53 protein-coding genes, 1 tRNA gene, 2 pseudogenes and 1 riboswitch (1 of these 57 cut by a window edge) are annotated in these 57,671 nt (G+C 42.5%); of the genes and pseudogenes, 7 read left to right on the forward strand and 49 right to left on the reverse strand.

Annotated elements, in window-relative coordinates; translation table 11 throughout:
* The 4 genes from FJR71_RS04710 to FJR71_RS04725 all read right to left on the reverse strand — a co-directional run.
* Positions 1-382, reverse strand: partial view of an ABC transporter ATP-binding protein gene (locus tag FJR71_RS04710; RefSeq protein WP_061564223.1) — the 5' end (the start) only. 1,355 nt of this gene lie to the left of the window's left edge; the window shows 382 of its 1,737 coding nt (coding positions 1-382); it begins with the start codon at positions 380-382; its stop codon lies beyond the left edge, outside the window.
* 1 nt (position 383) lies between these two features.
* Entirely contained in the window at positions 384-2,108 is a 1,725-nt protein-coding gene (locus FJR71_RS04715; protein ID WP_061564224.1) for an ABC transporter ATP-binding protein, read from the reverse strand.
* Positions 2,109-2,511: 403 nt separating this feature from the next.
* Positions 2,512-2,584 (reverse strand) — tRNA-Thr (locus tag FJR71_RS04720).
* Between the two features lie 50 nt (positions 2,585-2,634).
* Positions 2,635-3,204 carry a GNAT family N-acetyltransferase gene (locus tag FJR71_RS04725; RefSeq protein ID WP_061564225.1) on the reverse strand — a complete coding sequence of 190 codons (570 nt, stop codon included), beginning with the start codon at positions 3,202-3,204 and terminating at the stop codon, positions 2,635-2,637.
* A gap of 202 nt (positions 3,205-3,406) precedes the next feature.
* Here FJR71_RS04725 and ald point away from each other — a divergent pair, with 202 nt between their 5' ends.
* The gene (ald, locus tag FJR71_RS04730) at positions 3,407-4,519 is read left to right on the forward strand and encodes an alanine dehydrogenase (RefSeq protein WP_061564226.1); all 1,113 of its coding nucleotides are present in this window, start codon (positions 3,407-3,409) and stop codon (positions 4,517-4,519) included.
* 47 nt (positions 4,520-4,566) lie between these two features.
* On the opposite strand, the gene FJR71_RS04735 is transcribed toward ald, so the two are convergent.
* The 7 genes from FJR71_RS04735 to rplK all read right to left on the reverse strand — a co-directional run bounded on the left by FJR71_RS04735 (position 4,567) and on the right by rplK (position 9,543).
* Positions 4,567-5,565, reverse strand: coding sequence for a PhoH family protein (locus FJR71_RS04735; protein WP_172605100.1), 999 nt, complete (start codon positions 5,563-5,565; stop codon positions 4,567-4,569).
* Between the two features lie 90 nt (positions 5,566-5,655).
* Positions 5,656-5,871, reverse strand: a complete 216-nt coding sequence (locus FJR71_RS04740; protein ID WP_048689636.1) for a YozE family protein — start codon at positions 5,869-5,871, stop codon at positions 5,656-5,658.
* A gap of 10 nt (positions 5,872-5,881) precedes the next feature.
* On the reverse strand, positions 5,882-6,736 hold the full coding sequence (gene cvfB, locus FJR71_RS04745; protein ID WP_048689640.1) for an RNA-binding virulence regulatory protein CvfB: 855 nt from the start codon (positions 6,734-6,736) through the stop codon (positions 5,882-5,884).
* Positions 6,737-6,842: 106 nt separating this feature from the next.
* Positions 6,843-7,400 carry a ribosome recycling factor gene (gene frr / locus FJR71_RS04750; RefSeq protein WP_048689643.1) on the reverse strand — a complete coding sequence of 186 codons (558 nt, stop codon included), beginning with the start codon at positions 7,398-7,400 and terminating at the stop codon, positions 6,843-6,845.
* Positions 7,401-7,418: 18 nt separating this feature from the next.
* On the reverse strand, positions 7,419-8,150 hold the full coding sequence (pyrH, locus tag FJR71_RS04755) for a UMP kinase (protein WP_006595852.1): 732 nt from the start codon (positions 8,148-8,150) through the stop codon (positions 7,419-7,421).
* A 180-nt stretch (positions 8,151-8,330) separates the two neighbouring features.
* A complete protein-coding gene (rplA, locus tag FJR71_RS04760) occupies positions 8,331-9,020 on the reverse strand; it encodes a 50S ribosomal protein L1 (RefSeq protein WP_006595851.1) in 690 nt (229 codons plus the stop codon).
* A 97-nt stretch (positions 9,021-9,117) separates the two neighbouring features.
* Positions 9,118-9,543: a 50S ribosomal protein L11 gene (rplK, locus tag FJR71_RS04765; protein WP_006595850.1), complete on the reverse strand. Its 426-nt coding sequence runs from the start codon at positions 9,541-9,543 to the stop codon at positions 9,118-9,120.
* A gap of 160 nt (positions 9,544-9,703) precedes the next feature.
* On the opposite strand from rplK, the gene FJR71_RS04770 reads away from it, so the two are divergent.
* Positions 9,704-10,048, forward strand: coding sequence for a DUF3397 family protein (locus FJR71_RS04770; RefSeq protein ID WP_048689649.1), 345 nt, complete (start codon positions 9,704-9,706; stop codon positions 10,046-10,048).
* Between the two features lie 60 nt (positions 10,049-10,108).
* Here the strand turns inward: FJR71_RS04770 and FJR71_RS04775 are convergent, their stop codons facing one another.
* The 5 genes and pseudogenes from FJR71_RS04775 to FJR71_RS04795 all read right to left on the reverse strand — a co-directional run bounded on the left by FJR71_RS04775 (position 10,109) and on the right by FJR71_RS04795 (position 16,869).
* Entirely contained in the window at positions 10,109-12,454 is a 2,346-nt protein-coding gene (locus FJR71_RS04775; protein WP_048689652.1) for an HAD-IC family P-type ATPase, read from the reverse strand.
* 84 nt (positions 12,455-12,538) lie between these two features.
* Positions 12,539-12,925: an SMU1112c/YaeR family gloxylase I-like metalloprotein gene (gene gloA2 / locus FJR71_RS04780; RefSeq protein WP_048689655.1), complete on the reverse strand. Its 387-nt coding sequence runs from the start codon at positions 12,923-12,925 to the stop codon at positions 12,539-12,541.
* A gap of 101 nt (positions 12,926-13,026) precedes the next feature.
* Complete coding sequence (locus tag FJR71_RS04785) at positions 13,027-15,381, reverse strand: DNA translocase FtsK (RefSeq protein ID WP_061564228.1); 2,355 nt, start codon at positions 15,379-15,381, stop codon at positions 13,027-13,029.
* 102 nt (positions 15,382-15,483) lie between these two features.
* Positions 15,484-16,038: pseudogene (locus FJR71_RS10215) on the reverse strand (hypothetical protein).
* Positions 16,039-16,104: 66 nt separating this feature from the next.
* Complete coding sequence (locus FJR71_RS04795) at positions 16,105-16,869, reverse strand: hypothetical protein (protein WP_061564229.1); 765 nt, start codon at positions 16,867-16,869, stop codon at positions 16,105-16,107.
* A gap of 193 nt (positions 16,870-17,062) precedes the next feature.
* On the opposite strand from FJR71_RS04795, the gene FJR71_RS04800 reads away from it, so the two are divergent.
* Positions 17,063-17,887 carry a peptidylprolyl isomerase gene (locus FJR71_RS04800; RefSeq protein WP_048689668.1) on the forward strand — a complete coding sequence of 275 codons (825 nt, stop codon included), beginning with the start codon at positions 17,063-17,065 and terminating at the stop codon, positions 17,885-17,887.
* A 33-nt stretch (positions 17,888-17,920) separates the two neighbouring features.
* Here the strand turns inward: FJR71_RS04800 and FJR71_RS04805 are convergent, their stop codons facing one another.
* The 8 genes from FJR71_RS04805 to tmk form a co-directional block, all read right to left on the reverse strand.
* The gene (locus tag FJR71_RS04805; protein ID WP_048689672.1) at positions 17,921-19,462 is read right to left on the reverse strand and encodes an ABC-F family ATP-binding cassette domain-containing protein; all 1,542 of its coding nucleotides are present in this window, start codon (positions 19,460-19,462) and stop codon (positions 17,921-17,923) included.
* Positions 19,463-19,546: 84 nt separating this feature from the next.
* Positions 19,547-19,900 (reverse strand): arsenate reductase family protein, encoded by a 354-nt coding sequence (locus FJR71_RS04810; protein WP_048689675.1) that lies wholly within the window; start codon positions 19,898-19,900, stop codon positions 19,547-19,549.
* A gap of 9 nt (positions 19,901-19,909) precedes the next feature.
* Positions 19,910-20,398 carry a methylated-DNA--[protein]-cysteine S-methyltransferase gene (locus FJR71_RS04815; protein WP_048689678.1) on the reverse strand — a complete coding sequence of 163 codons (489 nt, stop codon included), beginning with the start codon at positions 20,396-20,398 and terminating at the stop codon, positions 19,910-19,912.
* Positions 20,391-20,963: a GNAT family N-acetyltransferase gene (locus tag FJR71_RS04820; RefSeq protein ID WP_048689681.1), complete on the reverse strand. Its 573-nt coding sequence runs from the start codon at positions 20,961-20,963 to the stop codon at positions 20,391-20,393. The genes FJR71_RS04815 and FJR71_RS04820 overlap by 8 nt, the downstream gene beginning before the upstream one ends.
* 10 nt (positions 20,964-20,973) lie before the next feature.
* Entirely contained in the window at positions 20,974-21,837 is an 864-nt protein-coding gene (gene rsmI / locus FJR71_RS04825) for a 16S rRNA (cytidine(1402)-2'-O)-methyltransferase (protein WP_048689684.1), read from the reverse strand.
* Between the two features lie 2 nt (positions 21,838-21,839).
* The gene (gene yabA / locus FJR71_RS04830) at positions 21,840-22,160 is read right to left on the reverse strand and encodes a DNA replication initiation control protein YabA (protein ID WP_023024026.1); all 321 of its coding nucleotides are present in this window, start codon (positions 22,158-22,160) and stop codon (positions 21,840-21,842) included.
* A gap of 4 nt (positions 22,161-22,164) precedes the next feature.
* Positions 22,165-23,064, reverse strand: coding sequence for a DNA polymerase III subunit delta' (locus FJR71_RS04835; RefSeq protein WP_140814230.1), 900 nt, complete (start codon positions 23,062-23,064; stop codon positions 22,165-22,167).
* Positions 23,061-23,699 carry a dTMP kinase gene (tmk, locus tag FJR71_RS04840; RefSeq protein WP_140814231.1) on the reverse strand — a complete coding sequence of 213 codons (639 nt, stop codon included), beginning with the start codon at positions 23,697-23,699 and terminating at the stop codon, positions 23,061-23,063. Before tmk ends, FJR71_RS04835 begins: the two co-directional genes overlap by 4 nt.
* Positions 23,700-23,871: 172 nt before the next feature.
* Between tmk and FJR71_RS04845 the strand changes: the two genes are divergently transcribed.
* Positions 23,872-24,759: a YitT family protein gene (locus FJR71_RS04845; protein ID WP_140814232.1), complete on the forward strand. Its 888-nt coding sequence runs from the start codon at positions 23,872-23,874 to the stop codon at positions 24,757-24,759.
* A gap of 39 nt (positions 24,760-24,798) precedes the next feature.
* On the opposite strand, the gene FJR71_RS04850 is transcribed toward FJR71_RS04845, so the two are convergent.
* The 13 genes from FJR71_RS04850 to FJR71_RS04910 all read right to left on the reverse strand — a co-directional run bounded on the left by FJR71_RS04850 (position 24,799) and on the right by FJR71_RS04910 (position 39,267).
* Positions 24,799-25,455: a CBS domain-containing protein gene (locus tag FJR71_RS04850; protein ID WP_140814233.1), complete on the reverse strand. Its 657-nt coding sequence runs from the start codon at positions 25,453-25,455 to the stop codon at positions 24,799-24,801.
* A gap of 164 nt (positions 25,456-25,619) precedes the next feature.
* Positions 25,620-26,330: an ABC transporter ATP-binding protein gene (locus tag FJR71_RS04855; protein ID WP_003005434.1), complete on the reverse strand. Its 711-nt coding sequence runs from the start codon at positions 26,328-26,330 to the stop codon at positions 25,620-25,622.
* Positions 26,330-27,094, reverse strand: coding sequence for an ABC transporter ATP-binding protein (locus tag FJR71_RS04860; RefSeq protein WP_048689704.1), 765 nt, complete (start codon positions 27,092-27,094; stop codon positions 26,330-26,332). The genes FJR71_RS04855 and FJR71_RS04860 overlap by 1 nt, the downstream gene beginning before the upstream one ends.
* A complete protein-coding gene (locus FJR71_RS04865; RefSeq protein WP_048689708.1) occupies positions 27,094-28,041 on the reverse strand; it encodes a branched-chain amino acid ABC transporter permease in 948 nt (315 codons plus the stop codon). The genes FJR71_RS04860 and FJR71_RS04865 overlap by 1 nt, the downstream gene beginning before the upstream one ends.
* 3 nt (positions 28,042-28,044) lie before the next feature.
* The gene (locus tag FJR71_RS04870) at positions 28,045-28,914 is read right to left on the reverse strand and encodes a branched-chain amino acid ABC transporter permease (RefSeq protein ID WP_009731472.1); all 870 of its coding nucleotides are present in this window, start codon (positions 28,912-28,914) and stop codon (positions 28,045-28,047) included.
* 81 nt (positions 28,915-28,995) lie between these two features.
* Complete coding sequence (locus FJR71_RS04875) at positions 28,996-30,153, reverse strand: ABC transporter substrate-binding protein (RefSeq protein WP_006595827.1); 1,158 nt, start codon at positions 30,151-30,153, stop codon at positions 28,996-28,998.
* 92 nt (positions 30,154-30,245) lie between these two features.
* Entirely contained in the window at positions 30,246-30,530 is a 285-nt protein-coding gene (locus FJR71_RS04880; protein WP_048689712.1) for a DUF2129 domain-containing protein, read from the reverse strand.
* A gap of 131 nt (positions 30,531-30,661) precedes the next feature.
* The gene (locus tag FJR71_RS04885; protein ID WP_023024046.1) at positions 30,662-31,252 is read right to left on the reverse strand and encodes an ATP-dependent Clp protease proteolytic subunit; all 591 of its coding nucleotides are present in this window, start codon (positions 31,250-31,252) and stop codon (positions 30,662-30,664) included.
* Positions 31,253-31,414: 162 nt separating this feature from the next.
* On the reverse strand, positions 31,415-32,044 hold the full coding sequence (gene upp / locus FJR71_RS04890; RefSeq protein WP_048689715.1) for a uracil phosphoribosyltransferase: 630 nt from the start codon (positions 32,042-32,044) through the stop codon (positions 31,415-31,417).
* Between the two features lie 100 nt (positions 32,045-32,144).
* Positions 32,145-34,805 carry a magnesium-translocating P-type ATPase gene (gene mgtA / locus FJR71_RS04895; protein WP_048689717.1) on the reverse strand — a complete coding sequence of 887 codons (2,661 nt, stop codon included), beginning with the start codon at positions 34,803-34,805 and terminating at the stop codon, positions 32,145-32,147.
* A gap of 224 nt (positions 34,806-35,029) precedes the next feature.
* A riboswitch (M-box (ykoK) riboswitch) is annotated at positions 35,030-35,184 on the reverse strand.
* A 41-nt stretch (positions 35,185-35,225) separates the two neighbouring features.
* Positions 35,226-36,395, reverse strand: coding sequence for a MalY/PatB family protein (locus FJR71_RS04900; RefSeq protein ID WP_048689720.1), 1,170 nt, complete (start codon positions 36,393-36,395; stop codon positions 35,226-35,228).
* Between the two features lie 9 nt (positions 36,396-36,404).
* Positions 36,405-37,499: a cystathionine gamma-synthase gene (locus FJR71_RS04905; RefSeq protein WP_048689723.1), complete on the reverse strand. Its 1,095-nt coding sequence runs from the start codon at positions 37,497-37,499 to the stop codon at positions 36,405-36,407.
* Between the two features lie 139 nt (positions 37,500-37,638).
* Positions 37,639-39,267 (reverse strand): putative polysaccharide biosynthesis protein, encoded by a 1,629-nt coding sequence (locus FJR71_RS04910; RefSeq protein ID WP_140814234.1) that lies wholly within the window; start codon positions 39,265-39,267, stop codon positions 37,639-37,641.
* 86 nt (positions 39,268-39,353) lie between these two features.
* On the opposite strand from FJR71_RS04910, the gene FJR71_RS04915 reads away from it, so the two are divergent.
* Positions 39,354-40,799 (forward strand): UDP-N-acetylmuramoyl-L-alanyl-D-glutamate--L-lysine ligase, encoded by a 1,446-nt coding sequence (locus FJR71_RS04915; protein WP_140814235.1) that lies wholly within the window; start codon positions 39,354-39,356, stop codon positions 40,797-40,799.
* Positions 40,800-40,837: 38 nt separating this feature from the next.
* On the opposite strand, the gene FJR71_RS04920 is transcribed toward FJR71_RS04915, so the two are convergent.
* The 6 genes from FJR71_RS04920 to FJR71_RS04945 all read right to left on the reverse strand — a co-directional run bounded on the left by FJR71_RS04920 (position 40,838) and on the right by FJR71_RS04945 (position 45,791).
* Positions 40,838-41,488 (reverse strand): DUF1803 domain-containing protein, encoded by a 651-nt coding sequence (locus FJR71_RS04920; RefSeq protein ID WP_140814236.1) that lies wholly within the window; start codon positions 41,486-41,488, stop codon positions 40,838-40,840.
* A 274-nt stretch (positions 41,489-41,762) separates the two neighbouring features.
* Positions 41,763-42,854, reverse strand: coding sequence for a sensor histidine kinase (locus tag FJR71_RS04925; RefSeq protein ID WP_140814237.1), 1,092 nt, complete (start codon positions 42,852-42,854; stop codon positions 41,763-41,765).
* Positions 42,824-43,510 (reverse strand): response regulator transcription factor, encoded by a 687-nt coding sequence (locus tag FJR71_RS04930; RefSeq protein ID WP_140814238.1) that lies wholly within the window; start codon positions 43,508-43,510, stop codon positions 42,824-42,826. Before FJR71_RS04930 ends, FJR71_RS04925 begins: the two co-directional genes overlap by 31 nt.
* A gap of 62 nt (positions 43,511-43,572) precedes the next feature.
* Positions 43,573-44,292 carry an ABC transporter permease gene (locus tag FJR71_RS04935; protein WP_140814239.1) on the reverse strand — a complete coding sequence of 240 codons (720 nt, stop codon included), beginning with the start codon at positions 44,290-44,292 and terminating at the stop codon, positions 43,573-43,575.
* Between the two features lies 1 nt (position 44,293).
* The gene (locus FJR71_RS04940; RefSeq protein WP_140814240.1) at positions 44,294-45,079 is read right to left on the reverse strand and encodes an ABC transporter permease; all 786 of its coding nucleotides are present in this window, start codon (positions 45,077-45,079) and stop codon (positions 44,294-44,296) included.
* Position 45,080: 1 nt separating this feature from the next.
* Entirely contained in the window at positions 45,081-45,791 is a 711-nt protein-coding gene (locus FJR71_RS04945) for an ABC transporter ATP-binding protein (protein ID WP_140814241.1), read from the reverse strand.
* A 285-nt stretch (positions 45,792-46,076) separates the two neighbouring features.
* Between FJR71_RS04945 and FJR71_RS04950 the strand changes: the two are divergent.
* Positions 46,077-46,207: pseudogene (locus FJR71_RS04950) on the forward strand (IS3 family transposase); the annotation flags it as partial.
* 360 nt (positions 46,208-46,567) lie between these two features.
* Here FJR71_RS04950 and FJR71_RS04955 read toward each other — a convergent pair.
* The 3 genes from FJR71_RS04955 to pflA form a co-directional block, all read right to left on the reverse strand.
* The gene (locus FJR71_RS04955) at positions 46,568-47,080 is read right to left on the reverse strand and encodes a YiiX/YebB-like N1pC/P60 family cysteine hydrolase (RefSeq protein ID WP_140814242.1); all 513 of its coding nucleotides are present in this window, start codon (positions 47,078-47,080) and stop codon (positions 46,568-46,570) included.
* 63 nt (positions 47,081-47,143) lie between these two features.
* Positions 47,144-48,079 (reverse strand): manganese-dependent inorganic pyrophosphatase, encoded by a 936-nt coding sequence (locus FJR71_RS04960; protein WP_140814243.1) that lies wholly within the window; start codon positions 48,077-48,079, stop codon positions 47,144-47,146.
* A 127-nt stretch (positions 48,080-48,206) separates the two neighbouring features.
* Positions 48,207-49,001: a pyruvate formate-lyase-activating protein gene (pflA, locus tag FJR71_RS04965; protein ID WP_140814244.1), complete on the reverse strand. Its 795-nt coding sequence runs from the start codon at positions 48,999-49,001 to the stop codon at positions 48,207-48,209.
* A gap of 668 nt (positions 49,002-49,669) precedes the next feature.
* On the opposite strand from pflA, the gene FJR71_RS04975 reads away from it, so the two are divergent.
* On the forward strand, positions 49,670-54,529 hold the full coding sequence (locus FJR71_RS04975) for a glycosyl hydrolase family 95 catalytic domain-containing protein (RefSeq protein WP_140814245.1): 4,860 nt from the start codon (positions 49,670-49,672) through the stop codon (positions 54,527-54,529).
* Between the two features lie 212 nt (positions 54,530-54,741).
* Here the strand turns inward: FJR71_RS04975 and FJR71_RS04985 are convergent, their stop codons facing one another.
* From FJR71_RS04985 to FJR71_RS04995, 3 genes are read right to left on the reverse strand one after another with little or no spacing between them, the layout of a single operon-like run.
* The gene (locus tag FJR71_RS04985; RefSeq protein ID WP_140814246.1) at positions 54,742-55,545 is read right to left on the reverse strand and encodes an ABC transporter ATP-binding protein; all 804 of its coding nucleotides are present in this window, start codon (positions 55,543-55,545) and stop codon (positions 54,742-54,744) included.
* Between the two features lie 13 nt (positions 55,546-55,558).
* Positions 55,559-56,452, reverse strand: a complete 894-nt coding sequence (locus FJR71_RS04990) for an ABC transporter permease (protein ID WP_006597286.1) — start codon at positions 56,450-56,452, stop codon at positions 55,559-55,561.
* A gap of 10 nt (positions 56,453-56,462) precedes the next feature.
* Positions 56,463-57,437, reverse strand: a complete 975-nt coding sequence (locus tag FJR71_RS04995) for an ABC transporter substrate-binding protein (protein ID WP_140814247.1) — start codon at positions 57,435-57,437, stop codon at positions 56,463-56,465.
* Between the last annotated feature and the right edge of the window lie 234 nt (positions 57,438-57,671).

The following is a 57,671-nucleotide window of genomic DNA, read 5'->3' on the forward strand; positions in this document are numbered from 1 at the left end:
CTGTATCATTAACAATTCGTGTAGCAATTTTCCCAGCTGGCTTGTCATCAAAGTAGGAAATCGGTAGTTGTTGCATCACTAGGAAGGCTTGATCGCGTAGCTGTGCAGTTACCTTATTGCCTCCATGGATCAAAACCCGATTGCCTATATAACTGACAATCTGACCCACAGCCAAAACAATCAGATAGAGGACACCCATAGGATAGAGTGCTCCTAACTCTCCTCCCTGACTCAAGGCTGTCAAGGGACCATCAATCATTTTTTGCAGAATAAACGGCGATAGATCTGACAAAATCGTTGCCAGCAAAAGACAGATGAAACCTAGCCCAAAAATACCAGGAAAAAGGGATAGTTTTTGTAATAGTCGTTTTAAAATACCCATCTTATTCTCCTTCCTGTCTTTGTTGCCGTTGGTATTGTTCGTAATACCAACCTTCTTGAGCTAGTAAATCACTAGCTGTTCCTTCTTCTACAATCCGTCCTTGATCTAACACAAGGATCCAATCTGCCTGATGGACAGCTGAGAGACGGTGAGAGACTATCAAGGTTGTCTTTCCTTGTCGCTCTCTTTGAATGGTCTCAATAATGGCCTGTTCCGTCTTGGCATCCACTGCGGATAAAGAATCATCCAAGAGGAGCAACTGGGCATCACGTAGAAAGGCACGTGCCAGAGAAATCCGCTGCTTCTGCCCTCCCGATACGGATACTCCCTTTTCTCCGATCAGAGTATCCAGGCCATCCGACATCCGTTCCAAATCATCTGAGAAGGCTGCCTGAGCGATAGCATCCATGATTTCCTCTTGACTAGCTCCCTTCTTACCAAGGGAAATATTTTCTAAAATAGACTTCGAAAATAGGATGTGTTCCTGAGAGACGTAACCGATTTTTTCCTCAATAGAGCGTCTCACATAGCGTGTAACGGACTCCCCATTAATGGTAAACGTCCCTTGCCCAAGTGGGTATTGACGTAAAAATTGACGGACCAAACTTGTCTTTCCTGCTCCTGTTCGACCTACAATCCCAATGGTTTGCCCTTTATTGAACTGCAAAGAAATCTGCGAAAGACTCTCCTTCTCCGCCATTGGATAGGTAAAAGTATAGTTTTCGAAAACCACCTCATTCAGTTCCTCTAGCCAATCGTCCCCATCTCTTTCCAAATCATCATCCTCTTCGACCAATTCTGACAACTTTTTGTGGGAAGTCTTGGCTGTTTGATAGACAAGGATAAAATCTGCTAGCATCCACATCGGCTCAATCAAGGCCACTAGATACAATTCTAGACCTAGCAGTTGACCCAAGCTAATCTGCCCAGTTTTCAAGAAATGGCCCCCACAGACCAAAAGAAGGACGGTTGAAACCCCGATAAAGAAGAGAGCAAAAGGACCAAAGGCATTTTGAATAGAGGCGATCTTATCCCCCGTTTTGGCCAAACTTTCTGTCCGCTCTTGAAATTGTCGCACCTGACGCTCCTTACGGCTATAAGCCCGCATAACCCGAATCCCTTCGATGGATTCTAGGACCTCATCATTCAAGTGAGCCACCGCATCACGGTTTTCATCCACATAGATCTCTTCCTTTTTGCCGAGGAGATAGGTTGATAAAACCAGAAAGCTCATGGGAATAAAGGAAATCAAACTCAACTGCCAGGAAATCAAGAACATGGCTGGAATGATAAAGAGGAACAAACCTCCCCCATAAAGGACAATCAGCATTCCATAGCCGACCATCCCCATCATCCCGTCTACATCCGTGGTAAAACGTGTCAAGAGATCTCCTGAGCGAAACTTTTCATAAAATGGCCGTCTCATGGCTACGAGCTTACGAAAAGCTTGCCCCTGTAATCTAGCCTTGTAATGGACCGAAGCTTGAAACAACTTCAGATGCCAGTAGTAAGCGGAAATGTAATTTAAAAAAGTAGCTCCCAACAAGAGAGCAATATCTCTCGTAAAACTTGACTGAGTCAAGGTCTGCTTGCTCAGCTGGTCGACTAGTCGTTGAATGACCTGTGTAGGTATTAAAATTGTATAATCATAAATCACTAGGACCACAGCAATGCTGAGATACAGCCACTTATGCTCCCAGATGTACTTCCATAAAGCTCCTATCATCTTCTCCCCTTTCAAAATGGCACAGAAAAAACCCAAGTAGGAGCTGAGTACGTGCTCAGTCCACACTTGGGCCTTCTGATGCCTGTCACCAATTCAGTTAAGGCAGGCAAAAATGCATACAAAAAACCCAAGACAGACTCCTCCATCTTGGGTTTCATTCAATTTTTACATAGAACTCAACTGAGATTGGAGAAGCTGTGTATTCAATTGTGTCATCAAAACATCTACTTTGTTCATGATGGTTTTCTCCTTTCTCTTTGTTGTTCTAACTTTACCACGGATTTCTGTGCTTGTCAACGTTTTTTTGAAAATTGTTGAAAAAAGATCCATAAATAGGCACTAAATTAGAAATTAAAGCACAAAAAAGAAGCCTAGATCCTCTCTAAGCTTCTCTCTTCTTCTATGCTAGTTGCCGGGATTGAACCGGCGACCTCATCCTTACCATGGATGCGCTCTACCGACTGAGCTAAACCAGCAGTACCTATCTACTATATCATGGAGATAGGCCTTTTGTCAATATCCTGACTCATTTTTCTGCCAAATATTCTTCCTTTGTGAGGACATAATGAACTCTCGTCACCATTCTCCCTTCTTCATGCAGGTCTAGCATCGCGTAGGGCTCTTCATGAGAATATTTCATCCCTGATTTGGCCATCACCCGTCCAGAAGCCGGGTTGTCCTGATCATGAACAGCAATGAGCTTGTTCATCCCTAACTGTTCAAAAGCCAGGGCAATGACTGCCTTGGTAGCTTCTGTCGCAAGACCTTGGTTCCAATAATCTTTATTCAGAACATAGCCGATACTCCCCTTTTTCAGAGAAAGATCCAAATCCAGTAAATCAATAGTCCCGATAAATTTTCCATTTTCTTTGAGTTCGATCCCCCATCTGCCAAGTGGGCTCGCTAGGTAAAAGAGGGCAATATTATTACGCGTCTCTTCTAGACTTTGATTGGTTGGAAAAGTGTAGCGCGTAACTGTTTCATTAGAAGCGTACTCAAACATAGACGGTGCATCTTCTAGAGTGACCGGACGCAAGTGCAAGCGCTCAGTCTCTATTTCTCGATAAGCCGCTAACTTCACATATAAATTTTCCATTTGACACTCCTTCTTTAGGGATTAGTTTAGCAAATAACATAAAGGAAGGCAAGCTCAAATTTTTCTTGCTTTTTAACCCATTTTTCTATACAATAAAATCAATCAAAACAATCAGATGAGGAGTGAAAAGGTCATTGAGTTAGGAGAGCAATCTCATGCCAATGACCTTTTCACACCTAAATCTAAGTAAGGAGAAATAATCATGTTAATTGGTATTCCAAAAGAAATTAAAAATAATGAAAATCGGGTCGGCTTGACCCCTGCAGGTGTACAAAGCTTGGTGAAGAAAGGCCATCAAGTTTTGGTAGAAACAAATGCCGGACTTGGTTCTGGCTTTGCCGATGAAGATTACGCCAAACAAGGAGCGACTATCGTTGCTACTGCGGCAGAGGCTTGGGCAGCTGAATTGGTAGTCAAGGTCAAAGAACCCCTCGCTGAAGAATACGGCTTCCTTCGTGAAGACCTCTTGCTCTTCACCTACTTGCACATGGCTGCTGCCCCTGAATTGGCTGATGCCATGGTGACTGCCAAGACAACTGGGGTGGCTTACGAAACGGTTCGAGACCTTGAAGGACAATTGCCTCTTTTGGTACCAATGAGTGAGGTTGCTGGACGAATGGCCGTTCAAATCGGGGCTCACTTCCTCACCAAACAAGAAGGTGGATCTGGTGTCCTCCTAGGTGGGGTACCTGGTGTTCCTAAAGGGAAAGTTACCATCATCGGTGGTGGGGTCGTTGGAACCCACGCAGCTCGGATCGCTCTTGGACTCGGCGCCCAAGTTACCATCTTGGATATCAGCGCTAAACGCTTGTCTGTCCTAGAAGATGTCTTTGGTCACCAAATCCAAACCCTCATGTCCAATCCATTTAACATTGAAGCCAGTGTCCGTGATGCCGATGTTGTCATCGGAGCCGTCCTAATCCCTGGAGCTAAAGCTCCTAAATTAGTGACAGACGATATGGTCAAACAAATGCGTCCAGGTTCTGTCATCGTGGACGTAGCCGTCGACCAAGGTGGTGTTATTGAAACTGCAGACCGTGTGACAACACATACGGAGCCTGTTTACGAAAAACATGGTGTGCTCCACTATGCCGTTGCCAATATCCCAGGCGCTGTCGCTCGTACTTCTACCATTGCCCTCACCAATGTAACCCTTCCTTATGTCGAAGCTTTGGCTGACAAAGGTTTCCATAAGGCCATCGCCCTTGATGAAGGATTGCGCCAAGGTGTTACTACTTACCAAGGCCATATCACAAGCCAACCAGTTGCAGAAGGGCTAGAACGCAACTTCACACCAATTGATGAATTGGTTTAATTTCTAATATTTAAAAGGCAAAGATCATAAAATCTTTGCCTCTTCTTTTATTCTGCTTCTTCTTCCACATCCAGTTTTTCTTTGAGGACTGGATTCGGAATGGGCTCGTAGGCCCGGATAATCTCTGCTACTACTGGATGACGAACAACATCCTTGGCAGAGAAATGCACAAAGTCAATCTGAGAAATATTTTTTAATTTCTCCTGAGCATCAATCAAACCGGATTTGACATTTCGAGGGAGGTCAATCTGGCTGGTATCTCCATTGACAATCATCTTGGAGTTAAAACCAAGACGGGTCAAAAACATCTTCATCTGCATGATGGTGGTATTTTGCGCTTCATCGAGGATGACAAAGGCATCGTCCAAGGTCCGCCCCCGCATATAAGCCAAAGGCGCAATCTCGATAATCTCCCGCTCCATCATCCGAGTAGTTTGGTCTTTCCCTAAAATCTGGTAGAGAGCATCATAGACCGGTCGTAGATAAGGGTCCACTTTTTCCTTGAGATCTCCTGGAAGGAAACCAAGGCTCTCTCCTGCTTCTACAGCTGGACGGGTCAAAATGATCCTCTTAACTTGACCACGCTTGAGGGCGGTGACGGCCAAGGTCACCGCTAAGAAGGTTTTCCCTGTCCCGGCTGGTCCAATCCCGAAGGTCACATCATGGTGCTTGACACTATCGACATAAATCTTTTGCCCCAGCGTTTTGACCCGAATGGGCTTGCCGTAGCTATCCTTGATGATTTCTTCTTCATACAAGGCGACGAACTTATCCAACTCATCATTACGAACCATTTGAATAGCTGTTACGACATCCGGCGTCCCGATGATCATACCACGATTCACCAAGATCAGCAAAGCCTCAATGACTTGTCTAGCTTTCTCACAATCTTCTTCTTGCCCAATGACCTGGACAATTTCTGTTCGTGCATGGATGATCACATCCAACTCTTGCTCCATCAAACGCAAATGACGCTCATTGGATCCAAACAGATGGAAGAGATCATCTGGATGACTTAATTGAATATCAATTGAATGTTCTTTCAAATAAAGAACCTCTCTATTTCTGTAAGTTTTCTCTATTATAACAAAGTGACCGAGAATTGACCATCCCCGGCTCACCACTATCTCCTGTTACTAATGACCTAAGTATTCTTCCCAGATCGCATCAAATTCTCCTAGATTAAAGGAGAAACTAGCATGTTCTTCCAGAAAGCGGCTGACCTCATCAAAATCATCTGTATGTTTTGGAAAGGCAGACTCATGAAAAGCTAGATCAGCTAGCAAGGCTTTCGGAGCATTGCTTTTGGGATTGCGCTCTGTCATCAGCCAAGTGTAAAATGATTTTCGCATAAGGCTCCTCTTAGATTAGTTCCGTTCCAAACTGGTCTTGCTTGATTTTTTTCGCTTTCATCAAGCCACCCAGAGCCTTTTTGAACTGCCCCTTGGAAATTCCAAAGGTTGCCTTAATCTCTTCTGGGGAGGACTTGTCATTCAAGGTCATAAAGCCACCATTCCCCTCCAAGTAGGCCAAAATCATCTGCGCATCGTTTTCAAGCATTTCAAACGAGCGTGGTTTCAAGGACAAATTCAAGGTCCGATCCACCTCTCGGAAACCGATGACCCGAGCATCTAAGACTTGTCCCAAACGGGGTTCGGCATAGCGCTCACTTGGATGGATAAAGCCCAGCATATTGTTTTCAGGCAGGTAAACAAAGGTCCCTGAAAGTTTTAAGCGATAGACGATGGCCGGCCAGTTCTGGTTTTGCATATTGTTGTAGGCTGGACGAGCAATTCGTTGGAAGTCTTCTTGGTAGGCCAAGACACCCCAGATCCGATCTTTTTTATCAACTTCTAGGCTAACAAAGAGTTTATCGCCTTTTTTCGGCCACAGATCCTTGATTTCTGGCAAAATATCCAGAGAGACGACAATCTCCTTATCGGGTAGACCCGTATCGACAAATACACCCAGGTCCTTGCGAACTTCAGTCACTGTCCCCCAGCCAAATTGGTCCTGACGGGCTGTGACTTCTAGGGTGGTCAGACGCAAACGTTGCTTCATATCCGTATAGGCAAAGCCCTTGACGGATTCTCCAAGTGCATGCTCTCCTTCAGACTTGTCCAAGGCATAAGTCTGCCCATCCTTCTGGACAAAGTAAAAGCGATCATTCTCATCCGTTACAAGGCCCACGATATCATGTGCGAGGTTGGTATTCATTTTTTCCTTCTTTCTGGCTAAAGCTCATCAATAGCCCCTTAATGGAAATAAAACTCAGCCAGCAGTGCCAACTGAGTTCATTTCCTCTGTAAACTGCTGGAAATGATTAAACTTCAAGCAATTCTTTTTCTTTGTGTGCTGTCATTTCATCAACATGTTTCACAGCATCATCGGTTACTTTTTGGATCTCTTTCTCAAGATTCTTCAATTCATCTTCAGTGATTTCTTTAGCTTTTTCTTGCTTCTTCGCTTCATCCATCGCATCACGACGAATGTTACGGATCGCTACTTTAGCATTTTCACCGACTTTTTTCACTTCTTTGGCCAAGTCACGACGAGTTTCTTCTGTCAAAGCTGGGATGACCAAACGGATAACCGAACCATCGTTGGCTGGAGTAATGCCAAGATCAGAAGCATTCAAAGCGTGCTCGATATCTTTCAATGAAGACTTGTCAAAAGGTGTGATCAACATCACACGAGCTTCTGGAATGGTAATCGATGCGATTTGATTCAATGGAGTATCAACTCCGTAATATTGAACATAAATACGATCCAAGAGACTTGCATTTGCACGGCCTGCACGGATACTTCCAAATTCACGTCCCAAACTTTGGTGAGACTGAGTCATTCTTTCTTTAGCTTTTTCTACGATTGGATTTGCCATTTTATTCCTCTAACTTCCTTATTTTTCTACATTATTAGAAACAGTAGTACCGATATTTTCTCCAAAGACAACGCGTTTGATGTTCCCTGGCTCATTCATGTTGAAAACGACTAAGTCAATATCATTGTCCATTGAGATGGTCGATGCTGTCGAATCCATGATACGAAGGCCTTTATTGATGACATCACGGTGAGTTAATTCTTCAAACTTCACAGCTGTCTTGTCTTTCTTTGGATCAGCATTATAAACGCCGTCAACACCATTCTTAGCCATCAAGATTGCGTCTGCTTCAATTTCAGCGGCACGAAGAGCAGCCGTTGTATCCGTTGAGAAGTATGGAGAACCAATGCCTGCACCAAAGATAACAATACGCTCTTTTTCCAAGTGACGAAGGGCACGGCCGCGGATATAAGGCTCAGCGACTTGTTGCATGGCAATCGCTGTTTGGACACGCGTATCTACTCCAACCTGTTGAAGAGAATCCGCCATCACCAAGGCATTCATAACTGTTCCAAGCATTCCAGTGTAATCTGCTTGAACGCGATCCATACCTGCTTCCGCCGCAGGTTCTCCACGCCAGAGATTTCCTCCACCGATAACGAGAGCAATTTCAATTCCAAGGTCATGAACTTCTTTGATTTCAAGGGCCATCTTTTGAACCGTTTTGATATCAATTCCGACACCACGCTCACCAGCTAATGCTTCACCTGATAACTTAATTAAAATACGTTTATACTTAGGTTCTACCATTTTGTCACTCCTTCTTTAATCTGTATTATTTTACCACAAAAAGCGTTTTTTATATAGTGATATTTATCAAAAATATTTTAAACCTTCCAACTTCAATTCCCTGCCAGAAGTTAGATATATTTTTAGAATTAAGTGAAAGAATAGTCAAAAAAGCTACCCGAAGGTAGCTTTGATTTCTAATTAAAGTGAGTTAACATCCACTTTGATACCAGGACCTTGAGTTGTAGTCAAAGTCAAGCTAGTTACATAAGTACCTTTAGCTGTAGCTGGTTTTGCTTTTTGGATAACATCGTTGAAAGCTTTGAAGTTTTCAACCAATTTGTCAGCGTCAAATGACACTTTACCGATGATCGCTTGTACGATACCTGCACGGTCAGCACGGTAAGTGATTTTACCACCTTTAGACTCTTCAACTGCTTTAGCAACATCCATTGTTACAGTACCAGTTTTAGGGTTTGGCATCAAGTTACGTGGTCCAAGGACACGTCCAAGACGTCCAACAAGAGCCATCATGTCAGGTGTAGCGATAACAACGTCGAAGTCCAACCAACCATCGTTGATTTTCGCAACAAGGTCATCTTCACCTACGAAGTCTGCACCAGCAGCTTTTGCTTCTTCAGCTTTTGCACCACGTGCAAATACAAGAACGCGAGCAGTTTTACCAGTTCCGTTTGGCAATACCATTGCACCACGGATTTGTTGGTCAGCTTTTTTCACGTCGATGTTCAAGTTGTAAGCAACTTCTACAGTTGCGTCAAATTTTGCAAAGTTAGTTTCTTTTGCAAGAGCTACAGCTTCTTCTACGCTGTATGCTTTTGTGCTGTCGATTTTTTCAAGTGCAGCACGAAGTTGTTTGCTTTTTTTAGCCATTTTATCTTTCTCCTTGTAATGTGGTCATATCGATTTTCATCTCCCACGTCACTCGTCTCATGATCAAGTGTATTGCGGGCAAATAGGATTGTTACAATTAGTCAGTAACAGTGAATCCCATAGAACGAGCAGTACCTTCGATCATACGCATTGCAGACTCAATGTTTGCAGCGTTCAAATCTGGCATCTTAGTTTCAGCAATTTCTTGTACTTGCGCACGAGTAACTGTTGCAACTTTCGTTTTGTTAGGTGTACCTGATCCTTTTTCAACACCTGCAGCTTTTTTCAAAAGAACAGCAGCTGGTGGTGTTTTTGTAACGAAATCAAATGATTTATCTTCATAAACAGTGATCACAACTGGGATAATCATTCCAGCTTGGTCAGCTGTACGAGCGTTAAACTCTTTAGTGAATCCCATGATGTTGATACCTGCTTGACCAAGTGCTGGTCCAACCGGTGGAGCTGGAGTAGCTTTACCAGCAGGGATTTGCAATTTTACAAGTTTTTCGACTTTTTTAGCCATTTCTTAAATCCTCCTTTGTGGTTTTGGCGGTAATTACAGATTTTTACCTCCCACAAGTATGCTCTGCGCATACCTTTCTATTATACACTATTTTCTTCCGAATGCAAGAAAAAATTTCATTTCCATCACACTTTTTTTACTTTTGTGATAAAATGGAGGTATGTTAATAAAAGTTGCTTCCCTTGTATTTATTTTTTTGACCCTGATTCTCAGTGGGATTATTATTCGAGTCTTTAAACTGCATCGATATGGCTGGAATTTTGCCGATCTAGCTTTTCCTCTGTTCGCGCTTGAATACTATTTAATTTCAGATGCGGCTTACTATCATAATTTGTTGCCGCAATTATTATTGGCCTTGTCCCTCTTAGCTATCGGCTTGACTATCTATTTCTTGAAAAAGAGACATAGCTTTTACTATCCGAAATTTTTTAAGTACTTTTGGCGCGCAGGTTTTCTCATTACCTTCTTCCTATACCTCATTATGACGATTAGTCTCTTTATCTGATTTTAATAATAAAATAACGGTATTAACTAGATCCAAGATGGTTTAGCTAATACCGTTTTTCTATTTGTTTCTGGACTTATGCAGATGGGTCACCAAGGTATATACAAGACGATTCATCACCCATAAGACTCCTTCCATGACTAGTCCTAGGACAAGGGTCAAGATCCAGCCAGTCAGATGAAGCTGACTGAGATTAAAAATGGAAGAAAATACAAAGACCGACAGACAAAATCCTGCTACATTTAGAAGGATAATGCCCAATTTTACATGATTAAAGGGAAGGCTGAGTTGGTATACTTTTGTAAAGCCAATCAAAGCTAGCAGGTAAATCGAGATGGTCGAAATATCTCCCTGACTTAATCCAAGGAAAGGACCCAGAACCACAAGAAAAAGGACCGATATGAGATTGGTCAAGGCAGCTGGAAGAGCCTGCTCTATCACGGTTTCAATAAAGTCTCCTTCTATCCGGGCACGATTCTTCTCCAGGGCTAGTAAGAAACCGGGGATTCCAATGGTAAATCCACTGATCAAGGACATTTGAGAAGCCTGAATGGGATAAGTGAAAGCAAAGAGAATAGCCAAGATAGCCAATAATATTGAAAAGATATTCTTGACCAAAAAGAGACTCGCTGAACGTTGAATATTGTTGACCACTCGGCGACCTTCATCCACAATCGACGGCATGTGGGAGAAGTCTGAGTCTAAAAGCACAACCTGAGCTACCTTTTTGGTCGCATCGTGTCCCGTATTCATGGCAATACTACAATCAGCTTTTTTCATAGCGAGGATATCATTGACCCCATCTCCTGTCATTCCAACCTTATGACCATCCGCCTGCAAGCTCTCTACGAGGATTTGTTTTTGCTCTGGACTAACTCGTCCAAAGACTGTGTAGGACCGTGCTGCATCTACTACCTCCTCATATGTCTTAAGCTGACTCGCATCGACCACTTGATCTGCATCAGGAATACCTGCTTTCTGAGCAACGGCAGCAACTGTCACAGGATGATCCCCTGAGATAACTTTGATGGTCACCCCTTGTTTTTTGAAATAGGCGAAAGTTTCAGGGGCAGTCGATCGTATAGGATTCTCCAAGACCAAGGCTAGAAGGGGAAGGACTGGAGCTTCTAATACTTCCGTCAACTGCTCCCCCTGGTAATGCCCCAAAATAAGGACACGCGCTCCTCGTTCGATCTCTCGCTGCCAGACTTCTTGGTAAGCATCGAGATCATCTCTGAGCAAAACATCCGGTGCTCCTAATAGGTAGATCCCTTGTTGGAACTGAAGTCCCCCGAATTTCTTCTTAGATGAAAAAGGAAGACGGTCTTGGACGGTCCAAACTTCACTTGTTTGGACTGAGTGATACTGCCGAATGGCCGTGATGGTATCATTCTGATCCTCACTGGCCTGAAGATAGTGACTTAATATTTCTTTGCCTTCTTTTTCATCTAGTGCCAAGGGGAGGAGATCACTCACCTGCATCCTGTGTTCGGTAATGGTTCCCGTCTTGTCTAAACAAAGGACGTCGATACGAGATAGGGTTTCAATTCCCTTCATACTGTTGAGTAAGACCTTTTGAAGGGCTAAGCGGGTTGCTCCAAGCACCAAGGCCAGGGTCATTAAGAGGTAGAGTCCTTCTGGGATCATCCCAATGATGGCACCAACCATAGAGGTGATGCTAACTTTGAGGGAGTCTTGATTTCCTAGATAGCTCTGCAAGAACAAGAGCAAGCCAATCGGGATGAGAATCATTCCGATCATTCGGACGAGACCATCCACCGCATGAACCATTTCGGATTCTTCGTGTCCCTTGACTTTCTTAGCAGATAGACTCAGCTGATTAATATAAGACGCATCTCCTACTTGTTCTAAGACGGCAACTGCTTGACCAGAGATGACAAAACTTCCTGACATGAGTTTCTGATTCTCACCTATAGGGATTTCATCTGCTTCACCTGTTAATTGAGACTCATCGACCATGATCGAGCCATCCAGAACCTTGGCATCCGCATAGATTTGATCCCCTGCTTGGAACAAGACGACATCCCCCTCTACCACCTGGTCGACAGGAAGATCCAGCCGTTCTCCTTCTCGAATCACTCGAGCTTTCTCCACTTGAAGGAGGCGCATCTTATTCAAAATCCGCCGAGACCGCAATTCTTGAACAATCCCAATCAAGGAGTTAACGACCACAATGGGAACAAATAACATATTGTTCCAAGACCGTACTAGTATCAATAAGATAGCTAGAATACCAAAAACCAGGTTGAAATAGGTAAAGACATTTGAATAAATAATCTCTCTGGTCGACTTTTCTGCCGTGATGGTTACTCGATTTTGTTTTCCTTCTCTGATTCTGCTTTGGACTTGCTCATTCGTTAGCCCGCTATATCGCTTCTCTTCCATATTTTCTTCTTTCTTTTTTCTGTATCTAGTTTAGCAAAAAGAATGTCTTCTGGCTTGGGACTAGAGACCGAAGATTGTGTAGACCTATTCGTGAAGTTCAAGAGGCAAGCCATCGGGATCAAAGAAGAAGGCCATTTTGCGCCCATCAAAATCATCCACCCGTAGTTCTGTATGAGGGATTCCTAATTGGTCAAACTCTGCTAGACAGGCTTGGACATCTTCCACTTTAAAAGCCAGATGACGGAGACCGGTATGCTCTGGATGAGGGAGAAAGGGTCTCTTGGGGGCATCTGGTTTGATAAATATTTCCAAGGTCAGGTTTCCTTTTCGAATATTAAAGAGAATATCCTGCTTTTCTGGTCGATGGTGTTCGTCTAAAGGTTCAAAGCCTAACTTATCTACATAAAATTCTCTGGTTTTATCATAATCGTGGCCAATAATGGCAATGTGGTGAATGGTATCGAGATGCATCTACTGTCCTTTTCTTTTTTATCGTAAACAAAACCTGCCCCTTGTACAGGCAGGTTTTTGCTATTGTCAAATATCTCATTCCTTCTTCATTTAAAGAAAGATTAATTGGTCTGTAAGACCTTTCTTGGCTTGGTTCCTTCAGCTGGTCCGATGACACCCGCTGCTTCCAAGTCTTCCATGAGGCGAGTGGCCCGGTTAAAACCAACCGATAAGCGACGCTGAATCATCGAAGCACTGGCTTTTTGAGTTTCAATCACGAGCGCCTTTGCCTCTTCAAAGAGAGGATCGCCTTCGTCTGAGCCACCCATACCTCCATCAAAGTCTGACTCAGATACTTCACCTGGATCAAAGGCATCATCATAATCCGCTTCAGCTTGCTCTTTGACGAAGTTAACAATCCGCTCCACATCGTCATCTGAGATAAAGGAGCCTTGCAGACGGATTGGATGATTTTCATCGATCGGTTTAAAGAGCATGTCTCCACGACCAAGCAGTTTCTCCGCTCCATTTTCATCCAAGATGGTCCGTGAGTCGGTCCCGGATGATACCGCAAAAGCGACACGAGAAGGCACATTGGCCTTGATCAAACCTGAGATAACGTCAACCGATGGCCGCTGGGTTGCCAAGATCATGTGGATCCCTGCTGCACGCGCCTTCTGTCCCAGACGAATAATGGCATCTTCCACTTCTTTACTTGCGACCATCATCAAGTCTGCCAACTCATCGACAATGACCACAATCAATGGAAGGGGCACTTGCTTCATCTCAGACTGGACATTGTACTCAGCCACCTTGGCATTAAAGCCAGCAATATTGCGAGCTCCCACTTTTGAGAAGAGCTCATAGCGATTTTCCATCTCATCGACAACCTTTTGTAGGGCCCGACTGGCCTTGCGTGGGTTGGTCACCACTGGGATCAAAAGGTGGGGAATATCATTGTAGACAGAAAGCTCCACCATCTTTGGATCGACCATCATAAATTTGACTTCGTCCGGACGGGCCTTCATCAAGATACTCGAAATAATGCCATTGACCGCTACCGACTTACCAGAACCGGTCGAACCCGCTACCAAGAGGTGGGGCATCCGAGCCAAATCAAAGGTCCGAGCTGAGCCATCTACAGCCTTCCCAAGAGGAATCTCAAGGAGTTTGGTAGGATCAGTTTTGGACTGTTCCCACAATTCACGGAAAGAAACGGTCGCAATCTCTGAGTTGGGCACCTCAATCCCGACCAGAGACTTCCCTGGAATCGGTGCTTCAATCCGCACATCCTTGGCTGCTAGGGCCAAGGCCAAATCATCTGCTAGGTTGGAGATGCGGTTGACCCGCACACCGACAGCCGGTTTTACTTCATACTTAGTAACAGAGGGGCCGATTTCCGCCCGCTCCACTGTCGCCTTGATATTGAAACTTGCAAAGGTCTCTTCCAAAATGCGAATATTCTGACGAACGATATTTTTCTCTTTGGATTGATTTTTCGGCTTGTCAGGTGCGAAGAGATCAATGGTTGGAAGTTTGTATTGAAGGAGTTCCTTAGGCGTGAAGTCTACAGTGACTTCTTCATCCATATCCTCCTCTTCTGCGACTTCCTCCATCTCCTCTGGGTAGTCCTCCGACCATTCTTCCGAATAGCCTTCCTCTTCATTTGGTAGATAAATTTGAGGGTAGGCCTCCTCTGCAGGCGCTTCTGTTTCGATCACAGGTTCCATGACCTCGCCTGTCTCAAGATCTACAGGATAGCTTTCTATACTCATGGGACTAGCTTCTGCAAGTTGCTCGATGCGGGCAGCCTCCTCTGCTTCTGCTTGAAGGGCCTTCTTCTCTTCACGCTCGACAAAGCGCTCTTGGCGACGAATTTCTCGTTTTTCCATAAAGGAGTGAAAAGCTGCGACAGCTTGCTCATACAAGTCATAAACCGAATAAGAACTCATCAAGAGAAGTCCTAATACGATCAAGAGTCCTCCAATGAAATAAGTCCCGATGTTCGAGAGCAAGAAGGCAATCGGCGTGTACAAGATAGCACCCAGTAAACCACCTCCTGCAAAAGAAGAGACGCGAAGGTGCACGAGGTCCCCTAAGATACGTGAGAAGGTTGGCCCGAAAGAAGAGCCGTCAAGTTTCAAGAGGGAGACAAAGTAAGCTTGATAGATCAGTAGCAAGCCTGCAAAAAGACTTAAAAAGCCAGACAAGGTCCCCTCATGCTTCTCAATCCATTTGAAAAAGAAGAGGTAGACAATAACAGCCGTCATCGCTACGTAAGCCAGACTACCTACCAAGAGACGGATAAGGTTGTAGGTCACTAAGCCTAAGGCTCCTAATCGTAAAAAGGCGAAAATGAAGACGAGAGTTAAGACAATCGTCATAATCATTCGGCGAATTGCTTTTTTTCTTTCTATTTCTGCTTTAGACAGTCGTCTTGTCGACCGTGTTTTTTTTGATTGATTATTGTTTGCCATAACCTTAATTATACCACATTTCTAGACTAGTTCTCTAGTAAAATCCTTTTCTCTCATCTGCGAAAGCAACAACAAAAAACAGCACCTCACAGGTACTGTTACTTATAGATTTTTCTTTGGGTGGCGGTCGACGATAACTTGATGCTCTTTCAACGCTTGTTTTCCTTTTTCCGTCAACTGATAGCCCCGAACTGTGAACTCTTGTGCCAACTCTTCTTCGGTAAAGTGATCCGCCAAAGCTTGGTTCAAATCGGCTGCTTTCATTTTGGACAAGCCCGCGACTCCCTTCTTTTTGAGAATGGCTTTTTTCATGGTCGCATTGATATGGTCCAGCGAATCAAAAGCGGATTCGATAACTGCATACCCCTTATCTACCAAAGCCTTCAAATGTTCCGGCGCATGAATCCCATAAGTATATTCGAAGTACTTAGGAAACCAAGTCTCCGTCGTAAATGTTCCAAAATGGATCCGCTACAAGAGAATGATATCCCCCGCAAGCAAGCCATCTTGGAGCAACTCCATATTTCGTTTAGAAACAGGCTTTGGATCCAACAACCAAGCTTCCAAGTCTCTCTCAAGCGAAATATAAGGTTTCACCTCGTAATCTGCATAAAATTTTTCTAGTATATCTGAAATAGTTGTCATCTGTTTCTCCATTTTAATCCTATCTCTCTTTACCTATTTATACCTTCATTTGGAAAAATTCTGTTTTGATTGGAGGATTTATAGATAATTCCCCTCATCCTTCAAGTATTGTTGCGCCTTTCGAACGATATAGAGCGACTCATCTTCTGAAACCAACTTGCGAAAGAGCTCTTCCGCTCTAGACTTATCGCCTTTAAGAGTAGCATTCAAGGCTTGGTAGTAGATCATTTCCAACTGCTGGTACTTGAAATCATTACATAAATCTTCGAAATAGTCATTGCTTTGGTGGGCAATGGTTAAATCATAAAGAGCGAGACAGACCTTTTTAGTTTTCTCAGCTAGTGTAGGGTCTGTAATGGTCAAACCATTTAGCCTAGCCTCCAGCTCTTCTCTAGACAAATCAGTATCTGTCAGCACGATCGAACGAATAAGATAACTCTCAAAAAAGTTCTTATATTTCTGCGGTAGTTCCTTCTGGCTGAGTGCTTCCCTAGCTTCTTTTATGACAGTATCGAAATCTCCCATCATAAAAGAATAGGCAACCGATGTCAGCTTCATATCTATCTGTAAAATGGGCTTTTTCACATTCTTGTTCAACTGAAGGTATTGCTGCCAAAAAGCTAAATCTAAGTCTACATGCAGCAAGGTGTTGCACTTTTTGGTGTAGCTCTTCTTGAGCCATTGGATGAATAAAAACAAGCCTGCAAGGACCAATAAGAGGCCAGCAGTCTGAAGAAGAGTATCTCTGACCACGAACCCCACGCAAATAATCAAAAGCATTGCCAAGACGCCTGCAGATCTAATATAGAGTCTATAGTTTTTACGTAGAGTTTTATAATCCATCATTTAGCCTCCTTTCCATGATTTGTTTTATTTTAGGAATTCGTTCATTTTCCAACAAAACGACTTACCTCCCATCATACCTCATTTTTCATAGGCCCGCAAGCTGAATATCGCCTCATTCCAAGGCTAGATTTGAATCAAATGGAAAATTAAGGTACAATAGAGGATAGACTAATGTGTTGAAAGGATTAATATGAAAAAATTAATTGCCCTACTTGTATTTTCCGGTTTAGCTTTGGCAGGATGTGGCTCTAATCAATCAGATACAAAGACATCCTCTAGCTCGGCTTCAGAAACTAAGCAAACAACTACTTCTAGCGTAGATGCTAGTGAACAAAAGAAATTAGATCAGCTTCGTAAGGATATCCAAGATGCGATGACCAATGAAAATGCGGTCTTTCCTCAGCTCTCCAACGAAGTTGCTGAAGATGAAGCTGTCGTGAAAATCACGACCAACAAAGGGGACATTACCGTTAAGCTCTTTCCGAAATACGCACCTTTAGCCGTTGAGAATTTCTTAACTCACGCTAAGGAAGGCTATTATAATGGTCTCCTCTTCCACCGCGTGATTAATAACTTTATGGTCCAAACAGGAGATCCTAAAGGAGATGGTACAGGTGGTGAGTCCATTTGGAAAGGAAAAGATACCTCTAAAGATTCAGGAGCAGGCTTTGAAAATGAATACTCCCCTTACCTCTACAATCTTCGTGGTGCTTTAGCTATGGCCAATTCTGGACCAAATACAAATGGTAGCCAATTCTATATTAACCAAAATAAAGAAGACTGGTCCAGCAAGCTTCCAACTGAGCGCTTCCCTGCTAAAATCATCGAAGCCTATAAGAATGGTGGGAACCCTACCCTTGATGGTGGGAACTACACTGTCTTTGGACAAGTCATCGACGGCATGGATGTAGTCGACAAAATCGCCGAAGTTGAAACGGACGACAAAGACAAACCAAAAGAAGATGTCAAAATTGAAAAAATGGAAATCGTAAAAGACTACGATTTCAAGAAATAAGCAAAAGAGAACCAAGCGGTTCTCTTTTTGTGTTTACGTCAATTCATTAAAGTCCCAGATTTGGTCCATCCAACCTTCATAGAAATCTGGCTCGTGGCAAACCATGAGGATCGATCCCTTGTACTCTTTAAGGGCCCGTTTCAATTCATCTTTGGCATCCACATCCAAGTGGTTGGTCGGCTCATCTAGTACCAAGACATTGTTTTCACGGTTCATCAAGAGACAGAAGCGTACCTTGGCTTGCTCCCCACCGGATAGTACCTGAATTTGGCTCTCGATATGCTTGGTCGTCAAGCCACAGCGAGCAAGGGCAGCACGAACCTCTGCTTGATTGAGAGCTGGAAAGGCATTCCAGACTGCTTCCAGCGGTGTCTGACGATTGCCCCCTTCGACCTCTTGCTCGAAATAGCCAAGCTCTAGGTAATCTCCCCGCTCTACTTCTCCAGCAATCGGTGGGATGATTCCTAGCAAGCTCTTCAAGAGAGTGGTTTTCCCGATCCCGTTGGCCCCGATGATGGCTACCTTTTGATTGCGTTCAAAGGTTAGGTTCAAAGGCTTGGTCAAAGGACGATCATACCCGATTTGAAGGTCCTTGGCTTGGAAAATGAAGCGTCCAGGAGTTCGGGCATTTTTAAATTCAAAGGATGGTTTTGGTTTCTCACTTTGCAACTCAATGAGTTCCATCTTGTCAAGCTTCTTCTGACGAGACATGGCCATATTCCGTGTAGCCACACGCGCCTTATTACGCGCTACGAAATCTTTCAAATCAGCAATCTCTTTTTGCTGGCGCTCATAAGCCGCTTCCAATTGCGATTTCTTCATTTCATAGACTTCAAGGAATTGGTAGTAATCTCCTGAATAGCGGGTCAACTGTTGATTTTCCACATGGTAGACGATGTTGATTACATCATTCAAGAAAGGAATATCGTGGGAAATGAGGACAAAGGCATTTTCATAGTTCTGCAAGTAACGTTTGAGCCAATCGATATGCTCCGCATCCAAGTAGTTGGTTGGCTCGTCCAAGAGAAGGATATCTGGTTTTTCAAGGAGCAATTTAGCCAAAAGGACCTTGGTCCGCTGCCCACCTGAAAGGGCCGTTACATCTGTCTCCATGCCAAAGTCCATGACCCCAAGAGCCCGCGCCACTTCATCTATCTTGGCATCCAAGGTATAGAAATCCCGACTCTCTAACCGATCCTGGAGCTCTCCGACTTCTTCCATGAGAGCATCCATATCCGCTCCATCTTCAGCCATTTCCATATAGAGGTCATTGATGCGAGCCTCTGCTTTAAAGAGCTCGTCGAAAGCTGTCCGCAAAACATCGCGCACCGTTTGCCCTTCTTTTAGGACAGCATGCTGGTCAAGATAGCCAGCGGTCACATACTTAGACCACTCAACCTTCCCTTCGTCGGGTTGCATCTTGCCGGTCACGATGCTCATGAAGGTGGATTTCCCTTCACCATTGGCTCCAACCAAACCGATATGCTCTCCCTTTAACAAGCGGAAGGACACATCCTCAAAAATAGCCCGGTCTCCAAAGCCGTGGCTTAAATTTTTCACCTCTAAAATACTCATGATTGACTCTCTTTCATTGATTTCACTCGTATGATTATATCATCTTCAAGACAGAATTAAAAGGGAGTCCAACTCCCTTTTTTCTTACAAACCTAAGTCCGCATATGGCTTCCGGTAGCCTACTTGAACAACTTTTCCATCCTTCACTAAGAGAGGGCGTTTGATCAGCATGCCATCGCTAGCTAAAAGGTCTGCCGCTTCTTCTACCGAAAGCTGATCCACCTTGTCTTTCAAGCCCAATTCCCGATACTTCATCCCACTGGTGTTAAAGAATGATTTGATTGGTAGGGAAGACTCCTTGATCCAGGTTTGTAGTTGCTCACTGGTCGGTGTGTCTACCACGATGTCTTGGCTATCAAACTCACAGCCTAAGCTCGTTAATTCCGATTTCGCCTTGCGACAGGTCGAACATTTTGGGTATTCAATAAATGATAACATTTTTTCTCCTTATTCTTTCCAAGATATGGCCTCATGTTGCAACAGCCAACGCTTGCGATCTAGTCCAGCAGCATAGCCTGTCAACTTTTTCTCCGTCCCCAGCACCCGGTGACAAGGGATGAGGAGGATCAAGGGATTCCGACCTACTGCTTGACCGATGGCTTGGGCCGATCCACAAGACAAGGCCCGGGCAATCTCTCCATAAGTCTGACTTTCCCCATAGGGAATCTGAGCTAGATAGGCCCAAACTCTTTGTTGAAAGTCTGTCCCTTGAGGAGACAGGGGAAAGGGCATGGAAGGATTTTCCCCTAAAAAGTACTGATCCAGCCATTCAAAGACAGCCTCATGAAGTGGCTGACAAGCTGCTTCGATATGCTCAAGCCCCTGCTCACAATTGGCTTGGTCACAAAACCAGATCCCAACTAGGCTTTCCTCATCCACCACAATAGATAGAGGTCCCAAGGGACTCTGATAGAGTTGCCGATAGAACCTAGTCATTTTGAGACTGTTCTGCACGGTAGTCCCAACGATCATCTTCGCTAATCACTTGGAAGAGGCTGGTTTCTGCCTTTCGTTTGATCTTCTGATAAGCGAGACGAACCCCATCAATTGGCACTTTTCCACAGTAATGGAAGCCTAACTTCTCTAAAAGATGTTGCATAACCTTGTTGTCAGGATGGGTATCACAGCGGAAATCTGGGCCCTTTTCTCCTTCGATCAAGCCTTGAAGGAAGGTTTGGGCTACGCCTCGTCCAGCAGCTTCTTTGGCAACAGCGATCCGGTGAAAACTGATATAGAGATAGTTATCATGTTCCCATTTTCCGTCATAAATGTCATTATAAGCTGCTTCATTTCCCTTGTAGAGAGCGGCATAAGCTACGACTTCTTGATTCTCTACAGCTACATAACCACGGCTTTCTAGGATATCCTCAAAAATGATTTCTTGATCCGGATAACCATCCTGCCATTGGTCCACTCCAGCTGCAGCTAAGCTGTCCTTGCCATCTTGAATGATTTCCATAATCCGATTGATTTCATTGGGATAGGCCATTCTAATTTCCATCAGACTCTCCTTATTCTTCCTCTTGGTGGTATCGGGCATAGAGATCACTCTTTTGCTGCCCGAATTGTTTGGCAACCTGTTTGATTGCCTGGTTCTTTTTCATGCCAGACTGGACCAGAAGATCAATCTCTTGGATCAGATCCACTTCTTCTAGATCTAGCTCCTGTTCACTGGCTCCCTCTACAATCAGAAGGCACTCTCCTTTAAGGGGATTTTCCTCCAGATAGTCCACTAACTCTGCGATGGTCCCTCGCGTGTATTCTTCATAGATCTTGGTCAGTTCTCGGACCAGCACAACTGGACGGTCTCCATATACTGCCAGCATATTTTCAAGGGTCGCACGAACTCGGTGCGGAGACTCATAAAAGATCTGAGTCTCAGGATAGGCTAGCTTTTCCTGGAAAAAGGCCTTTTGCTGCCCTTCCTTGCGTGGAAGAAAGCCATAAAAGATATGGGGCTGGGGTGCCAAGCCACTGGCAATTAGGCCGGTAATGCCGGCGCTCGGGCCAGGAACTGCCACAACAGGGATTTCTCGTTCAATAGCCGCCTTGACCAGGTCGTGACCTGGATCCGAAATACTGGGCAGTCCTGCATCCGATACCTGGGCCAGGTCCTTTCCAGACTCTAAATGAGCTAGCAAATCAGGGATTTTCTCCATGGCATTGTGCTCATGGAAGCTAGTTTGTGGTGTCGCAATCTCAAAATGCTTGAGCAAGAGTCCTGTATTGCGTGTATCTTCTGCTGCTATCAGATCCACCTCTTTTAGAGTTTGGATCATGCGGTAGCTCATGTCATCCCGATTGCCAATTGGGGTTGGCACTAAAAATAGAGTCCCTGTCGCTTTATCCCCTTTAAAACTTCGTTGAATCTGCATATTTACTCCCTAAATAACAATTCATCACAGAAAATACACTCTTCATCATTTTCACGACGTTGACCATAGGAGTCTGTACAAACATGAAATCCATCATTGTAAATTCTTTGTAAATTTTCACGACCATTGCGATGGAATTTAGGGGAGCTGGTTTTCTCCACTTCTCCTAAGCGCTCTCTTAATTTATCATTTTCAAGACGCAGAGCTGTATTTTCCTCGACAATGAGTTTGAGATTTTTCTTAATGGCTTCAACCTCTGCTAATGTAACCAGCAATTCCTGGGAGAAGCCATCCAAAGCATCAAATAATTCTTTTTTATTCATCTCTTTACCTTCTATTTTTCAACTGTAGGACCATATACTCGAGAGCATTTTGAAAACTCACATTCCGTTCCCACATCTGTTTGGCCAAGACCAATTTTTCTAGATAGTCTCTTCCTAAGGACTGACCGATGGAGCGTGCAAAGAGCAATTCCATCAAGCGAAAGGCTTGGGCCTGCTTTTCTTTATCATCCGTCTCTTGGACCAAGCGAGAGACCAGCAAGTAGACATGCGGATCTGCTTTTAGACAAGCTGTGACGAAACGCTCACACTCCCTCGCCAGATCGAAAAAGGATGTATTCTGGGCGAGACTTTGGGCCTCATGAAAACCTTGGCTAAAGTTGGCTAACAGATCTGCTTGTTGAAGCAACAAACCTTCCTGAAGGAGATACTCTTTTAGGAAATCTTGGTTTTTCGGGAAATGAACCTGCTGCGCCCGACTTTTAATAGTCGGGAGAACCAACTGCTCATCTGCTGTCAGCAGAAAGATATGTACTTCACTCTGAGGTTCTTCAATCACTTTTAGGAGAGAATTGGCCGCATTGACGTGCATCCGGTCTGCATCGCAAATGATAAAGACTTGCTTAGATCCTTCATAGCCCGACTGGGAAAAATTCTGAATCAAGTCTCGGATCCGATCTGTCTTAATGATGTGATTGACCGGTCGTACAACTGTTACATCTGAGAATTCATCCTCTTCAATCAATCGACAAGCCCGACAAGTCCCACAGGGCCAAACACCCTTCTTATCCGTACAAAAAAGACTTTGGGACAAGAGCTGGGCCATCTCAAAACTGCCAAAATCTCCTGTAAAGAGATAGGCGTGGCTCAAGCGGTCTTGTTCTAAAATAGCTTGGAAGCGATCTACTAACTGAGGTTGAAGTTTTTGCACTTGTTCTAACTTCATTCACTGATCTCCAAGACTTCTTTGAGTAGCAGCCAAGTATCCTCGACCACCTTGTCAAAACTTTGACTGGCATCAATTTTCACCACACGTTGCGGTTCTTTTTCGAGGATGGCTAGATAGCCTTGGCGGACTTTCTGATGAAGACTGAGACCTTCTAAATCCAAGCGATTGACTTCGCGACTAGCACTCTTAGCAATTCGAGCCAATCCTTCTTCTACATCAATGTCAAAATAGAAGGTCCGGTTTGGCTTAAGACCATCAGTCGCAAACTGGTTTAACCATTCAATATCCGCTACTGCTAAGCCACGACCAAAACCTTGATAAGCTACCGAACTGTCGATAAACCGGTCCATAATGACTAGCTTCCCTGCTTCCAAGGCTGGAAGGACACGTTCAGCCAAGTGTTGGCGACGACTGGCGATATAAAGAAGCAATTCTGTCTTAGGATCCATTTCCGTATGGGATGGATCAAGAATGACTTCGCGTATTTTTTCTGCTATGCCTACGCCACCTGGTTCCCGCGTGGTAATATAGGCAATTCCTGCCTTTTCCAAGCGTGGTAACAAGGCTTCTAAAACGGAGGATTTCCCTGCGCCTTCTGGGCCTTCAATTGAAATTAATGTTCCCTGTTTCATTCTCTTGTCTTAACTTTCTATACTCTTTTCTCTAACATGCATCACTTCTTTTTATTTTACCAAAAATAGGGGTAAAAATCCTGTCCGAATCCGTGAAAATTGATGAAAATTATTTCCTATTTTTCATTTTTTTTGGTAAAATGAATGATGAAAAACGATTAGGAGAACGAGCATGTTTAAGGCAAAAAATATTCTGGCCATTATTTTTGGGGCTGGCATTTTTTCTTTTGGAATCTTCTTTCTAGTAATTCCATTTCACTTTTATGAGGGAGGGGCTACAGGGATTACCCTAATCACCTACTACCTCTTTAAAATTCCCGTTTCGGTCATGAACTTGGCTATCAATATCCCCCTCTTTTTCCTAGCCTGGAAATTACTGGGCCTCCGCTCTCTCTACCTGAGCTTGATAGGGACCTTCTCTGTTTCTTCTTGGATGGCTGTCTTCGAGATGATTCCTGGGAGTCATCATCTCCAGAATGCGATTTACACTGCTTTAGATGGGGATATCCTCCTAGCCTGTATCGGATCAGGTGTTATCCTTGGAACTGGACTGGGGATTATCTTCAACGCTGGAGGAACAACAGGTGGAACCGATATTGTCGCGCGTATCTTTAACAAGTACACGACACTTTCTATGGGACGCCTGATGTTAATTGTAGATGCCATCGTCTTGACAACTGTTTTGATTGTCTTTAAGGACTTCCGAATTGCGGCCTATACCCTCCTCTTTATCCTGATTGACACCGTCGTCATTGATATCGTTGGCGAAGGAGGTTTTGCAGGAAAAGGATTCCTCGTGGTTACTTCCAAACCGGATGAAATTGCTAAACAAATCACGACTGATTTGGGTCGAGGGGTCACATTCATGAACGGTATGGGCTATTATAGCCAACAAGAAATGAAGATCGTCTACTGCGTCGTCTCTCGGAACGAAATGAAACAAATGAAAGATTTGATTAATAAAATTGATCCATTCGCCTTCATTACCATTACAGAAGCCCACGAAATACTGGGAGAAGGATTTACCTTGGATACCAACAAGCAACCCATTGCTCGCTAAGACAAATAAAGAGCCTGAGAGATTCTCAGGCTCTTTATTTTAGAAGGCTTTTGCAGATGTGCGACTAATTTCGTCCACACGGATACCATTTTCTTCAAACTTCTTCTTGATGGCTTCAGTATCGGTAATCCCATCAATCTGAACTTCGATGACGACATGATCATCTTTGGTTGGGATATTGACTGTATTGGCAATATTGTATCCTTCTTCTACAATTAAATGAATGATTTGCTCTAGGACCCCAACCTTGTCTTCTGTCACGAAGCTAACCCGCACTCCTTCTTCTCCATAACCGGATACTTCAAGGAAGGCACGGAAAATATCACGGTCTGTAATCACACCAGAAACTTGATCATTGTCCACGACTGGAAGAATGCCAACCTTGTTCTTATACATGAGGTAGGTCGCGTCTTCTAGGCTAGCAAATTTCGAGACAGTGATCACGTCACGAAGCATGACGTCCTTAACTTTGGTTTTGTTGAGTAGGTAATTCATTTCAAAAATGGAAAGACTGGTCGCTTTTGATGGACTAGCTTCTGCAATGGTACCTTCTGTCACCAAGCCGACCAATTTGTCATTTTCAATAACTGGCAAACGGTGCAAACCTTGTTCCCGCATCAAATCTGCCGCATGAGCAATTGTTGTATCTGGACTAATATACACTACTTTACGGGTCATAAAATCTTTAACAGCCATAATCATTCTCCTATGCTTTTCTTAGTTTTATTATACTTGATTTTTAGAATGATTTCAAACGCTTTCAGCAGTTTTCTCTTGTTTTCAAAATTTAGAAAAATCAAACAAGAGATGAAAAAAGAAAGGCCTTTAGGACCTTTCCTTTCAAACAAACTTTAAAAATCTTATCCACCAAGGTAGGCCTTGCGGACTTCTTCTGAGGCTAAGAGTTCTTTTCCTGTTCCGGTAAGAACGACTTTCCCTGTTTCGAGAACATAACCGCGGTCTGCGATGGCAAGGGCCTTGTTGGCATTTTGTTCAATCAAGAGAACAGTTGTTCCTTGTTTTTGGATATCTTGGATGATATCAAAGATTTCTTGGATAAAGATTGGGGCCAATCCCATAGAAGGTTCATCCAGGAGCAAAAGTTTTGGCGTCGACATGAGGGCACGACCCATTGCAAGCATTTGTTGCTCCCCACCAGATAGGGTGGCTGCATCTTGGTTCTTCCGTTCTTCCAAACGTGGGAAACGGGAGAAGACCTTCTTCAAGTTAGCTTGGTTTTCTTCTCGGTCTTTCTTCAAGAAAGCTCCCATTTCCAAGTTTTCCATAACGGTCAAGCCTGGAAAGACGTGGCGACCTTCTGGAACTTGAGAGAGTCCTGCTGCTACAATCTTTTGAGCTGGAACCTTTTGAATCTCCTGACCCAAAAACTCAATTTTCCCAGCACTTGGACGCACCAAACCTGAAATGGTACGAAGAATAGATGTTTTCCCAGCACCGTTAGCACCGATAAGAGAAACAACTTCTCCTTCATTTACCTCGAAACTGACATCACGGACAGCCTGGATCATGCCATAGTGTACAGAAAGATTTTCAACTTTTAACATAGACATTAGGCTTCACCTCCTAGATAGGCTTCGATTACGCGTTTGTTATTCTTGATTTCATCTGGCGTACCATGGGCAATCAAGCGGCCATATTCCAATACATAAATCCGTTCTGTTACTTCCATGACCAAGCTCATATCGTGCTCGATCAGCATGATCGTAATATTAAATTCTTTTTGAATGCGACGGATCAATTGGGTCAATTCTGCTGTTTCTTGAGGGTTCATCCCTGCAGCAGGTTCATCCAAGAAGAGGATTTTTGGCTCTGTCGCAAGGGCACGAACGATCTCCAAGTGACGTTGTTGTCCGTAAGCCAAGTTTTTAGCCAAAGTATCTGCTTCTTTTTCCAAACCGAAAATGGCTAACAATTCAAGGGCTTTTGCTTTCAAAGCTTCTTCATTCTTGTAATAGCTTGGCAAGCGGAAAAGACTCGCAAAGACATGTGGTTTGTGGTGGTTGGCAAAGGCAATCAAGACATTGTCCAAAACGCTCAAATCTTTAAAGAGACGAATATTTTGGAAAGTCCGTCCCAGACCACCTGCAGCGATTTTATAAGGTGCTTTACCATTTAATAGGTGACCGTCTAAGGTAATGGTCCCTTCACTTGGTTCATACACTCCTGTTAGGAGGTTGAAGAGGGTTGTTTTACCGGCACCGTTGGGCCCGATCAACCCAACCAATTCCCCTTCATTGAGTTCCATGGTCACATCCCCAACGGCTGTCAAACCACCAAAGTTTTTTGTTAAATTTTTTACTTCAAGAAGTGCCATTAGTTAGCCTCCTTTTTTGAGAGTAGTTTTTTCAAGCTGAATTCCCATGTTCCAAGAAGACCACCTGGACGGAAGATCATCACGAGAATCAAAGCCAATGAGTAAATGATCATACGTACACTTGAGAAGTCTTGAAGCACCATGTTCAAGATCCCCAAGACGATAGCTGCCACAACTGTTCCTGACATTGATCCCAAACCACCAAACACGACAATGATCAAGACATTAATAGTATTGGTGAAAGAATAATCTTTCGGAACGACAGATCCAATGAAACCTGCTTGGAGAGATCCTGCAATCGCTGCTGTGATCGCACCGAAAACAAAGGCGATGACTTTAACTTTGGTCGTATTGATCCCAACAGATTCTGCTGCGATTTCATCTTCACGAACAGAGAGGGTAGAACGTCCAATTGGACTGCGTAAGAAGTTGATGGTAAAGATGGTTGTAATCACGACAAAAAGGTAAACCAATTGCCAGGTTGTAAAGGCTGGCAAACCAAGGATCCCAGCGGCACCATTGGTGAGAGTACCACCATTGACGATCAAGATCCGGATGATTTCAGAAACCCCCAGTGTCGCAATCGCGAGGTAGTCCCCTTTCAAACGAAGGGTTGGAACCCCAACGATCAAGGCAACGAGACCTGCGATCAAAGCCCCTAAAACCATCGCACCAAAGAAAGCCCCGTAGGTTGGTGATTTAGAACCGAGAATGGCTGCAGAATAGGCACCAATCGCCATAAATCCGGCATGACCGAGTGAGAATTGACCTGAGAAACCAACAATGAGGTTCAAGCCAACTGCAAGGATAATATTAATTCCGATTTGTTCTAAAATTTGGATATAGAAGAGGTTGAGCACACCCGCTGCAACCAAGACTTGGATCAAGGCAAAACCTGCGACCAAAAGACCAAGCCAGACTAAATTCACTTTTAAATTTTGTTTCATGGCTTACACCTTCTCTTTCACATTTTTACCGAGGATACCTGCTGGACGGATGAGCAAGATCACAATCAAGATGGCATACACAATAGCATCACGGAAGTCTGAAAGACCAATCGCTGTAGCGAAAGTTTCCAATAAACCGATGACAAAGCCACCTAGGGCCGCGCCTGGAATGATTCCGATTCCTCCAAGAACGGCTGCGACAAAGGCTTTGATCCCTGGTGTCATCCCCATCAAAGGTTCGATTGAGTTGTAATACAAACCGATCAAAACCCCACCAGCACCCGCTAAGGCTGATCCCAAAGCAAAGGTAAAGCTGATGGTCCGGTTTACGTTAATCCCCATCAATTGAGCGGCATCGCTATCAACAGAAACGGCACGCATGGCTTTCCCCATCTTTGTCTTTTGGATAATAAATTGAAGAGCGACCATCAAGAAAATAGACACTCCTAAAATCATCAACTGAATGTTAGAGATCGAAATGGGACCAAAATTGTAACGAACAGTTTCAATGACTTGCGGGAAGGAACGGGTATTGGCCCCTACAAAGAAGACCATCCCATATTCAAGCAAGAAGGAAACCCCGATGGCTGTGATCAAGGCTGCAATCCGAGTCGAATGACGAAGCGGACGATAAGCCAGATATTCAATCACAACCCCTAAAATAGCTGTCCCGACCATAGCTAGAAGCAAGGCTACAAAGAAGTTAACTTTCAATGAGTTCAATAAGAAATACCCCATAAAGGCACCTACCATGTAGATATCCCCATGGGCAAAGTTGATCAATTTGATAATTCCATACACCATAGTATAACCAAGGGCTAAGAGTGCATAGACACTTCCCAAGATTAGACCGTTCACTAATTGCTGGAGCATTTGAACCATCCTTTCTAATAATAAAGAGCGAGGCCAGGAATTTTCATTCTCCCAGCCTCTTGTACAAACAACAAATGATAATTAAGGTTTAACCGACTCAACTGACTCAACTTTACCATCTTTTAAGCCAATCATAAGTGCAGATTTAACCGGATTATGGTCTTTGTCAATAGACATTGTACCAGTAACACCTTCCAAGTCTTTCAACTTCGCAAGGTTGTCTTTCAATTCGACAGAGTTCTTAGCACCTTTAGATGCTTCTGCAACCATGTAAACTGAATCATACGCCAAAGCTGCAAACATTGAAGGTTCTTCGTTGTATTTTGCTTTATAAGCTTCTACGAATTTTTTGGCTTTATCAGTCATTTCACCTTCAGTAGAGAATCCAGCTACGTAGTAGATGTCTGTAGCTGCAGCAGGTGTTGCTTGTTCAACGAATTTAGCATCGCTAAATCCATCACCACCAATGATTGGTTGTTTGATTCCCATACCACGTGCTTGGTTTACGATTTTACCAGTTTCAGTGTAGTACCCTGGAAGGACAATCGCATCGAAGTCTTTGTCTTTGATTTTTGTAAGAGCAGCTTGGAAGTCTGTATCCTTAGATTGGAAAGTTTCTGTTGCTACGATTTCACCTTTATAAGATTTCTTAAAGGCTTCAGCAATCCCTTTAGCATAGTCAGATGAATTATCGTAGTATAGAACAACTTTCTTCGCTTTCAAGTTATCCGTTGTATATTTAGCAATGATTTGTCCTTGGAAGCTATCGATGAAGGTTGCACGGAAAAGGTAATCTTGACCTTTTGTCAAATTATCTTGTGTTGCAGATGGTGTTACCAATGGAACACCTGCTTTACCAGCATTCGCAACAGCTGCGGCAGTGGCACCTGAAGTAGCAGGCCCTACAAGAGCGTTCACTTTTGATTGAGTGACAAGGTTTGTAGTGATTGTAGCTGCTTCAGCTGTTTCAGATTTGTTATCTTTGTCTGTGACAACAATCTTCTTACCATCAGCTCCACCATTAGCATTGATTTCATCAACGGCTAATTGAGCACCTTTTTGTTCAGCACTACCATATGCTGCTACTTCACCAGTTTTTTCAAAGTTAAAACCGATTTTTAGTTCTTTGCCGATTTCGTTACCAGTTGTGTTTGAACCTGAAGTTGAAACTTCACCACAGGCCGCAAGAAGAGCGACACTTGCAATTGTTAAAAATGAAAGAGCAAATTTTTTCTTCATTTGTAATAATCTCCTTAAATAATCTTAAAATAAATACATATTAAGAATATACCGAATTATCTGACAATTGTCAATATAAAAAACGCAATCCTTTAAATGATTGCGTTTTCTACTTGTGTTTCATCCTGTTGACGATGCAAACTTCCTACAAAATCACGATCCAATTCTTGAATATGGCAAATTTGAACCTTCTTTACAAAGCGTTCTTTTTTTAATTGCTGCATAATTTCAAGAACTTGAGGACTATCGACATAGACCTGGACATAGCGCATTTTTTTGGAATGATAGATCACATCCCCAATTTCCTGTAATTTCTTTGCATCTCGATTATAATACAATTTTACAATTAAGCCTGTTCTAGCTTGCTTCTCAAACATACACAATCCCTTTCTGCTTCTGTTACAAGTATAGCAAATTTCAGGTAAAAATACTATCTTTTTCTAGAAAGTAAAGAATGTCTTAAAAAAACCTCTCCTGTCAAAGGAGAGGGCTGGATGGTTAAGATTTCTTATCCGAGATTGTTGTTAGCCATGATTTCATCGATGAAACCATAAGCTAAGGTTTCTTCTGCAGTCATCCAATTATCCCGTTCTGCATCAGCGTGGATTTTCTTGATGGTTTGACCTGAATTTTCTGCCAAGATTTTTTCCAATCTGTGACGTGTTTTCAAGAGGTGTTCTGCTGCAATGGCCATATCCGTTTGTTGAGTACCGCCACCAGTACCACCCATTGGTTGGTGGATCATGTACTCAGCATTTGGCAACATGAAGCGTTTGCCTTTGGCACCACTTGATGCAATCACAGTCCCCATTGAAGCTGCCATCCCCATGACGATGGTTTGGACGTCTGATTTGATAAAGTTCATGGTATCGACGATTGCCAAACCTGCAGAGACAGAGCCTCCTGGCGTATTGATATACATATAGATATCTTTGGTATTATCTTGGGCATCCAAGAAGAGTAATTGGGCAATAATCGAATTGGCCATTTGGTCTTCTACCGGTCCTGTCACCATGATAATACGGTCTTTTAAGAGGCGTGAGTATATGTCGTATGAGCGTTCGCCACGACTAGTTTGTTCAATTACTACTGGAATCATTCATTCATCTCCTTTTATCCATTATAACCGGCACCATCTCACGAGTTTCATCCGGTTGATTCGAGAGGCTAGCTCTCCTTCCATTCTTTATAAAAGCTATTATATCCCATTGGTCAACAAAGGTCAAATTTTTACTTTCCTAAAGATAGATTGGAAATGTGCTTATTTGGTACCAAACAAACGGTCCCCAGCATCACCTAAACCTGGAACGATATAGCCGTTTTCGTTGAGCCGTTCATCCAAGGCTGCAGCAAAGATTTCGACATCTGGATGAGCTGTTTGAAGAGCTTCCACTCCTTCTGGTGCTGCAACTAAGCAGACAAATTTAATATGGCTTGCACCACGTTTCTTTAATGAATCTACCGCTAGGATTGCAGATCCCCCAGTCGCCAACATTGGGTCTACCACAAAGATTTGACGTTGGTCGATATCTTCTGGCAATTTCACCAAGTATTCAACTGGTTTCAAGGTTTCTTCATCGCGGTACATTCCGATGTGACCAACTTTAGCAGCGGGTACCAAACTCAAGAGTCCGTCTACCATCCCGATCCCTGCACGAAGGATTGGAACAATCGCTAGTTTTTTACCAGCAATCTGTTTTTGAACTGTTTTTGTAATGGGTGTTTCGATTTCTACGTCTTCAAGAGGAAGTTCGCGCAAAACTTCGTATCCCATCAACATAGCAATTTCATCTACTAATTCACGAAAAGCCTTTGTAGAGGTATCAGTCCGACGCAAAATAGACAATTTATGCTGAATCAGTGGATGTTTAATAACTTCAAGTTTTCCCATTGTGGTTCCTTCTTTCTCTATATTCATCTTATTATATCAAAAAGGAAGAAAAAGGCCTACAAATATGCAAACCTTTTCTTTTCTTATTTTAATGTCTATCTTATAGCCACTCTTTGTACTTGCCAATATAATAGTGTTTGACCAGGGTGACACTTGCCATATAAAGGAAAAGGATTCCCGCAAGTAATAGGAAGTAAAGACTATTTAGTGGCGCTACTTTCAACAAGGAAGCCAGTGGGCCATATGGTAGGAAGGTCACAAAGAGGGCGCCCAATAGGGTCGTTGCCATGACTGCAAGGGCTGGCCGACTTTGAACAAAAGGCAATTTTGGAGAGCGGAGCATATAGATGACCATAGTTTGGGACCACATGGACTCGATAAACCAGCCGGTTTGAAAGAGCATGATGAAGAGTCCCGCACTGTCTGCTCCATGGACATAGCCATAGCCTGTAATCATCGGTACGATGATAAAGTAGAGAGCGATAAAGGTCAAGATGTCAAAGACAGAGGAAATAGGACCAAACCAGGCCATAAAGCGGGTAATGGATTTTGCTTCCCAAATCCGAGGTTTCTTCAAGAAGTCCTTATCAACCCGGTCGAAAGGCAAGGCGATACAGGAAAGGTCATAAACCAAGTTCAAAACGATGAGATGGATAGGGGCCATTGGAAGGAAAGGAAGGAAAATACTAGCAAAGAGAAGAGAGAAGATATTTCCGAAATTAGAAGAAACAGTCATCTTGATGTACTTGGTCATGTTGGCATAAACTTTGCGGCCTTCTACCAAGCCTTTTTCGAGGACCATCAAGTCTTTATCCAGAAGGATAACATCTGCTGTTTCTTTGGCAATATCGACAGCTGTATCAACCGAAATCCCCACATCTGCCACTTTCATAGAAGGAGCATCGTTGATCCCATCTCCCATATATCCGACCTTGTGGCCATTTGCTTTGAGTTGCAAGATAATGCGTGCTTTTTGATCTGGAGATAATTTTGCAAAAACGGTGGTGATTTCTACTGCTTGGGCCAAGTCTGAATCAGAGAGACTGTCGATATCGCTACCCAGCAAAATGCGGTCAACATCCAGTCCCACCTTTTCACAAACCGCTTGGGTCACTTTCTCATTATCACCCGTAAGGATTTTAGTAGCAACTCCGTATTCCGCAAGGGTATTGATGGCTGGTGCTGCAGATGGTTTTGGTGGATCTAAGAAGGCTAGGTAGCCCGTCAAGATCATGTCTGCTTCATCTGCCACTTCAAAGGCATAGCCTTCCTCAAGATTTGATTTGTAACTAACCCCTAGCACGCGCAAACCTTGTTCATTCAGTTGAGCTACTTCTGCCAAGACTTCTTCCCTCACTTGGTCTGTTAGGGGGATAATCTTATCCTTGTATTCCACATAGTTAGAGACTGCTAGCATTTCTTCCAGGGCCCCCTTGGTGACCATGCTCACGACTCCCTGCTCATCTTTGACAATGACACTCATCCGCCGGCGTTCAAAGTCAAAAGGCAATTCATCAATTTTTTGGAAGCTTTGGTCCAAGCCTCTGACAATCTCATGTTTCTTAGCTTCTCTTTCTGTCCGACTGATAATAGCGCGGTCCATCAAGTTTTTGAGGCCGGTTTGGAAGTAAGAGTTGAGGTAGGCCCGACGAAGGACGGACAAATCCAAGTCCCCACGAATGTCGAGTGGGTATTCGAGTACAATCTCATCTTGGGTCAAGGTTCCTGTCTTGTCGGTACAGAGGATATCAATAGCGCCTAGATCTTGAATAGCATTGAGCTTTTTGATGACCACCTTTTCTTTGGCCATGATAATGGAACCCTTGGCCAAGCTAGCGGTGATAATCATTGGGAGCATTTCTGGAGTCAAGCCCACCCCTACACTAAGGGCAAAGACCCCTGCTTCCAGCCAGTCCCCATCTGTCAAACCATTGATAAAGAAGACGATGGGTACCATGACCATCATGAGTCGGATCAACAACCAAGAGATGGTGTTCATTTCTCGTTCAAAAGAGGTTGGTTCATCATAAGTATTGATGGTTTGCTCAATCTCTCCCATCATGGTTTCATCCCCAACGACCAAGACCAAGGCTGTTGCTCGACCTGAGATGACGTTGGTCCCCATGAAAGCTAGACTTTCACTCTCCAAAAGACTGTCCAGATTTTGGCCAGTCGCTTTTTTCAAGCAGACTTTTTCGACAGCATCGCTCTCTCCAGTCAAACCAGACTGTTGAACGAAGAAGTCTCGAGAATCTAACAAGACCACATCCGCTGGGATCATGTCGCCTGCACTCAATTTGATCAAGTCTCCCACAACGATCTCATCAATGGGAATTTCTTCTTCTTTGCCTTCTCGAATGACCGTTGCTGTATTGACAATCATGCGAGAAAGGTTGCTAGCAGCCTTGTCACTTCGCAATTCTTGGATAAAGCGAATCCCTCCAGAGAGAAGGACGAGTACGACAATGATGAGAGAGGTCGTTGGATCTTCCTCTCCTGGTTTGGCTAACCAAACATTGGTCACCAGAGAAACAAGGGCAATGAGCAGTAAGATGACCGTGAAGGGATTGATGATGGATTCAACAATCCGTTTCCAGATAGAATTATCTTGCCCCTTTGTGAGGACATTTTCTCCATAGCTATCTCGGTTCTCCTCTACCTGGTCTTCCGTCAAGCCAGACCAGCTAGATTGATAGGTTGCTAAGGTTTTTGTTTCTGCATCTTGTAATGCAGCAATGAGTCTTTCTTTTGTTGTTTGCATTGGAATCTCCTTTTAAATCAGGAGCCAAACGCTTATAGAGTCCCGATGACACAAATCAGCGATTGGCTGGCTATGTGCGGTTCGGGATGATCGTCGATTTGTATCATAGTGCTCTCCTTTTCTACTTGATAGGTTGGGAGGCTTCTTAAGCATAAGAAAAGAGCCCTCCCCTTTTACAGGTAGGACTCATTAAACTCGTCGTTTATTTTTTAATGAAAATTCTCAAAAAATAGACCGTCCAAGCTTTAGCTCCGCAAGGCAATGAAATGAGCTTAGTCTTGACCTTTGCGATCAGGACTGTTGACCAACGAGTAGTGTCTCCACTGCTTTGCGGTAGTCATCCGTATCCTTGTGGTAGCCTCACCTACCGTTATTCCCTTTGAGTATACTCCTCCCCTATAGAAAAGTCAACCCTTAAAATCAACCTTTTTTAGGAAAATTTGTTACGATCCGATCGACAATCTCTTGGACTAGGGTTTTCGGAGCTGCCACATTCAAACGGGCATGTTGCTTCCCTTCTACTCCAAAGTCTGTCCCTTTATTGAGGATGACCTTAGCCTGGTCATGAAGTCTAGCATGGAGTTCTTCCTCTGACAAACCGTAGGCAGAAAAATCAAGCCAGAGTAGATAGGTCCCTTGCGGTTTCATCACACCAATGTCTGTCTGCTCACGCAAAACTTCTATAGTGTAATCGATATTTTCTTCCAAGACTTCCTTTAAGTCCTCTAACCAAGCCTTTCCATTCTGATAGGCGACTTCGGTGGCGATAAAGCCAAGGGCAGAAATCTCATGTTGATTGTTTCGCAACTGCCGAGCTTGGAAGGATTTTCTTAGTGCATCATTTTCGATGATGGCATAGGAATTTTTTGTCCCTGCGATGTTGAAGGTTTTGGTCGCACTCGATAAGACAAGGGTGAAGTCCTTAAAGCTTGGATCTACCGTATTAAAACATACGTGCCGATTTCCAAATAGCACCAAGTCTTGGTGAATTTCATCTGAAACAAGCAAGACCCCATGTTTTTGACAGAGACGACCAATCTTTTCTAGGACTTCTCGTTCCCAGACGCGACCGCCTGGGTTATGAGGATTGCACAGGATGTAGAGCTTGACTTGGTGCTCTTCAAAGTCTTTCTCCAATTGCTCAAAATCAATTTGGAAGAGTCCATCCACTTCTACTAAGGAATTGGTCACTAATTTGCGTTGATTGAGGCGGACGCTACGGGCAAAGGGTGGATAAACTGGCGTATTGATGAGAACAGCCTCGCCTTCCTTAGTGAAAGCCTGAATAGCCGTTGAAATAGACGGAACCACACCTTCCATAAAGACAATGGCTTCCTTCTCAAACACATATCCATGCTCTGACTTTTCCCACTCCTGAACAGCTCGGTAAAGCTCTTCACTAGGATAGGTGTAGCCGTAGACCAATTGATCCGCGTAATCTCGAATGGCTTGTCGAACCGCAGGCAAGGATTCAAAATCCATATCTGCAATCCAAGCAGGAAGAAGTTCTGGATCTTGCTCTGACTCCTTCCACTTGCTAGTATGATGCCCCAAACGATTAGGGACAGTCAAAAATTGTTCTTTTCCCATGATGGACTCCTATCTAGCCAATGCTTGTTCTAAATCCTCAATCAAATCCCGTGCATCTTCAATTCCGATGGAAAGGCGAAGCAAGTCATCCGTTAACCCATAGGAATGACGAACCTCTGCAGGAATATCTGCGTGGGTCTGTGTAGTTGGGTAGGTAATCAAACTCTCCACTCCACCTAAGCTTTCTGCAAAGGTAAAGACTTGCAAGTGGTTCAAAATGGTTGGAATCTTTTCTTGGTGGCTTACTTTAAAGGAAACCATGCCTCCCTTGCCGGTATACAAAACTTCCTTAACGGCTGGATGCCCCTTCAAGAATTCCACTACCTTCTTCGCGTTTTCTGTAGAGCGCTCCATTCGAAGGGCTAAGGTTTTTAACCCACGGATCAATTGGTAGCTGTCAAAAGGAGAGAGAACAGCTCCAGTTGTGTTTAAGTTATAAAAGAGTTGCTCATAGAGACCTTCATCATCAGTCACTACAACACCAGCCAAAACGTCATTATGACCCGCTAGATACTTGGTCGCTGAGTGAAGGACGATATCTGCTCCTTCTTCAATTGGACGTTGGTAGATAGGGCTATAGAAGGTGTTGTCTACAATCACTTTTGCCCCTTTTTCATGAGCGAGTTTAGCTAATTTCTGGATGTCAAACTCCAGCATGAGTGGGTTAGTAGGCGTTTCAATATAGAGAATATCCACCTCTCCCTTCAATCCCTCTACCAATTCTTCTTCAGAATTTGCATAGGTAAAGAAAAAGCGTCCTTCTTGTTCCATTTGGTTAAACCAACGGAAAGAGCCTCCATAAAGATCTCTTACTGCCAAGACCTTACTGCCAACTGGAAAAATACTAAAAGCTAAGACAATGGCAGACATACCTGAGCTCGTCACCAAGGCATGCTCTGCACTCTCAATAGCTGCCAAGGTCTTTTCAGCGTTTACCCGCGTCGGATTCTTGGTACGGATATAGTCAAAACCAGTAGATTGACCAAACTCTGGATGCTGGTAAGTGGTTGAAAAATGAAGCGGAGTAATCAAAGCCCCTGTTGCTGGATCCGACTTGATTCCCGCTTGAGCTAGGATGGTGTTAATATTCTTTTTGTGACTCATACAAACCTCCAATGGACGTAAATTCAATTGTCTCTATTGTATCACTTCTTTAGATGATTCGGTTTTTCCTTTTTCAAGAGCTAGATATAGCTTCAAACTATAATGAAAAAAGAGGTGGGATAGCCCCAACCTCTACTGATTATGAAATATGAAATTTATTTCGAAGACTAGCTGCCTTGCTACCAATGAAGCGATCTAAGAAACGAAGACGAAGACCAAGGCCACCGTATACCACGATTCCAACACCACCAATCAGAGCTACATAAATCATGCTTGTCACTCGACCATTTGGTTTGATGACCAAGCCGAGGATAAAGCCTGCAACTAGGACCACCAAGAGCATGATCAAGGTGAGAATAGCTGTCAATAAGCTCCGTTTAAAGACTGTCTTGCAATTGAAATGAGTCACCTGATGAATTTCCTTGTACATAAGGACAATCGGAATCATGAGACCAATCGTAGTAGAAAGAAGAGGACCATAGGCTTTAAAGACATAAATGAACGGTACTTGGAGAATCAGTTTTACCAATACTCCATAGCCAAAGTAAAGAATTGCCTTCCGATTTTGGAAAAGAGCCTGGATCATTGGAGAGAGAACCGTATACAAACCTAGGATGACCGTTTGTAACATCGCTAGGATAAAGAGTCCCAAAGCCAAGGAATCTGGTTTCCCGTAAAAGACCGTATAGAGAGGCTCAGCAATGGCTACTGCTCCAATCGTCGCCGGAAGCAAGAAGGCTACTAGCATGGTCAAATTATCTTGAACCAGCTTCCCTGCAGCCCGGAAATCACCCTTGACATAGTTCTCTGTAAGAAGAGGGATTCCCACCCCACCGATCGATGTCGCAACTGCAATTAAAATCATGGTAATCTTGTTCGGATTCGCTGAGAAGTAACTGAACTGAACCAAAAGCTCTGAACGAGTGAAGTTGGTGAACCAAGACATGACATTGCTATAGGTCATCTGGTCGATAATTTGGAAGAGTTGAATGGCTGATCCTGTCACAATAAACGGAATCGCTTCACGAATGGTATCCCACAAGAGAGCCTTGGTATCAATCTGGCTATCAGACTCCGGGCGATGAATAATGTGCTGTAGAAGCCCTGTTTTCCAGAGGTAATAGACGAGGACTAGAAGACTCGCTCCCATCCCAATAAAGGCTGCAAAAGTGGACTGGGTCACAGCTTCAACGTAATCACCTGAGCCGACCTTCATAATGAAGTAGGCTGTCAAGAGCATCCAGATAACCCGAATCACTTGCTCAGCAATTTGACTGATAGCATAAGGTTTCAGATTGTTATGCCCTTGGAAGAAGCCACGAATGACACTCATGGAAGGGAAAATCAAGACTGCCCAAGACAAGCTCTGCATGACAGGGATTAGGTCTTTCCCACCTCCTGATAGGTTTGCAAAGACTGGAGAAAGCACATACATGATAATGGCAAAAACCAAGCCCAATAAAGACATGAACTTAAGGAAGCCACGAATCATGGCAAAACTGTGCTCTTCTTGTCCCTTGGTATTGTACTTGGCCACTTGCTTAGCGACTGCTACCGGGACGCCTGCTGTTGAAATCAGCAAAAACCAAGCGTAGATATTGTAGCCCATAGTGAATAGACCGTTTGCCTCTGCTCCATGTTTGCCCATCCAGATATACCAAGGGATGATATAGGCCGCACCTAAGAGACGACTAATGAAATTGCTGGCTGTTAACCAGACTGTACCTCGAAGCATCTGGGCCTGTTGATTACTTGTTTCGTTACTCATATGTTTCCTCTACTTTATAGTCTTCTTTCATTATAAACTTTTCCTTTACACTTGTAAAATAAGGTCTTTCAGTTTAAAATAGGATTATGATAAAGATAGAAACTGTACTAAACATTTTAAAAGAGGATCACAACTTTCGTGAGATCCTACAAGACGGAGAATACCACTATTCAGCAAGTGGTGTTTCTTTTAATCAAATAAGCTACGATAGTCGAAAAGTCAACTCCGAGACCCTCTTTTTTGTCAAGGGGGCAAATTTCAAGAAGGAATTTTTGGAACAAGCGATTGAGCAAGGTCTCCAGTGGTATGTCGCTGAGCAAGACTTTGAGGTCAGCATCCCAGCCATTATCGTTACGGATATCAAACAGGCTATGAGCTTGATTGCCATGGAATTCTACGGCCACCCTGAGCGCCAGCTAAAACTCTTAGCTTTTACAGGGACCAAGGGCAAAACGACTTCTGCCTACTATGCCTACAAGATTCTTGAACAAGGCCATCGTCCAGCCATGCTATCCACTATGAACACAACCTTGGATGGCAAGACCTTCTTCAAATCAACCTTGACAACTCCAGAAAGCATTGATTTGTTTGAAATGATGGCCCAGGCAGTAGCCAATGATCGGACCCACCTGATTATGGAGGTCTCTAGTCAGGCCTATTTAGTCAAACGGGTTTACGGTCTTACTTTTGATGTTGGTGTCTTCCTCAACATCAGCCCTGACCATATTGGACCGATTGAACATCCAACATTCGAGGACTACTTCTACCATAAACGTCTCTTGTTGGAAAATAGCCGTGCTGTTGTCGTTAATAGCGATATGGATCATTTTGAGATTCTTAAGGAGCAAGTCGCTGAGCAAGACCACGACTTTTACGGTAGTCAATCAAGCAACCAAGTCCAGAACTCAAAAGCCTTTAGCTTTTCTGTCACTGGCAAGTTAGCCGGCAACTACGAGACCCAACTGATTGGTCGCTTCAACCAAGAAAATGCTGTAGCTGCAGGTCTTGCCTGCCTTCGTCTAGGAGCGAGTCTCGAAGACATCCAAAAAGGAATTGCCAAGACGCGGGTTCCTGGCCGAATGGAAGTCTTGACTCAAAAGAATGGGGCCAAGGTCTTCATCGACTATGCCCATAATGGTGATAGCTTGAAGAAACTGCTCTCAGTTGTCGAAACCCATCAAACGGGAACCATTTCGCTGGTCCTTGGATCAACCGGTAATAAAGGAGAGAGCCGCCGTAAGGACTTTGGCTTGCTCTTAGAAGACCATCCTGAAATTCAAGTCTTCCTAACAGCGGATGACCCCAACTATGAAGATCCTTTGGCCATCGCTGAAGAGATTAGCAGTTTCATCACGCGACCTGTCGAAAAAATCGCAGATCGCGAACAAGCCATTCAACTGGCCATGGCAACGACCAGCAAGCCTGATGATGCTGTCATTATCGCTGGAAAAGGAGCTGACTGCTACCAAATCGTCAATGGGGTAAAAGAAGAATATCCAGGTGATGCCGCCATCGCTGAACGTTACCTATAATTGAACGAAATAGGGCTAGGAAAATTTCCTAGCCTTTTCTATTGTTTACTAAACATCAGTCTTTCCTTGTCCAAGTCCACTACTAATTCATATTTGCCTTCAGCATTTTTTCGGATATAGCCTAAGACTTCTAAACTATCGACAAAGATGTCTCTGCGCTTTTGCTGGACTTGGTCTTTTTTGAGGAACTTGAGCAAAAAGCTGGTCATATACTTAAGAGCATACTCGGGATTGACATCTCCCAAGATGGCATAGAGTTTCTCTTGATTCTCCGTCAAGGGATATTGGTGAGCCACCTTGTAGAAGTAATTGGAAAGGGTCTGTGCCTTTCGCTCGAAGTCAGTCTCCTCTATGAGAATCGCTGCATTGGTCGTGTTGCGGAGTTCCCTTTGGAAGACCTTGACTTTTAATTCTTGATAAACTGCACTGTCCTCTCGGACAAAGACCTCTTGATCCAGGTCAACAAGATCAGCTGACTCCAAGAAAGGCAGGTTGAGGGTATAGCGCTTATTTTCTCGAAGGATCAAGCCCGCTTTGATATATTCCTCCATCAGCTTATCCACTGGCTGAGCTGGAAATTTGGCCTTGATTTGCCGCAGGATCACATCGTCATGCTGATCCAAATAGTTGATCAAGTCCTTGAAAAATGGCTGACGTGTCAAACGTGTGGGGTTAATGATTGTAATCATGAATAAGTCTCGTTTATGTTTTATCGGTTAGCTCTTATTGTAACATAAAAGTAAGCTTAAGCGTAATCATTGCAAAAGGATAAATTCTTCATTTTATTGTTAATCATAAATGAGCCTAAATAGGGCTATAAAAAATAAGGGTCAAAAAAATTGCTTCGATTTTTGCGGGAGTGAAAACTGGGCAACATACTTTTCCACTTCTCGTATCAATTACATAAAAATAACCAGAGGATTCAACTAACCAGTTGCTGAAAACAAAAATTCCTATAATAAATCACTTTGATTTAATACAATTAAGAGCCATTAAAACTTCTGCTCCCTCGTCTCTATTTCTAAGCTCAACTCGGCCTTTGTGTAGTTTTGCAACTCTACATACAAAACTAAGTCCAATACCATAATGTTGCTCTTTAACCGATCTAGCTTTATCCATACGATAAAAGAGCTTCCCAAAATTAGTTAAAACTTCCTCTGGAAATTCAGAGCCATTATTCCATATACCTATTTTCAATTCCTTCTCCTCTTGCTCTACCCTAATTTTAATTTTAGGATTCTGTTTATCTGCATACTCCAAAGCATTTGTTAAAATATTTTGTATTGCACGAATCATAAGAGATGGATTTATATAATAGCTTTCAGTTCCTTTCAAATTTTGTTCAAAAGAAAACTCAATCTGATTTTTTATCAAAAAAGAGACTTCTTTCTCTAATTCATTGATAAAATCTGAAGAGGAATATTCCGTCCAGTCTGTCTCATCATCATAGTAAGTTTTAGAATAACGAATCAACTGATTAAAATAGGTAAGCAAGCGTTGACTAGCATGAACTATATCTACTAAACATTCTTTAGACTGTTCATCTTTAGTGGAAGTGTGCAAAAATTCTGCATTCCCTTTGATGATAGTTAGAGGTGTCTTTAAATCATGAGAAGCTGCTGAAACCTGAAACATCAAATCTTCTTTCTGTTGCTTTTCATCATCTAATAGCTGTCGAATACGATCTTGCATCACAATAATGCGATTACCAGTCTCACGAAATTCCTTAACTGTTAATTTTTCTGTACATTCGCTTTCAAGCCACATACTATTTTCATAAATCAAATTCATTTCATAACTTAGTTTTTTCAACAATTTACCAATGTGATAACTTATTAGAATAATCAATAAAACACAAATATATATCCATGATGACACATTGAAAAAAATTGATTGAACATCATTATTTTTGAGAGGCTTCCCATCCTCCATTATTTGTATGGATACAGAAGCTAAGGGAATAAGATAAGCTAATAATAAACCTACACCAAACTGCCAAATAATTCTCCAACAGGTTTCTCGAATTAATTGTCTAAAACTTTTGATTCTACCCATTGATATCCTCCACCGTACAAGGTTTTAATTGGATTTAATTGATAAGGTTTCAGCTTTTGACGAATTTGATAAATGTACTCTGAAACCGAACGTAAAAGAGCTTCTGAACTTTGTGGATATAAATAATTATAGATTTCCTCTATAGAATATATTTTACTTGGGTTACTTGCTAAAAGATTCACTATATCAAATTCCCTCCTTGTCAAGACGATCTTATCTTCGTTTACAAATAGTTCCTTACTATCCGTATATAGTATAAGCTTCCCAATCTTTATTTGATGAACATTTCCTTTAGTCCGTTCTTCACGACGTAAGTGCATTTTAACACGTGCTAAAAGCTCTGGCATACTAAAGGGCTTCATAATATAATCATCAGCTCCTGCATTGATTCCAGCCACCAAATCTTCATCCATATCCTTAGCAGTTATAAAACAGATAGGAACAGATATCTGCTCGCGAATCATCTGACAGACTTCTAAACCACTAACAGGCATCATAATATCTAATAAAATCAAGTCAAATCCTGTAAAATCACAAAGATCAATCTCATCTATGTTATTTCGTATGACTACTTCATACTTTTCATACTCTAGTACCTTTTTTATTAGGCGAAGAATAGCAAGATCATCATCTACCACTAAAATTTTATAAGCCATAACTCACGCTCCTAAATTATATTATATCATTAACTGAGGAAAAGACAGGATAGCCCCTGTCTTTAGCGCATATTTCTTCCTATAAGTATCAGTGTAGCAACTACAAAAACAATTAATAACCAAACTATTTGTATCCCCAGACCTTGCCAAACTGGATAATAAAGTGATAAAGGATGGATATAGTAACAGTTCATACTAGCTAGTAATGGTAAATTTCTAAAAAAAGAACTGAATTGTAGTAACATTTGTCCCAACCCCAATAAAAGGGATAGACTTATTCCCAAAATTAAGGTAAAAGATCGTAAAATAAATACAAAAATACCACTTAAAAGAGAGAATGTTAAAATAGAAATACAAACTGGAAATAGGATTGTTAGAACATTTTTAATATCGCTCAAAAGATTGATTTTATAATATCCTTCGGCAATTAGTATACATAATGATAATACAGCGACCAATAGTACAATTTCCACACATAACACAATAGCTAGTTTACATATTATAAATTTCAAACGATTTGGACATGTAAGAAAACTAGTGCGAAGGCTAGAACCTGTAAATTCTTGTCCTATAAATAGGACCGCTAGACTAATGAAACCTGCCTGACCTAAATAGAGACTTTGCAGTAGCTGTTCCAAAACAAAGTGTAGTGTCAACTGGTCTGGTTTACTATTTAAAAAAATAACCATTCCAGGAATACACAGTAGCAAAGCCCCTATAATCAACCAGTGCCAAGGATTCATCATAAACTTGAGATACTCACTTTTAAATTGCTCTTTCAACTCATTCCCCTCCTCCAACATCTGACTGAAGTAAGCGGTAAATTGCCAAAGCTAAGAATGACAAATTCCAACAAAGTAAAAGCAAAATATTTTGTAAACTATTCTGTTCTAACATTTGAGGAGATGTAGCAATCAGTCCATAGCTCAATGAAACTGGAAGAAATTTTGCAACTGATATATGATTGGCTAAGAATGTTCCTAAATTGTAGACTTGAGGAAGCAAAAACAATAGGGGAACAAGGGGTTTTTTAAATGTTAAAGCCAGAATATAGGCTAAAAGTCCCAATAATGTCCAAGCTATACTGTCCAAAAACATATAGAACCAAACTGTCCCATTTAGTGAAAAAAGCAATAAACCATCTTGTCCTAAAACATAATGTGTCATGTTAATCGTCAGAAATATTGATAGGAAGGAAATGACAAAAGAAAATACCAACCAAACTAATGTTTTTGAAACTAGGAAAGTACTTCGACTCGTATTAGAGAGGAGGCTTGTACGAATAGCAGAGCCTTTATACTCTTCAGCTCCGTAGATTGAGCCTAAGATAATCATAAAAAAAATGCCAACTAAAGTAACATCAAAACCTAAAAATTCAATAGGGGGAATAGCTTCTATTAACTCTGGGTTTGTCTCTGGTGTAGCATGGATACCAACTGAAACAATTTGAGATGCACCAATATTTGCTAAAAACGTTTGAAATACTAGTATCAAGAATAGTACAACATGAGTAGCTCTCTTATAAAGTAATTTCAATATTTCAGAATGAAGAGAGTAAATAAGTGCCATGTCACTTTCCTCCCTCTGTTAATCTAAAGAAGACTTCCTCCAGTGAAGAAAGATTTTTCATCACTTCTTGTAAAGTCCCTTTTATAAGAACTTTGCCTTTATTTATGATGACCACATCATCTGTTACTGCTTCCACTTCCGATAATATATGAGATGATAGCAAGACTGTCTTCCCTTCTTGAGCTTGTTTTTTTATAAACTCTCTAAACCACCGAATTCCTCTTGGATCCAACCCATTTGTCGGTTCATCCAATATCAGATACTGAGGATTCCCTAATAGAGCTGTTGCAATTCCCAAGCGTTGTCCTTCTCCTAATGATAATTTCCCAATTTTAGATTTTTTCTTATGGCTAATATCCACCATATCCAAAACTTGCTCAATTCGCTGGCTGGATATCCCATTACTAGCAGCAACAATTTTCAAATGTTGATAAATAGTCCGATCATCAGGAGCTCCTACACTGTCAAATGAAGCTCCTACAGTCTTTAGAGGAAATTTTAATTCCTTATAAGTTTGATCTCCAATTTTGGTAAGACCAGATGTTGCTTTGTCTAATCCTAATAAGATACGTAAGGTTGAACTTTTACCAGCTCCATTTGGACCTAGGAAAGCAGTCACTCTACCTGCTTTTGCTTCAAAAGAAATATCTTTTAAAATTTGAGTTTGACCATATGACTTACATAGATTTTTAATGGTAATACTTTGTTCCATAGATGTCTCCTGTTCAGTTTTTTTGTTTTATCGTTTTAAACAAGTATATATTAACCAATAATTTTCGGATTTTTTTCAGAATTTTACTTTCTGTGGAATTCTATTCATCAAAACAATCTCATCAGACATATAAAACAACCGATGAATTATAGATCTTAGATTATCCTTTATTCCCTTTATCATTTATATTCTTTTCAAAAGTGAAATACGCTTCAATGACCTTATTGATTTAACAGCTACAATTCGTCGTAAATGGAAGTAATCTTCTTACACATTTTAAAATAGGAAATGTTTCAAGGTTACGAGAAGGTGTTCCAATCGCTTAAGCAATTGGAACAAGCTATTATAGACTATATTGATTATTACAAAAACAAACAAATTAAGGTAAAAATAAAAAAGGACTCAATCCTGTGTAATACAGAACTAAATCCTTTTGATAAATTATTTGTCTAACTTTTTGGGATCAGTACCAAGCTTTTTTTGATTTTTCGTTTTGTTAAATGCAATATATTACATTTTATTTCAATTCAAACTCTATTTTTATCCTAAAGCATATTTTTTAAAGTAAAAAATTAAAAATTGATACATTCAAGTGTGAGAAAAATCCTTGAAACCTGAGGCACAAAACTACATCATGGAACTTCCTAGATTTCTGAAATCATCCGCTGGATAATTAAACATAACATCCACACTCACCAAAGGAAAGGATTGAATAATTCTTTTTCTTTAGTTTGATGCAACTCTTACGAACTGTATCAAAGATTCAGAATGTTGTTTTAGGAATCTGAATCATCCATATACCTTTCTTTAAAATGTAGTTGCGAAGACTGGGCTAACTGACTCGGGTTGGTCCCGGGCTGATCTAGAGGAACGGCTAGGCCGAGTTCTCTGTAGTAGGCTTTCCAAAAGGAACTAATTTCTTCTTCTCCCTCTCCAAACTTCATGGGAATGGTCTCAAAAATAGGAAGAATTTCTGCTACAAACTGGGAACAATAGAAACCATCTCCATCTGGATAAAAGGACGCATTGTAGGGAGCCCCTAAAAGACTCTCTGCTCGCTTTTTAACCTCTGTACAATCAATCTGCTCATAGCGATAAAGGTCATAGACTTTTCCAGCTTCAAAGAAGTCCTCAGGATCCTGGGCAAGGACGCCACCTTCCACCGTAGCATGATAGACCTGTCCGTCCAAAAAGATAGCCACGTGACTGTAGTTACCTGTAGAAGCCTGGATAGCCTGCCCCATTTCTGTATCTTCTCTCACAAAAATCAAATCGCCATTTTCTAACATCTTTCTCTCCTAGAAAAAAAGGAGCCTAAACTCCTTTTTAACAATGGGCTTCCCCACCTATCATTATGCATTAAAGCTTTCAGTCAATTGTGGTACCACTTGTTTCTTACGTGAAACAGCACCTGGAAGGAAAGCGTGGTTGTTTTCAAGTTTGAAGTTGAAAGCTGCTTCTACCTTGTCCATATTAGCACCAAGAGCCAAAATTTCTGAGTTTGAGTTGACGATGTCTGTAATCATCAAGACAAAGTCAGAGTAGCCATTTGCTGTATTTGCGGCTTGGATGGCTGCTTCGATTTCAGCTTGGCGTTCCAAGACTTCAGCAATATCAACTGTATTCACTTGGGCAACACGTACGTTGTTACCGTTCAATTCAAAAGTCTTTGCATCGATGTCGATCAATTCTTCTGCTGACTTGCTTGCCAAATTTGTACCAGCTTTGAGCATGGCAAGACCGTATTCTTCCAAGTTCACACCAGCTAATTCAGCCAATTCAGGCGCAATCACCTTATCAGATGGGTGAGTTGTTGGAGATTTCAAAAGAAGGGTATCTGAAATCAAACCTGATAGCATCAAACCTGCAATTTCTTTTGGAACAGCTACACCGTGTTCTTTGAACATACGGTAAACGATAGAAGATGCGGATCCAACTGGCTCCAAACGCATGTAAAGTGGGCTTGCAGTTTCAAAGTTAGCCACACGGTGGTGGTCCACCACACCATAAACTTCAACTTCAGAAATATCTGAAACTGATTGTTGGAATTCATTGTGGTCTGTTAAGATGACTTGCTCTGCACCTTCTGCTTTAGCAGATGTGATCACGCGCGGTGCTTCTACACCAAAATAGTTCAAGACGAAAGCTGTTTCTTCATTTGGAGTTCCAAGAGCGACCGCTTCTGTATCCAAACCATAAGCTTCTTTTGCAAGGTAAGCAAAAGCTACTGATGAACCAATGGCATCTGAGTCAGGGTTTTGGTGACCAAAAACAAGAATTTTTGACATGTTTCTACCTCTTCATTTTCATTTCTATAGTCACTCTATTTTAGCACGTTTTTCCGTTTAAAGAAAGGGAATAGTTGTTCATTTCGTTAGAAAAAGACAGCTGGAAGCACCAACTGTCTTAACTTCATTATCCTTTAACTCGTTTCAAGTAGTCTTGATAACTTTCAGTTTCCATCAAGTCCTTCGCATTTTGAACCCGTTCTTTTGTTGGAGGTTTGACTCCTTCTAGGGAATAAGGAATGCCCAATTCCCGCCATTTGAACTCACCCATGGTATGGTAAGGAAGAATTTCAAACTTATCAACATTTTTAAGGGTTTTGACGAATTTCCCAAGTTCGATCAAGTCGTCGTCTCGGTCTGTCAGACCTGGCACCAAGACATGGCGAATCCAAACGGGCTTGCCAATATCAGACAAATACTTGGCACAAGCCAAAATATTCTTATTCGTTTGACTGGTTACAAATCTGTGCCGTTCATCGTTAATTTCCTTGATGTCTAGCAGAACTAAATCCGTCACTGCCATCAGTTTGTCAAATTTTTCCAGGTAGCGAGGGGTATTGCGGAAAGGTAGAGCACAAGTATCAAGCGTACAGTGGATTCCCAGCTCTTGAGCCTTGGTGAAGAGGGCAATCAAAAAGTCTATCTGCAAGAGGGCTTCTCCGCCACTGACAGTGATCCCACCTTTTTGACCCCAAAAACCACGATAGCGGAGGGCTTCTTCCAATACATCATCTACTGTTCGTTCTCTAGACATGTTGGTTTCCATAGCCCAAGTATCCGGGTTATGGCAATACTGACACCGCATTTGACAGCCTTGAAGAAAGACAATAAAACGGATCCCTGGTCCATCTACAGCACCGAAGCTTTCCGTAGAGTGTACCATTCCTGTTACTTTTCCATAGTCAACTGTTTCATTTTCCATGCCTTGTCCTTCTCTCTTGAAAACGTTTTATGGTTTTATTATATCATGATTCCTTGTGAATAAAAGGATTTTAATGATTTTTTAGAAAATAAACTGTTTTTCAATTTCATTCCATTGTATTAGTACAGGCCATTCCAGTCGGTGTTACTCTTACCTATTCTCTATGGTAAAAAAAGAGGCTGGGACAAAGGTCCTAGCCTCTCAATTGTCTTTGGATTGTCGAGCAAGACGCAGTGGTTGAGTGGGCTCTACTACGCTGATTTCATCAGCTTTTACAGCCCTACTCAACTGTGCGGAGGTGGGACGACGAAATCGAATTCTAACGAATTACTGATTTCTGTCCCACTCTCTTTTTTAATAACTCAAGAAATCTTTGAAACTGTTTATTCTATCTCATCTTGTTTAAGTTAAAATGGCTAATGTTTGGTAAGGTTAAGAATTATGTTTTCATCCCAAAATAATAGCTAATTTATCTCTTATTTCTCTACTTTTTCAAGAAATAACACTCTCAAATATGCATCTTACCTAAAAGCTATTGACATTTTCCTGTTTCCCTATTAAATTGGATATGATAGAAATAAATATGAAGGGACTTGTCTTTAACTAAAAATGTAGGCGGTCTCAAAAAAATGCTTGAATTTCTAATACAAGCCGTAGATGATGTCACAATGGACCAAAGATTTTTGGAAAAATCCTGTCGTTATAGTATCCGCAAACTAACTGTCGGTACGGCTTCTGTTTTATTAGGAGCCATTTTTCTCGCCTCACACCAGGTAGGTGCTGATAGTATTGTTGGAAGTCAAAATGAAAGCAACCACCTTGAAGCTGCCCCAGCCATAGAGAGCCCGACTGACGGAGCTGGAGAAACCAAACCAGAAAATACGTATATCGCTCCTATTTCTGAAGAAGAAAGCTCGTCACCTGGTACAGAAGTTCAAAGCAAGCATACTGCCACTTCGACCACTTCAATTGTGCCAAATGAAGAAAGGGAAACTATGAAAGTTGAGACTCCCGTGGCCAAACAAACTGATTATCAATTGACCTACAATCAACCTGCTGCTGCTACCTATGATGGTTGGGAAAAACAAGCACTTTCAGTCGGAAACGGTGAAATGGGGGCTAAGGTTTTCGGACTTATCGGTGAGGAAAGAATCCAATACAACGAAAAAACTCTTTGGTCCGGAGGACCACAACCGGATAGTACCGACTACAACGGAGGAAACTATCAGGACCGCTATAAGGTCTTAGCAGAAATTCGTAAGGCATTAGAAGAAGGAAACCGCCAAAAGGCAAAGCAATTAGCAGAGCGCAACCTAGTCGGACCAAACAATGCTCAGTATGGTCGTTACTTATCTTTTGGTGATATCTTTATGGTCTTTAACAACCAAAAGAAAGGCCTGGAGAATGTTACCGACTACCATCGTGGCTTAGATATTTCTGAGGCCATCTCAACCACTTCTTATACCCAAGACGGTACAAACTTTAAGCGTGAAACCTTCTCTAGCTATCCTGACGATGTTACTGTCACCCACTTGAGTAAAAAAGGGGATAAGACCCTTGATTTTACACTCTGGAATAGCTTGACTGAAGATTTGATTGCGAATGGCGACTACTCCTGGGAATATTCGAATTATAAACAAGGAGCAGTTACGACTGATTCTAATGGTATTTTGCTCAAAGGAACTGTCAAAGACAATGGTCTGAAATTTGCTTCCTATCTCGGAATCAAGACAGACGGACAAGTCACTGCACAAGATGGCTATTTGACTGTCACCGGAGCCAGCTATGCGACCCTTTTACTCAGTGCTAAGACCAACTTTGCTCAAAATCCAAAAACCAATTATCGCAAGGATATTGACGTAGAAAATACTGTTAAGTCTATCGTAGAAGCTGCCAAGGCAAAAGATTATGAAACCCTAAAAAATAACCACATCAAGGACTATCAGAGTCTCTTCAATCGTGTTCAACTAAATCTTGGTGGCAACAAGTCTAATCAAACTACAAAAGAAGCTCTGCATACCTACAACCCAGAAAAAGGGCAAAAACTAGAAGAGCTCTTCTTCCAATACGGACGTTATCTACTCATCAGTTCTTCTCGTGACCGGACAGATGCCCTTCCTGCCAACTTGCAAGGAGTCTGGAATGCTGTAGACAATCCACCTTGGAACTCAGATTACCACCTCAATGTCAACCTTCAGATGAACTATTGGCCTGCCTACATGAACAATCTTGCTGAAACAGCCAAGCCAATGGTCAATTATATTGATGACATGCGCTACTATGGTCGTATCGCTGCTAAAGAATATGCAGGTATCGAATCCAAAGAAGGCCAAGAAAACGGTTGGTTGGTTCATACTCAGGCAACACCATTTGGCTGGACAACTCCAGGTTGGAATTATTACTGGGGTTGGTCTCCTGCTGCCAATGCTTGGATGATGCAGAACGTCTATGACTACTACAAATTCACCAAGGATGAAACTTATCTCAAAGAAAAAATTTATCCAATGCTCAAGGAAACAGCCAAGTTCTGGAATTCCTTCTTGCACTACGACAAATCTAGTGACCGTTGGGTTTCTTCTCCATCATACTCACCAGAGCATGGAACTATCACGATTGGGAATACCTTTGACCAATCCCTAGTTTGGCAACTCTTCCACGACTATATGGAAGCAGCCAATCATCTCAAGGTCGACCAAGATTTGGTGACAGAAGTGAAGGCTAAATTTGACAAGCTCAAACCACTTCATATCAACCAAGATGGCCGAATCAAGGAATGGTATGAGGAAGACAGTCCTCAATTCACTAATGAAGGAATTGAAAATCATCACCGCCACGTTTCTCATCTGGTTGGACTCTTCCCAGGAACCTTATTTGGCAAAGATCAGCCTGAATATCTAGAAGCAGCACGCGCAACCCTAAACCATCGTGGAGATGGTGGTACCGGTTGGTCTAAGGCTAATAAAATCAACCTCTGGGCTCGTCTCCTAGATGGAAATCGTGCCCATCGTTTATTGGCAGAACAACTCAGATCCTCAACTCTAGAAAACCTCTGGGATACGCACGCGCCTTTCCAAATTGATGGGAACTTTGGTGCAACCAGCGGTATGGCAGAAATGCTCCTTCAGTCTCACACCGGCTACATTGCCCCATTACCAGCCCTTCCAGATGCATGGAAAGATGGTCAAGTCTCAGGTCTAGTAGCTCGTGGTAACTTTGAAGTTAGCATGAAATGGAAAGAAAAGAATCTTGAAACGCTATCCTTCCTTTCCCATGCAGGCGGAGATTTAGTTGTCGATTATCCAGACATCGAATCGAGTATTGTCAAGATTAACGGGAAAGAAATCAAACCAACTCTTCAGAAGGGCAACCGAATTCAGATTGCCACTAAAAAAGGGGATCAGATTACCTTTGAAAAGTTATCAGAACGGATCACTCGCCTATCTGCCGTGAGAAAAGATGCTGTAACTGCTGTACTAGATTTCAATCCGGTTACGGATGCGACCCACTATATCATCCGTCGAGAAAGCAAAGATGAAAGCAGTGACGCTCCTTCGATCAAAGAATTCCTAACCAATGTGACTCATTTCATCGACCGCTCCATTGATTCTCTTCACAGCTATAGCTATACTGTGACAGCCATGATTGGGGAGCGCTCAAGGCAAACATCAGAATCTGCGTCAATCCAACCAGTTGTCGAATTGATGGACGGCAGAGATCCTCGTGTTCAATACGGTCCTGCCTTCCATAACTGGGAAGAAATTGACTTGTATTCAGGAACTGAAAAATACGCCGACCTATCCCTTGATAGCTACTCTGACAAAGATGCAACTGCTAGCATCTCTTTCAATGGGCGAGGAATTGAAATCTATGGTCTCAAATCATCTGAATTAGGCCTTGCAGAAGTCCAAATCGATGGAAAAAAAGTGGGAGATCTGGATTTCCACACATCTGGAGAAACGGAAAAAAGTGCTCTAATTGGTCGTTTTACAGGACTCCTTGATGGAGATCATATCCTAACTCTAACCGTGAAGAAGGAGCACTTAAACCGTGGGAATGAACGCTCAAAAATTTCCTTGGATTGTTTTAAAATCTATCCTGGTCAAGGCGCAACTGTTGAAAAGATGGATGACAGAGATCCTCGTATCCACTATGGTTCTTTGTTCAAAGACTGGAATGAATCAGGCTTATATCAAACGACAGAAAAATACGCGACTCTCCAAAACGTGGATCCGTCTCAGCATTCTGAGGCCAAAGCAACCATTCCTTTCACTGGTACAGGGATTCGTATCTACGGTTTAAAATCTTCTGACTATGGAAAAGCCATAGTAACCCTAGATGGAAAAGAAATGCCAAGTTTGGACTTTTACTCAAGCGCTGACTATGAAAAGAATGTATTGATTGGCGAGTACACAAACTTAAGCAATGGAGATCACATTCTCACCTTGACAGTCGACCCTAACTCTCCAGATGGCAGAAAAATGATTTCTCTGGATTCATTTGACATCTTGAAACCCTCAACCCTATCCCTAGAGACTCCAAGCCTAGCTCCAATAAAGGCAGGCGATCAGACGCTTAGCCTCACACTTCCATCTGGGGAATGGGATGCGATAGCGGTTCATTTCCCTGCTACAAAAGATCCTGTTTTCCTCAAGAAAACCGATGAACAACACGTCACCCTATCAGATGGAAATCGAGTATTAGCGATTAAGGAGCAGCAGATTGAACTGCCAATCCCAGAAACTGCTCATCAAAAACAAGATCAGATCATTTCAGCCTATGCCATCCGAGGGAAAATCATCATGAGTCCAGTCGTTTCTCTCTTACCAGCTATTGTGACAAGTTTGGGAGAGGAAAAACCACCTGTAGTGACTCTTCCTGAGTATACAGACCCAATCGGCACTGCTGGACAGGAAGCGCCTATATCGTCTCTTCCTGAATATGTCCTTCGGGTACTAAAAGACCAAGGCAGCAAGGTAGAGGTTATTAGTGGAGAGAATGAGATTGGTAGAGATAGTCATTTAGAAATTCAAAAGGTCCTTGACCAAAGGCTCTTTGGCAAGAACTACGATGCTTTCAACCTTCAACTCAAGGATAAAGAAGGGAATTCAGTTCCAGTAAAAGGCAGTGTACTGGTACGACTTCCACTATCAAAAGAAGTGAAGCAACTCTATATCTTGACTCCTAATCAAGGGCTCCAAGCATTAGAATTTACACTTCGAGAGGGCATGATTGAATTCATGGCACAAGAGTTAGGAACCTATGCCATTGTCTACAAGTCGGACTCCAGTGAAAAAATGGATCCTACTGTCTCAGAAAGCAAGGGATCATATAGCCCTGTTTCAGAGCATCCTAGTCCAACGAATACCAATGATGCTTTGATGAGTGTTCCCAACTCTAGACAAGATCAGGCTTCACAAGGACAACTTCCAAGAACGAATACTGAACACAGCAGTTCATACCTAGTGTTCTTAGCAGGTCTTAGCCTTTTTCTCGCAGCTAGCTTCCTAGAGAAAAAGAAACAGGATTAGCTGCATGTGGCTGACAACATCAATACAAAGAGGCTGGGACAAAAGTCCTAGCCTCTCAATTGTCTTTGGATTATCGAGCAGGACGCAGTGGTTGAGTGGGCTCTACTACGCTGATTTCATCAGCTTTTACAGCCCTACTCAACTGTGCGGAGGTGGGACGACGAAATCGAATTCTAACGAATGACCGATTTCTGTCCCACTCTCTTTTTCGTTTATCCTAAAATCAATTCGTCACTCACCAATGTTTCACCACTGTTCTGATGGAAAAGGCGCATCAAGTCTTCAACTGTCAGGTTCTTCTTTTCTTCCCCTTTAACATCGACTACAATCTTGCCTTGGTAGAGCATGATCAAGCGATTGCCATATGCGATGGCATGGTTCATATCATGCGTAATCATCAAGGTTGTCAAATCATGGCTTTCGACAATCTTTTGCGTCAGTTCCATGACCATTTCACTGGTCTTGGGGTCGAGCGCCGCGGTATGTTCATCCAGTAGCAAGAGTTTTGGTTTAACCAAGGCAGCCATGACCAAGGTAAGGGCTTGCCGTTGTCCCCCTGATAAGTATTGCGTATCCACTTTGAGGCGATTTTCCAAACCAATATTGAGTTCCTTCAAAGCCGTTTTAAATTCCGCGCGGTCTTTTTCCCTGACCCCCCAACTGAGGCCCCGTCTTGCTCCACGTTTTTTAGCAATGGCCATGTTTTCTTCAATGGTCAAGCGGGAAGCCGTCCCCATCTTAGGATCCTGGAAAACACGCGCAATATCTTTAGCACGTTTCCGAACACTGGTCTGCTTAATGGATTTTCCTTCTAAAAGGATATCTCCTTGATCCACTTGCAATCCACCTGCCAGAATATTCATCAATGTCGATTTACCAGCTCCATTTCCTCCGATGACGGAGATGAAATCCCCTTCTTCTACTGTTAGATCCAAGCCTTTGAGAACATGGTTTTCATTGACCGTGCCTGCTTCGAATGTCTTATGGATATCTTCAATTTTTAACAATGTTGCCATTTATCTTCTCCTTCTAGTTGCTGCTTAATTTTAATCCACGAATCTTGAGACGTTTCTGTACTTCTGGTGCGAACAAGACCAAAGCCAAGAGAATGGCGTTAAACAAACGGACTAAGTTTTGGTCTAGGTTTGGAATTTCGTAGATATTGAGGATAATGAGGCGGTAGACAATTGCCCCCACTCCAATCGAAAGCAAGCGTCCTCCAATGGTCAAATCATGGATTAGGACTTCTGCTAAAATAACAGCACTGAGACCTACGACGATGGTCCCTGTACCAGAAGTCACATCGGAGAAGCCGTCTGTCTGAGCGAAAAGAGCCCCACACAATGCAACCAGTCCATTGGAAATCATATAACCAAAAATCTTCATGGTATCCACATTCACCCCATTGGCCTCACTCATCGGGATATTGTCACCAGTAGAACGAAGAACCAAACCAATCTGGGTTTTCATCAAGAGGGTCAAAATCAGACAAACCAATAATAAACAAGAAATACTAACAGCAAAGACAGCTGCCTCATTGGATAAACCCAGCCCCATCACAGACTTGAAAATGGTACTAGAATCTCCAATGGATAAATTAGGGACACCCCCCATGATTTTAATATTGATCGAATAGAGACCTGTCAGAGTCACAATCCCTGTTAAGAGCGCTGGAATCTTCATCTTGGTATGAAGAAGACCAGAGACCAACCCTGCTAGCATCCCTGCTAAAATCGAAAAGAGGGTCGCTAGCCAAGGGTTTTGACCTGCTTGGATTTGGGACGCAACGACTGCAGCCCCAAGCGGGAAAGCCCCTTCTGCTGTCATATCCGCTATATCTAAAATGCGGAATGTTAAGAAAATACCAATGGCCATAATCGACCACAATAAACCTTCAGATAAACTTGATAATACTAAATCCATCATCCATCTCCTATTTCTTTTCATTCATACCAGAGAGATCAATTCCTAATTTCTTAGCCATCTCTTTGTTAACATACAATTCTAGATTCTTAGGGGCCTCCACTGCCAGTTCGGCTGCCTTTTCCCCTTTTAGGATACGAATCGCCATCCGGGCAGATTGACGACCCAACTCAGTGTAGTCTGTCCCATAGGTATAGAGCCCTCCTACTTGGGCCATTTCAATCGAACCTCCAATAACTGGAACCTTATGTTTCAAAGACACTTGTTTAATGGTTTCCATTGTGGAAGAAATGATGTTGTCTGTTGGAATAAAGACCAGATCCACTTCTGACATCAAACTGTCCGCTGCCGCTTTCACATTATTACTGTCTAAAATGGTCTTCTCTACGACACGGTATCCTTTGGCCTCAAGGACCTTCTTGGCCTCATCTTTCTGAACGACAGAGTTGGGCTCGCTTTGCGTATAGAGAATTCCGACTGTCTTAGCTGTTGGTAAAACCTTTTGAATCAGATCGACTTGCGTAGCAATGGCATCTGAAGATTGGTCACTCGTTCCTGTCACATTGCCACCAGGCTGATCCAAGTTCTTGACCAACTTGGCAGCCAGAGGGTCCGTCACTGCAGAAAAGACTACAGGGGTCGTTTTGCTTGTATTAGAGATACTTTGTGCTGATGGAGTCGCAATGGCAAATACAAGATCACTTTCCTGTGATAATTGATTTGAAATATTTTTCAAATTTCGCTGCTCCCCTTGGGCATTTTGATAATCAATTTCAATCTCTTCTCCATCTATATAACCTTGTTTGGCTAACTCTTCCACAAACCCTTTTCGAGTCGCATCAAGAGACTTATGAGTAATATACTGGGAAATCCCAATCTTGATTTTTTGATGCTTAGAGGTCTTCAAGTGGTGGAGGGTCAAGAGGGAGGTCATCAGTAGACCAACTACCAGAACCGGGGCAATTAACTTCTTTACAACTTTCATGAAACATGTCTCCTTCTCTAAAACATTCAAACAGAATACAAAAAACCGTTTAGATGATTCTAAACGGTTGGTATCATTCCTCACAAACTTAAAAGTATGCCAGCATTGCCGTCCATTTAGATATCATCTATATGGACCACAATCAAAAATCTTAGCCACATAGATACAAACAAATTGCTCGTTTCGTTTGCATCCATGAGTTCATGTCTACAAAAACTATCTAAAGTAGCTAAA

The organism is Streptococcus xiaochunlingii, from assembly GCF_006385805.1.
In the GTDB taxonomy this organism is placed as follows: domain Bacteria; phylum Bacillota; class Bacilli; order Lactobacillales; family Streptococcaceae; genus Streptococcus; species Streptococcus xiaochunlingii.

Coding starts and splice junctions, on each gene's coding strand:
- pflA (WP_140814244.1), bottom strand. CDS start 49,001: ATGGAAAATGAAACAGTTGACTATGGAAAAGTAACAGGAATGGTACAC.
- FJR71_RS04740 (WP_048689636.1), bottom strand. CDS start 5,871: ATGCGAAAATCATTTTACACTTGGCTGATGACAGAGCGCAATCCCAAA.
- FJR71_RS04885 (WP_023024046.1), bottom strand. CDS start 31,252: ATGATTCCAGTAGTAATTGAACAAACTAGTCGTGGCGAACGCTCATAC.
- FJR71_RS04725 (WP_061564225.1), bottom strand. CDS start 3,204: ATGGAAAATTTATATGTGAAGTTAGCGGCTTATCGAGAAATAGAGACT.
- FJR71_RS04960 (WP_140814243.1), bottom strand. CDS start 48,079: ATGTCAAAAATTCTTGTTTTTGGTCACCAAAACCCTGACTCAGATGCC.
- mgtA (WP_048689717.1), bottom strand. CDS start 34,805: ATGCAAACAACAAAAGAAAGACTCATTGCTGCATTACAAGATGCAGAA.
- gloA2 (WP_048689655.1), bottom strand. CDS start 12,925: ATGCATCTCGATACCATTCACCACATTGCCATTATTGGCCACGATTAT.
- upp (WP_048689715.1), bottom strand. CDS start 32,044: ATGGGAAAACTTGAAGTTATTAAACATCCACTGATTCAGCATAAATTG.
- FJR71_RS04845 (WP_140814232.1), top strand. CDS start 23,872: ATGTTTAAGGCAAAAAATATTCTGGCCATTATTTTTGGGGCTGGCATT.
- FJR71_RS04815 (WP_048689678.1), bottom strand. CDS start 20,398: ATGACTAGGTTCTATCGGCAACTCTATCAGAGTCCCTTGGGACCTCTA.
- FJR71_RS04975 (WP_140814245.1), top strand. CDS start 49,670: ATGGACCAAAGATTTTTGGAAAAATCCTGTCGTTATAGTATCCGCAAA.
- FJR71_RS04770 (WP_048689649.1), top strand. CDS start 9,704: ATGTTAATAAAAGTTGCTTCCCTTGTATTTATTTTTTTGACCCTGATT.
- FJR71_RS04715 (WP_061564224.1), bottom strand. CDS start 2,108: ATGATAGGAGCTTTATGGAAGTACATCTGGGAGCATAAGTGGCTGTAT.
- FJR71_RS04860 (WP_048689704.1), bottom strand. CDS start 27,094: ATGGCACTTCTTGAAGTAAAAAATTTAACAAAAAACTTTGGTGGTTTG.
- cvfB (WP_048689640.1), bottom strand. CDS start 6,736: ATGAATACCAACCTCGCACATGATATCGTGGGCCTTGTAACGGATGAG.
- FJR71_RS04905 (WP_048689723.1), bottom strand. CDS start 37,499: ATGAGTCACAAAAAGAATATTAACACCATCCTAGCTCAAGCGGGAATC.
- FJR71_RS04930 (WP_140814238.1), bottom strand. CDS start 43,510: ATGGCTTATAAAATTTTAGTGGTAGATGATGATCTTGCTATTCTTCGC.
- FJR71_RS04985 (WP_140814246.1), bottom strand. CDS start 55,545: ATGGCAACATTGTTAAAAATTGAAGATATCCATAAGACATTCGAAGCA.
- ald (WP_061564226.1), top strand. CDS start 3,407: ATGTTAATTGGTATTCCAAAAGAAATTAAAAATAATGAAAATCGGGTC.
- FJR71_RS04855 (WP_003005434.1), bottom strand. CDS start 26,330: ATGTCTATGTTAAAAGTTGAAAATCTTTCTGTACACTATGGCATGATC.
- FJR71_RS04785 (WP_061564228.1), bottom strand. CDS start 15,381: ATGGCAAACAATAATCAATCAAAAAAAACACGGTCGACAAGACGACTG.
- FJR71_RS04925 (WP_140814237.1), bottom strand. CDS start 42,854: ATGGGTAGAATCAAAAGTTTTAGACAATTAATTCGAGAAACCTGTTGG.
- FJR71_RS04955 (WP_140814242.1), bottom strand. CDS start 47,080: ATGTTAGAAAATGGCGATTTGATTTTTGTGAGAGAAGATACAGAAATG.
- FJR71_RS04800 (WP_048689668.1), top strand. CDS start 17,063: ATGAAAAAATTAATTGCCCTACTTGTATTTTCCGGTTTAGCTTTGGCA.
- rsmI (WP_048689684.1), bottom strand. CDS start 21,837: ATGCAGATTCAACGAAGTTTTAAAGGGGATAAAGCGACAGGGACTCTA.
- FJR71_RS04995 (WP_140814247.1), bottom strand. CDS start 57,437: ATGAAAGTTGTAAAGAAGTTAATTGCCCCGGTTCTGGTAGTTGGTCTA.
- FJR71_RS04870 (WP_009731472.1), bottom strand. CDS start 28,914: ATGCTCCAGCAATTAGTGAACGGTCTAATCTTGGGAAGTGTCTATGCA.
- FJR71_RS04915 (WP_140814235.1), top strand. CDS start 39,354: ATGATAAAGATAGAAACTGTACTAAACATTTTAAAAGAGGATCACAAC.
- rplK (WP_006595850.1), bottom strand. CDS start 9,543: ATGGCTAAAAAAGTCGAAAAACTTGTAAAATTGCAAATCCCTGCTGGT.
- FJR71_RS04900 (WP_048689720.1), bottom strand. CDS start 36,395: ATGGGAAAAGAACAATTTTTGACTGTCCCTAATCGTTTGGGGCATCAT.
- FJR71_RS04880 (WP_048689712.1), bottom strand. CDS start 30,530: ATGTTTGAGAAGCAAGCTAGAACAGGCTTAATTGTAAAATTGTATTAT.
- FJR71_RS04775 (WP_048689652.1), bottom strand. CDS start 12,454: ATGGAAGAGAAGCGATATAGCGGGCTAACGAATGAGCAAGTCCAAAGC.
- FJR71_RS04910 (WP_140814234.1), bottom strand. CDS start 39,267: ATGAGTAACGAAACAAGTAATCAACAGGCCCAGATGCTTCGAGGTACA.
- tmk (WP_140814231.1), bottom strand. CDS start 23,699: ATGAAACAGGGAACATTAATTTCAATTGAAGGCCCAGAAGGCGCAGGG.
- FJR71_RS04865 (WP_048689708.1), bottom strand. CDS start 28,041: ATGAAACAAAATTTAAAAGTGAATTTAGTCTGGCTTGGTCTTTTGGTC.
- FJR71_RS04810 (WP_048689675.1), bottom strand. CDS start 19,900: ATGTTATCATTTATTGAATACCCAAAATGTTCGACCTGTCGCAAGGCG.
- FJR71_RS04990 (WP_006597286.1), bottom strand. CDS start 56,452: ATGGATTTAGTATTATCAAGTTTATCTGAAGGTTTATTGTGGTCGATT.
- FJR71_RS04795 (WP_061564229.1), bottom strand. CDS start 16,869: ATGGATTATAAAACTCTACGTAAAAACTATAGACTCTATATTAGATCT.
- rplA (WP_006595851.1), bottom strand. CDS start 9,020: ATGGCTAAAAAAAGCAAACAACTTCGTGCTGCACTTGAAAAAATCGAC.
- FJR71_RS04805 (WP_048689672.1), bottom strand. CDS start 19,462: ATGAGTATTTTAGAGGTGAAAAATTTAAGCCACGGCTTTGGAGACCGG.
- FJR71_RS04920 (WP_140814236.1), bottom strand. CDS start 41,488: ATGATTACAATCATTAACCCCACACGTTTGACACGTCAGCCATTTTTC.
- FJR71_RS04820 (WP_048689681.1), bottom strand. CDS start 20,963: ATGGAAATTAGAATGGCCTATCCCAATGAAATCAATCGGATTATGGAA.
- pyrH (WP_006595852.1), bottom strand. CDS start 8,150: ATGGTAGAACCTAAGTATAAACGTATTTTAATTAAGTTATCAGGTGAA.
- frr (WP_048689643.1), bottom strand. CDS start 7,400: ATGGCAAATCCAATCGTAGAAAAAGCTAAAGAAAGAATGACTCAGTCT.
- FJR71_RS04850 (WP_140814233.1), bottom strand. CDS start 25,455: ATGGCTGTTAAAGATTTTATGACCCGTAAAGTAGTGTATATTAGTCCA.
- FJR71_RS04835 (WP_140814230.1), bottom strand. CDS start 23,064: ATGAAGTTAGAACAAGTGCAAAAACTTCAACCTCAGTTAGTAGATCGC.
- FJR71_RS04875 (WP_006595827.1), bottom strand. CDS start 30,153: ATGAAGAAAAAATTTGCTCTTTCATTTTTAACAATTGCAAGTGTCGCT.
- FJR71_RS04945 (WP_140814241.1), bottom strand. CDS start 45,791: ATGGAACAAAGTATTACCATTAAAAATCTATGTAAGTCATATGGTCAA.
- FJR71_RS04940 (WP_140814240.1), bottom strand. CDS start 45,079: ATGGCACTTATTTACTCTCTTCATTCTGAAATATTGAAATTACTTTAT.
- yabA (WP_023024026.1), bottom strand. CDS start 22,160: ATGAATAAAAAAGAATTATTTGATGCTTTGGATGGCTTCTCCCAGGAA.